53 protein-coding genes and 1 other RNA gene (2 of these 54 cut by a window edge) are annotated in these 57,226 nt (G+C 66.2%); 8 read left to right on the forward strand and 46 right to left on the reverse strand.

The genetic code is table 11. The annotated features are described in order from the left end of the window. Window positions 1-275 carry the 3' portion of a hypothetical protein gene (locus AC6BOR_RS07965; RefSeq protein ID WP_498057958.1) on the forward strand. 13 nt of this gene lie to the left of the window's left edge, so the window shows 275 of its 288 coding nt (coding positions 14-288); its start codon lies beyond the left edge, outside the window; its stop codon occupies window positions 273-275. A 6-nt stretch (window positions 276-281) separates the two neighbouring features. On the opposite strand, the gene AC6BOR_RS07970 is transcribed toward AC6BOR_RS07965, so the two are convergent. The 6 genes from AC6BOR_RS07970 to AC6BOR_RS07995 all read right to left on the reverse strand — a co-directional run bounded on the left by AC6BOR_RS07970 (window position 282) and on the right by AC6BOR_RS07995 (window position 7,550). After that, window positions 282-1,202, reverse strand: a complete 921-nt coding sequence (locus AC6BOR_RS07970) for a DUF4167 domain-containing protein (RefSeq protein ID WP_498057959.1) — start codon at window positions 1,200-1,202, stop codon at window positions 282-284. Between the two features lie 283 nt (window positions 1,203-1,485). Next, complete coding sequence (locus tag AC6BOR_RS07975) at window positions 1,486-2,289, reverse strand: SDR family NAD(P)-dependent oxidoreductase (protein ID WP_498057960.1); 804 nt, start codon at window positions 2,287-2,289, stop codon at window positions 1,486-1,488. Continuing rightward, complete coding sequence (locus AC6BOR_RS07980; RefSeq protein ID WP_498057961.1) at window positions 2,286-2,969, reverse strand: NnrU family protein; 684 nt, start codon at window positions 2,967-2,969, stop codon at window positions 2,286-2,288. Before AC6BOR_RS07980 ends, AC6BOR_RS07975 begins: the two co-directional genes overlap by 4 nt. Before the next feature lie 41 nt (window positions 2,970-3,010). Continuing rightward, window positions 3,011-4,306: an amidohydrolase family protein gene (locus tag AC6BOR_RS07985; protein ID WP_498057962.1), complete on the reverse strand. Its 1,296-nt coding sequence runs from the start codon at window positions 4,304-4,306 to the stop codon at window positions 3,011-3,013. Beyond that, window positions 4,303-5,727, reverse strand: coding sequence for an amidohydrolase (locus AC6BOR_RS07990; protein ID WP_498057963.1), 1,425 nt, complete (start codon window positions 5,725-5,727; stop codon window positions 4,303-4,305). Before AC6BOR_RS07990 ends, AC6BOR_RS07985 begins: the two co-directional genes overlap by 4 nt. Before the next feature lie 62 nt (window positions 5,728-5,789). Beyond that, the gene (locus AC6BOR_RS07995) at window positions 5,790-7,550 is read right to left on the reverse strand and encodes a peptide MFS transporter (protein WP_498057964.1); all 1,761 of its coding nucleotides are present in this window, start codon (window positions 7,548-7,550) and stop codon (window positions 5,790-5,792) included. Window positions 7,551-7,673: 123 nt separating this feature from the next. Between AC6BOR_RS07995 and AC6BOR_RS08000 the strand changes: the two genes are divergently transcribed. Together AC6BOR_RS08000 and AC6BOR_RS08005 are read left to right on the forward strand one after the other, a co-directional pair. Beyond that, window positions 7,674-8,909, forward strand: a complete 1,236-nt coding sequence (locus tag AC6BOR_RS08000) for a metal-dependent hydrolase family protein (protein WP_498057965.1) — start codon at window positions 7,674-7,676, stop codon at window positions 8,907-8,909. Window positions 8,910-8,941: 32 nt separating this feature from the next. Continuing rightward, complete coding sequence (locus tag AC6BOR_RS08005; RefSeq protein ID WP_498057966.1) at window positions 8,942-9,520, forward strand: nitroreductase family protein; 579 nt, start codon at window positions 8,942-8,944, stop codon at window positions 9,518-9,520. Here AC6BOR_RS08005 and AC6BOR_RS08010 read toward each other — a convergent pair whose 3' ends face one another. From AC6BOR_RS08010 to AC6BOR_RS08035, 6 genes are all read right to left on the reverse strand, one after another. Next, window positions 9,521-10,201: a head GIN domain-containing protein gene (locus AC6BOR_RS08010; protein ID WP_498057967.1), complete on the reverse strand. Its 681-nt coding sequence runs from the start codon at window positions 10,199-10,201 to the stop codon at window positions 9,521-9,523. 52 nt (window positions 10,202-10,253) lie between these two features. Further along, the gene (locus AC6BOR_RS08015) at window positions 10,254-10,796 is read right to left on the reverse strand and encodes a hypothetical protein (RefSeq protein WP_498057968.1); all 543 of its coding nucleotides are present in this window, start codon (window positions 10,794-10,796) and stop codon (window positions 10,254-10,256) included. A gap of 28 nt (window positions 10,797-10,824) precedes the next feature. Then, on the reverse strand, window positions 10,825-11,328 hold the full coding sequence (locus tag AC6BOR_RS08020; RefSeq protein ID WP_207759275.1) for a CarD family transcriptional regulator: 504 nt from the start codon (window positions 11,326-11,328) through the stop codon (window positions 10,825-10,827). Window positions 11,329-11,664: 336 nt separating this feature from the next. Then, window positions 11,665-12,003: a ferredoxin FdxA gene (fdxA, locus tag AC6BOR_RS08025; protein ID WP_086115145.1), complete on the reverse strand. Its 339-nt coding sequence runs from the start codon at window positions 12,001-12,003 to the stop codon at window positions 11,665-11,667. Window positions 12,004-12,073: 70 nt separating this feature from the next. Next, window positions 12,074-12,406: an RNA-binding S4 domain-containing protein gene (locus tag AC6BOR_RS08030; RefSeq protein ID WP_498057969.1), complete on the reverse strand. Its 333-nt coding sequence runs from the start codon at window positions 12,404-12,406 to the stop codon at window positions 12,074-12,076. Between the two features lie 3 nt (window positions 12,407-12,409). Next, the gene (locus AC6BOR_RS08035; RefSeq protein ID WP_498057970.1) at window positions 12,410-14,986 is read right to left on the reverse strand and encodes a helicase-related protein; all 2,577 of its coding nucleotides are present in this window, start codon (window positions 14,984-14,986) and stop codon (window positions 12,410-12,412) included. Window positions 14,987-15,327: 341 nt separating this feature from the next. Here AC6BOR_RS08035 and AC6BOR_RS08040 point away from each other — a divergent pair, with 341 nt between their 5' ends. From AC6BOR_RS08040 to AC6BOR_RS08050, 3 genes are read left to right on the forward strand one after another with little or no spacing between them, the layout of a single operon-like run. Then, on the forward strand, window positions 15,328-16,851 hold the full coding sequence (locus AC6BOR_RS08040; RefSeq protein WP_498057971.1) for a M23 family metallopeptidase: 1,524 nt from the start codon (window positions 15,328-15,330) through the stop codon (window positions 16,849-16,851). Between the two features lie 48 nt (window positions 16,852-16,899). Next, complete coding sequence (locus AC6BOR_RS08045; RefSeq protein WP_498057972.1) at window positions 16,900-17,550, forward strand: class I SAM-dependent methyltransferase; 651 nt, start codon at window positions 16,900-16,902, stop codon at window positions 17,548-17,550. A 49-nt stretch (window positions 17,551-17,599) separates the two neighbouring features. Continuing rightward, window positions 17,600-18,028, forward strand: coding sequence for a DUF3429 domain-containing protein (locus AC6BOR_RS08050; protein ID WP_498057973.1), 429 nt, complete (start codon window positions 17,600-17,602; stop codon window positions 18,026-18,028). 4 nt (window positions 18,029-18,032) lie between these two features. On the opposite strand, the gene AC6BOR_RS08055 is transcribed toward AC6BOR_RS08050, so the two are convergent. From AC6BOR_RS08055 to AC6BOR_RS08110, 12 genes are all read right to left on the reverse strand, one after another. Then, the gene (locus tag AC6BOR_RS08055; protein WP_498057974.1) at window positions 18,033-18,896 is read right to left on the reverse strand and encodes a class I SAM-dependent methyltransferase; all 864 of its coding nucleotides are present in this window, start codon (window positions 18,894-18,896) and stop codon (window positions 18,033-18,035) included. Beyond that, a complete protein-coding gene (locus tag AC6BOR_RS08060; protein ID WP_498057975.1) occupies window positions 18,893-20,125 on the reverse strand; it encodes a M16 family metallopeptidase in 1,233 nt (410 codons plus the stop codon). Before AC6BOR_RS08060 ends, AC6BOR_RS08055 begins: the two co-directional genes overlap by 4 nt. Next, window positions 20,122-21,513, reverse strand: a complete 1,392-nt coding sequence (gene thrC, locus AC6BOR_RS08065) for a threonine synthase (RefSeq protein WP_498057976.1) — start codon at window positions 21,511-21,513, stop codon at window positions 20,122-20,124. The genes AC6BOR_RS08060 and thrC overlap by 4 nt, the downstream gene beginning before the upstream one ends. Window positions 21,514-21,525: 12 nt before the next feature. Continuing rightward, entirely contained in the window at window positions 21,526-22,170 is a 645-nt protein-coding gene (locus AC6BOR_RS08070) for an SURF1 family protein (protein WP_498057977.1), read from the reverse strand. After that, entirely contained in the window at window positions 22,167-22,532 is a 366-nt protein-coding gene (locus AC6BOR_RS08075; protein WP_498057978.1) for a DUF983 domain-containing protein, read from the reverse strand. Before AC6BOR_RS08075 ends, AC6BOR_RS08070 begins: the two co-directional genes overlap by 4 nt. Further along, a complete protein-coding gene (locus AC6BOR_RS08080; protein ID WP_498057979.1) occupies window positions 22,525-23,358 on the reverse strand; it encodes a cytochrome c oxidase subunit 3 in 834 nt (277 codons plus the stop codon). Before AC6BOR_RS08080 ends, AC6BOR_RS08075 begins: the two co-directional genes overlap by 8 nt. Before the next feature lie 10 nt (window positions 23,359-23,368). Further along, the gene (locus AC6BOR_RS08085) at window positions 23,369-23,977 is read right to left on the reverse strand and encodes a cytochrome c oxidase assembly protein (protein WP_498057980.1); all 609 of its coding nucleotides are present in this window, start codon (window positions 23,975-23,977) and stop codon (window positions 23,369-23,371) included. Further along, window positions 23,974-24,168, reverse strand: a complete 195-nt coding sequence (locus tag AC6BOR_RS08090) for a cytochrome c oxidase system small membrane protein (RefSeq protein ID WP_498057981.1) — start codon at window positions 24,166-24,168, stop codon at window positions 23,974-23,976. Before AC6BOR_RS08090 ends, AC6BOR_RS08085 begins: the two co-directional genes overlap by 4 nt. Next, entirely contained in the window at window positions 24,165-25,085 is a 921-nt protein-coding gene (locus AC6BOR_RS08095; RefSeq protein ID WP_498057982.1) for a heme o synthase, read from the reverse strand. Before AC6BOR_RS08095 ends, AC6BOR_RS08090 begins: the two co-directional genes overlap by 4 nt. A gap of 48 nt (window positions 25,086-25,133) precedes the next feature. Next, window positions 25,134-26,771 carry a cytochrome c oxidase subunit I gene (ctaD, locus tag AC6BOR_RS08100; RefSeq protein WP_498057983.1) on the reverse strand — a complete coding sequence of 546 codons (1,638 nt, stop codon included), beginning with the start codon at window positions 26,769-26,771 and terminating at the stop codon, window positions 25,134-25,136. Window positions 26,772-26,794: 23 nt separating this feature from the next. After that, a complete protein-coding gene (gene coxB / locus AC6BOR_RS08105) occupies window positions 26,795-27,724 on the reverse strand; it encodes a cytochrome c oxidase subunit II (protein ID WP_498057984.1) in 930 nt (309 codons plus the stop codon). A 108-nt stretch (window positions 27,725-27,832) separates the two neighbouring features. Continuing rightward, window positions 27,833-28,657: a crotonase/enoyl-CoA hydratase family protein gene (locus tag AC6BOR_RS08110; RefSeq protein WP_086115161.1), complete on the reverse strand. Its 825-nt coding sequence runs from the start codon at window positions 28,655-28,657 to the stop codon at window positions 27,833-27,835. A gap of 29 nt (window positions 28,658-28,686) precedes the next feature. Between AC6BOR_RS08110 and AC6BOR_RS08115 the strand changes: the two genes are divergently transcribed. Both AC6BOR_RS08115 and AC6BOR_RS08120 read left to right on the forward strand, forming a co-directional pair. Then, window positions 28,687-29,208, forward strand: a complete 522-nt coding sequence (locus AC6BOR_RS08115; protein ID WP_498057985.1) for a (2Fe-2S)-binding protein — start codon at window positions 28,687-28,689, stop codon at window positions 29,206-29,208. Window positions 29,209-29,296: 88 nt separating this feature from the next. After that, the gene (locus AC6BOR_RS08120; RefSeq protein WP_498057986.1) at window positions 29,297-30,082 is read left to right on the forward strand and encodes a PEPxxWA-CTERM sorting domain-containing protein; all 786 of its coding nucleotides are present in this window, start codon (window positions 29,297-29,299) and stop codon (window positions 30,080-30,082) included. A gap of 4 nt (window positions 30,083-30,086) precedes the next feature. On the opposite strand, the gene AC6BOR_RS08125 is transcribed toward AC6BOR_RS08120, so the two are convergent. From AC6BOR_RS08125 to nusG, 22 genes are all read right to left on the reverse strand, one after another. Further along, complete coding sequence (locus tag AC6BOR_RS08125) at window positions 30,087-30,626, reverse strand: DsrE family protein (RefSeq protein ID WP_498057987.1); 540 nt, start codon at window positions 30,624-30,626, stop codon at window positions 30,087-30,089. 12 nt (window positions 30,627-30,638) lie between these two features. Then, window positions 30,639-31,154 (reverse strand): DsrE family protein, encoded by a 516-nt coding sequence (locus AC6BOR_RS08130; RefSeq protein ID WP_498057988.1) that lies wholly within the window; start codon window positions 31,152-31,154, stop codon window positions 30,639-30,641. Beyond that, on the reverse strand, window positions 31,154-32,107 hold the full coding sequence (locus tag AC6BOR_RS08135) for an NAD(P)H-dependent flavin oxidoreductase (protein WP_498057989.1): 954 nt from the start codon (window positions 32,105-32,107) through the stop codon (window positions 31,154-31,156). The genes AC6BOR_RS08130 and AC6BOR_RS08135 overlap by 1 nt, the downstream gene beginning before the upstream one ends. Before the next feature lie 140 nt (window positions 32,108-32,247). Next, the gene (locus tag AC6BOR_RS08140; RefSeq protein WP_498057990.1) at window positions 32,248-33,684 is read right to left on the reverse strand and encodes an aldehyde dehydrogenase family protein; all 1,437 of its coding nucleotides are present in this window, start codon (window positions 33,682-33,684) and stop codon (window positions 32,248-32,250) included. 85 nt (window positions 33,685-33,769) lie between these two features. Beyond that, window positions 33,770-35,062: an amidohydrolase gene (locus AC6BOR_RS08145; RefSeq protein ID WP_498057991.1), complete on the reverse strand. Its 1,293-nt coding sequence runs from the start codon at window positions 35,060-35,062 to the stop codon at window positions 33,770-33,772. Between the two features lie 12 nt (window positions 35,063-35,074). Then, window positions 35,075-36,358 carry an amidohydrolase gene (locus AC6BOR_RS08150; protein ID WP_498057992.1) on the reverse strand — a complete coding sequence of 428 codons (1,284 nt, stop codon included), beginning with the start codon at window positions 36,356-36,358 and terminating at the stop codon, window positions 35,075-35,077. Continuing rightward, window positions 36,334-37,107 carry a sulfite exporter TauE/SafE family protein gene (locus AC6BOR_RS08155; protein ID WP_498057993.1) on the reverse strand — a complete coding sequence of 258 codons (774 nt, stop codon included), beginning with the start codon at window positions 37,105-37,107 and terminating at the stop codon, window positions 36,334-36,336. The genes AC6BOR_RS08150 and AC6BOR_RS08155 overlap by 25 nt, the downstream gene beginning before the upstream one ends. Next, window positions 37,107-37,727, reverse strand: coding sequence for a DUF4893 domain-containing protein (locus tag AC6BOR_RS08160; protein ID WP_498057994.1), 621 nt, complete (start codon window positions 37,725-37,727; stop codon window positions 37,107-37,109). The genes AC6BOR_RS08155 and AC6BOR_RS08160 overlap by 1 nt, the downstream gene beginning before the upstream one ends. Next, window positions 37,724-38,329 (reverse strand): guanylate kinase, encoded by a 606-nt coding sequence (gene gmk, locus AC6BOR_RS08165; protein WP_086116087.1) that lies wholly within the window; start codon window positions 38,327-38,329, stop codon window positions 37,724-37,726. Before gmk ends, AC6BOR_RS08160 begins: the two co-directional genes overlap by 4 nt. Before the next feature lie 41 nt (window positions 38,330-38,370). Then, window positions 38,371-38,856, reverse strand: coding sequence for an SspB family protein (locus tag AC6BOR_RS08170; RefSeq protein WP_498057995.1), 486 nt, complete (start codon window positions 38,854-38,856; stop codon window positions 38,371-38,373). Window positions 38,857-38,917: 61 nt separating this feature from the next. Further along, window positions 38,918-39,058, reverse strand: a complete 141-nt coding sequence (locus AC6BOR_RS08175) for a hypothetical protein (protein WP_498057996.1) — start codon at window positions 39,056-39,058, stop codon at window positions 38,918-38,920. Window positions 39,059-39,263: 205 nt separating this feature from the next. Beyond that, window positions 39,264-39,607, reverse strand: a transfer-messenger RNA (tmRNA) gene (gene ssrA, locus AC6BOR_RS08180). Between the two features lie 15 nt (window positions 39,608-39,622). Beyond that, complete coding sequence (locus AC6BOR_RS08185; protein WP_498057997.1) at window positions 39,623-42,763, reverse strand: efflux RND transporter permease subunit; 3,141 nt, start codon at window positions 42,761-42,763, stop codon at window positions 39,623-39,625. Next, window positions 42,760-44,007, reverse strand: coding sequence for a TolC family protein (locus AC6BOR_RS08190; RefSeq protein ID WP_498057998.1), 1,248 nt, complete (start codon window positions 44,005-44,007; stop codon window positions 42,760-42,762). Before AC6BOR_RS08190 ends, AC6BOR_RS08185 begins: the two co-directional genes overlap by 4 nt. A 44-nt stretch (window positions 44,008-44,051) precedes the next feature. After that, window positions 44,052-45,224 (reverse strand): glycosyltransferase family 4 protein, encoded by a 1,173-nt coding sequence (locus tag AC6BOR_RS08195; RefSeq protein ID WP_498057999.1) that lies wholly within the window; start codon window positions 45,222-45,224, stop codon window positions 44,052-44,054. Between the two features lie 174 nt (window positions 45,225-45,398). Beyond that, window positions 45,399-49,538 (reverse strand): DNA-directed RNA polymerase subunit beta', encoded by a 4,140-nt coding sequence (rpoC, locus tag AC6BOR_RS08200; protein WP_498058000.1) that lies wholly within the window; start codon window positions 49,536-49,538, stop codon window positions 45,399-45,401. A gap of 141 nt (window positions 49,539-49,679) precedes the next feature. Continuing rightward, complete coding sequence (gene rpoB, locus AC6BOR_RS08205; RefSeq protein WP_498058001.1) at window positions 49,680-53,822, reverse strand: DNA-directed RNA polymerase subunit beta; 4,143 nt, start codon at window positions 53,820-53,822, stop codon at window positions 49,680-49,682. A 453-nt stretch (window positions 53,823-54,275) separates the two neighbouring features. Further along, window positions 54,276-54,653: a 50S ribosomal protein L7/L12 gene (rplL, locus tag AC6BOR_RS08210; RefSeq protein WP_086115177.1), complete on the reverse strand. Its 378-nt coding sequence runs from the start codon at window positions 54,651-54,653 to the stop codon at window positions 54,276-54,278. 51 nt (window positions 54,654-54,704) lie between these two features. Then, entirely contained in the window at window positions 54,705-55,220 is a 516-nt protein-coding gene (gene rplJ, locus AC6BOR_RS08215) for a 50S ribosomal protein L10 (RefSeq protein WP_094474567.1), read from the reverse strand. Window positions 55,221-55,627: 407 nt separating this feature from the next. Continuing rightward, window positions 55,628-56,326 (reverse strand): 50S ribosomal protein L1, encoded by a 699-nt coding sequence (gene rplA / locus AC6BOR_RS08220; RefSeq protein WP_094474568.1) that lies wholly within the window; start codon window positions 56,324-56,326, stop codon window positions 55,628-55,630. A gap of 4 nt (window positions 56,327-56,330) precedes the next feature. Beyond that, window positions 56,331-56,765, reverse strand: coding sequence for a 50S ribosomal protein L11 (gene rplK, locus AC6BOR_RS08225; protein WP_086115180.1), 435 nt, complete (start codon window positions 56,763-56,765; stop codon window positions 56,331-56,333). 73 nt (window positions 56,766-56,838) lie between these two features. Further along, a protein-coding gene (gene nusG / locus AC6BOR_RS08230; RefSeq protein ID WP_498058002.1) for a transcription termination/antitermination protein NusG crosses the window boundary here: on the reverse strand, window positions 56,839-57,226 show its 3' portion. 149 nt of this gene lie beyond the right edge of the window; the window shows 388 of its 537 coding nt (coding positions 150-537); its start codon lies off the right edge, out of view — the gene reads right to left on this strand; its stop codon occupies window positions 56,839-56,841.

The following is a 57,226-nucleotide window of genomic DNA, read 5'->3' on the forward strand; positions in this document are numbered from 1 at the left end:
AATCCAGCGCCACGGCCAGTTGGGCGGCGTTCCGGCGGCTGATGGCGTGGATCGGGCTGGCCACGCTGCTGGCGCTCGGCGCCGGCCTGTGGTGGCTGCAGGCCAGCGGGGCGCCGGCACGATGGGAGCTGTGGGTGGCAGCGGCCGGCGGCATTGCCGGCACCATGCTGCTGACCGGGGCGCTGATGGGGCTGGTGTTCCTGTCCAACCGCTCAGGCCATGATGATCGGGTGGGCCAGGCCGATCCGCAGATCGAAACCTGGCCCGAAGACTGAGAGACTTTATTCGGCAGCCGGCTCGGCCGCGGCCTTGCGCGGGCGGCCACGGCGCTTGGGGGCCGATTCGGTCTCGGCGGCAGGTGCGTCCGCAATCGGGGCGTCCACGACCGGCGCCGGCGTCTCGACAACCTCGGCGCGGTCGCGCTTCAGGCCGAGGCGGCGGCCGCCCTGTTCGGCAGCGGGCATGGTCGCCGGCGGCGGCAGCGCCTGCAGCAACGATTCGCGGTCATCGGCGCCATCCTGATCGGCGCGCTGCTCCTGGCGGTCGCTCCGCTCCGGCCGACGCTCGCGCCGGTCGCGCTGCCAGTCACGGCGGCGGTCCTGGCCACGATCATCACCGCCACGCTCATCGGCCTGGCGCTCATCACGGCTGCGCTCATCGCGCTGCCTGTCTTCGCGGGGCCGCTCATCGCGCTGGCGGTCATCCCGCTGGCGATTGTCGCGCTGGCGATTCTCACGCGGGCGGTCATCGCGGCGGTCATCGCGCGGCCGGTCATCCCGGCGCTCATCACGGCGGTCGCGCCGGTCGTTGGGGCGCTGGTCGCGGCCGTCGCTGGCTTCGGCCTCGTCGCCAGCGTCTTCGTCGCCATTGTCGGCGCTGTCGACATCGGCATCAAGGCCGTCATCATCATAGGCATCCCGGCCACGCCGGCCGTCGTTGCGGCCTTCGGGTTGGCGATCACGATAATCGCCGAGCACGCGATAATAATGCTCGGCATATTGCAGATAATATTCCGCCGTCACCCGATCGCCGGCCTGCTGGGCATCGCGGGCCAGGGCACGATATTTTTCCAGCAGCTGGGTGGCGTTGCCGCGCTGGCGGTTGTCCAGCCGCGGGCCATAATTGTTGCCACCGGCCATCTGTTGCGGGCGCGGCCCATTGTTGCCGCCACCCCGACGCCGCCGCTGGTTGTTCCTGATCAAGATCGCCGTCCCCGTTGCTGCCGGTTGCTGGCCGCCCTGCGGCCCCGGTGGGTGAAACTCTCTGGCTTGCCCTTGCGCCCTGCCGCTGCGACCGCGCATAGGCACCACAGATGCCCGATGCGGTCGCTGGCCCCTTTCAACCCGATTGGGATAAAACCCCGGTGGCCATCAATGCGCGAAGGCTGGCCTGCTGCAATCCACTGCGCGGGCCATCCAATCGCGCCCTAGCGGCAAAGTGGCCAGCCGCCAAGGGAAAAACGACGCAACCGTTCCGGCAGGCCGGTCAACGTGCCACCTTGGGGGCCATGCTGGCCATCAGCTGGAAACAGGCGTCGGGATCCTGGCGCTTCAGGCCGAGCAATTGCATCTCGGCCGCCCCGTCCCGGCCGACGGGGATTTCCGGCACATTGCCCACCACCCCGGCGATGATCTGCCCGGCCGCCTCGTGGATGGAAATGCCGCCATCCACGGGATCATCGCCAGCGCCCTTCTGGCTGCCATCGGCGGTCAGCGCATTGGCGCCGATGCCGGTCGCGACAAAGCCGGGGGTGAGCACGTGGACCTGCACGCCATATTGGGCGATCTCGGCCCGCAGCGCATCAGACCAGCCGACCAGCGCATGCTTGGCCGCGCAATAGCCGGTGCGCAGCGGGGAGCCGACCTTGCCGGCCACCGAGGCGTTGTTGATGATACGCCCCCGGCCGCGCTGCACCATGGCCGGCAGCACCAGTTGCGTCAGCCGCAGCGGCGCGAAGAAATCCACCTCCATCAGCGTGCGATAGACTTGGAAATCCGTGTCGAGCCCCAGGCTGCGCTGCGAGATGCCGGCGTTGTTGACCAGCCAGTCGATGCCGCCAGTGGCCGCCTCCACCCGGGCGACGATGGCCGGCAGGGCATCAAGATCGGTCACTTCAAAGGCTTCGACAATGCTGCCGGGGCATTCGGCCGCGACCGCATCCAGCGCGGCCTGGTTGCGGCCCGACAGCACCAGCCGGGCGCCCCGCTGCGCCAGCGCCAGCGCCAGCCCCTTGCCGATGCCCGACGAGGCGCCGGTGATCCAGACAGTGGTGCCGTTCAAATCGGTCATTGCAGATAGCTCCAGCCAGCAGCGGGGACCCCGATCAGCATCGGGTGCGCCCAGAGAATGAGGCCCCACAGCACAAATCCGCCCACAACGGGCACCAGGCCGGGCCACAGCGCCGACAGCGGTTGCCGGCCGGCGAGGATGGCCAGGAACGGCACATGGCTCGTGCGGGCCATGTGCACGGCATAGGACGGGTTCTGGCTGCGCTTCTTGCCATCCTGCAGGGCAGAGCCAACCAGCGCCAACGTACCGACCCCGCCGGCCAGCACGATGGTGCGCGGATCAGCCGTCATCAGGATGTGCACGCCGGCCCAGATGGCAAAGCTCCACATCATCGGATGGCGGGTGATGCGCTGCATGCCCTTGGGATCGCCCTTCACCCCCGGCATCATCGCCGGGTTTGGCGCACTGACCGAACCGACAAACAACATGCAGGCAAACAGCATGGCGATCAGCACCGGCAGATAGGCGCCGGCCGGCGTGTCCCACAGCCGCTCCTTGGGCATCTGCCGCCACAGCTGCACCGCGCTGCCGAAACTGGCGAGCGCGACCAGCGAATAGAGGATGGCAAAGCCCTTCTCGCCGATGCGTGCCACCAACGGCGCGCGCAGCGGGTGCGACAGCAGTTCATGGCTGACAACGAACAGGCCGACCAGCAGCCCCAACAGCAGCAGATCCGACACGATGACCCCTTCCCCAATGGCCGGAGTCCGTGCCCCGGCGATCAGCGTGGATACTGCAACGGCAAATCGGTGCGGCCAAGGGCCTTGTAACGATTGGCCAGCTCGGTCTGGCGGCTGGTCATCGGCTGGGCGACACCATCTATATAGACGGCGACTGGCGCGCTCTGCAGCTCCAGCGGGTCGCCATCCCAGATCACCACGTCGGCGCGCTTGCCCACCGCCAGCGTGCCCAAATCGGCCAAACCCATGATTCGGGCCGGATTGGCGGTGATGGCGGCCAGCGCCTGGCCCTTGGTCAGGCCCTTGCCGCCGGGCACAAGTCCCTGCGCCACGGCATTGCCGGCATAGGCTGGCAGGTTGAACGGCGCGGTGCCGCCAATGCCGCCCAGGGCACCCAGCGCCACCGTCACCCCGGCCGCCTGCAGATGGCCGATGTTGTTGCGGCTGGCGGCCAGCGATTCGAAATCGTCGGGCAGATCATAGAGGCTGTGGGTGATCACCGGCACGCCGGCCTTGGCGATCTCGCCCGCCACCAACCACGCCTCGCGCGCGCCCACCAGCACCGGGCGCATCGCCGGATATCGGCCCTTCAGCTTCAGCACCTCCGAAATGTCGCTGGCGCGTTCGACATGGATCAGCAGCGCCTGCCGGCCATCCAGCACCGGACCCAGCGCCTCGGCATCCAGCCGCTTGGCCAGCGATCCCGAATCCTGCCCACGATCAAACAGGGCCGGATTGGCGGCATAACGCTGGGCTTCGGCCAGCATGTTGGCCAGCTGCGCCCAGGCCGCCGGGCGGGACCCGCCGGCCAGCCGCGCGCCGTTTTCACCCATCTCCATATATTGAAACGCGCGCGCGCGCGTGAGCGTGGGGCCAGTGGCAGACAGGCTGATCACCGCACCCTGCCCGCCAAAGATGGTGCTGGCCGAATCGGGAACCACCACCGCGCGGGTGATGCCGCCAAGCCGATTGATCGGAATGTGCAAGGATCGCGGGTTGATCGCGGTGGACACATCCAGCGCCGCCGAAAAGGCCGATTGGCGCGCCGCCGAATCATTGGATTCGCGCACGCCATTCACTTCGGACAGGCCCACATCGCTGGCCGCGGCGATGATGCCGGGGGTGACGATGCGCCCTCTGGCCTCCACCACCGTTGCGCCGGCCGGCACGGGCAGGCCGGCGCCAACCGCCGTGATGCGGCCATTGTCAAAGATCAGGGTGGCGTTGGCGATCACCCCATCGCCCTGGCCCGTCATCACTGTGGCGCCGGTGATGGCGGTGGGGGCGGCCAGCGCCGGTGTGGCGGCCAGCGCCGCCGTCAGGAGCAGCCGCTTCATTTCACCTCTCCCACGCCGGGTTGGCCCAGTTCGAAATCCGATGTCGGCCGCCGCTTGGGATCACCCCAGTCATACATCAGGGCACCGTCGATCCACACGTTCATCGGCCGGGCATAGACGCTGAACGGCTCGGCCGACCACAACACCACATCGGCCGCTTTGCCCACCTCCAGGCTGCCGGTCTTGTCGGCGATGCCCAGGCCCTTCGCGGGGTTGAGGCTCAGCCAGGTCCAGGCGGTTTCCGGCGGCACATTGATGCCCAGCCGGCGGCCGGCCGCCAGCGCCTTGGCGGCTTCCTGGTTCAGCCGCTGGATGCCGTTTTCATCGTCGCTGTGCACGATGGCGCAGGCCCCGGCATTGTGTACCAGCGCGATATTCTCCTTGATGCCGTCGAAACTCTCCATCTTGAAGCCATACCAATCGGCCCACATCGCCGAGCAGATGCCCTCCGCCTTCAGCATGTCGGCGATCTTGTAGCTTTCGACCGCGTGGTGGAACGTCGTCACCTTGTAATTGAACTCGTGGCTCATGCTGATCACATTGGCCATCTCGTCGGCGCGATAGCAGTGGTTCTGCACCAATATCTCGCCGTTCAGCACGCCCATCATCGTGTCCAGCGCCAGCTCGCGCCGCGGCGCATCGGTTGGCTTGGCGGTGCCGGCCTGGGCTCTGCGGGTATAATCATCCCAGCGTCGCTTGTAGGCGGTCGCGTCTGACCACAGCTGGCGGGCATAGGCGATATTGCCCATCCGGGTGGAAGGCATCTGGTTGCGGTTGCCATAGACCCGCTTGGGGTTCTCCCCGCAAGCCATCTTCAGGCTGTAGGGCGCGCCGGGAAACTTCATCTCCTGCACGCTGCGGCCATAGACGGGCTTCAACGTGGTGCCACGCCCGCCAAACAGGTTGGCCGATCCGGGCAGCACGTGCAGCGCGGTGATGCCGCCGGCCAGCGCCCGGCTGAACCCAGGGTCCTGCGGCCACACGCTGTGTTCGGCCCACACCTCCGGCCGGGCCGGGCTGGTGCCTTCATTGCCGTCGCTGTGCGCCTCCACGCCGGGGCTGGGATAGACGCCCAGGTGGCTGTGGATGTCGATGATGCCGGCCGTCACATATTTGCCGGTGGCATCGATCACGGTGGCGCCGTCGGGAATGGCAACCGTGGCACCTATTTCGGCCACCTTGCCACCGTCAAGCCGGATCATGCCACCATCGATTCGGTTGCCGGCACCATCATAGATGGTGGCGCCACGGATCACCGTGGTCCGGGCCGGATATGGCCTATACTGGCTGGGCCAGGGGTCTTTCGGCGCGGCGATGATTTCGGGCGGCGGGGCCGACGGCGGCGGCGGGGCCGGCTTGTCCTTCGCGGCGGTTGCCGTAGCCAGCGCCACGGCCATCACAACATATGCACGCATCACCATCGTCCCCTGTTGGCCATCATGGTGGGCCAACAGGGGAGGCGTGGCAAATTACGCTGCGGCCATCATTTGACGCCGTGCATCAGCTTCTTGAGCAGCGGCGACAGCAGCAGCAGCACGCCGCCAATCGCCGCGGAGGCGAGGCCGATGGTCTGGAACACCTGGGTATAGGTGTCGAGGCTCACCTTCAGGTTGGTCACCTGACCGCCCACGGTTTCCACGCTGGCCACCTGCGCCACCAGCCCGCCGACATATTGGGCACAGGCGATGGAGACGAACCACAGGCCCATCATCAGACCGACGACACGGGCGATGGACAGCTTGGTCACCATCGACAGGCCGACGGGCGAGATCATCAGCTCCGCCATCGAATGGATCAGATAGAGGCCGGCCAGCCACCACAAGCCCACCTTGAAATCATCGCCGGCAAACTGGCTGCCCCACACCAGGAACAGGAAGCCGCCGCCCACGCCGGCGAGCGCCAGACCGAACTTCACCGGAATCCCCGGCTCCAGCCCGCGCCGGCCCAGCGCCTGCCACAGCATCGAAAACAGCGGCGCCAGCATCACGATGAAGATGGCGTTGAAAAACTGCGTCTGCCCCGGCGAGATTTCAAACAGCCCGAACACCGACAGATCGGTGTTGCGGGCCGCAAACAGGGTCAGGCTGGAACCGGCCTGTTCAAACAGCGTCCAGAACACCACGTTGAACACGATCAGCACGATGGCGGCCAGCATCATCTGCCACTCCTGCCGGTTGCCATAGATGACAGACCAGATCGGGATGAACACCACGCAGGCCAGGAACGTGCCGAACAGCACCTTGCCCAAAATGGGCAGGCCCATCAGATAGCCGACGAAGCCAGCGCCTTCGACCGGCGGGGGCGCGGCCATCAGATTGGTGAACAGGAACCACACCAGCGGCACAAAGGCGATCGCACCCAGATAGATCGGGATGTCGCGCCTGGGCGCATTGGCCGGCGGCTCGCCATAACCTTCCAGCTTGGGGCCTGAGAACTGGATCAGATACCAGCTCAAGGCCATCCCACAGGCCGCCAGCAGGAAGCCGGCCCACCAGCCCACCTTGTCAGCCAATACGGGACACAGCAGCTGGCTGCCCGTCGACCCCAGGTTGATGCCCATGTAGAAAATGGTGAAACCCGCATCCCGCCGGCTGTCGCCCTTGGCATAGAGACTGCCGACCATGGTGGAGATGTTGGGCTTGAAAAAGCCGTTGCCGATGGTGACGGCCGACAGGCCGAGCAGCATGATGGTGACGAACAGCGGATCGCGGTCACCGCCGGCTTCGAACCCGCCCTTGGCCACCCGGCGCGCCTCGCCGCCATCGGCGGCCAGCAGGCTCACGCTGCCATCCTCATTGCCCTTGATGGTCAGATCCTGGCCGGCGACGCTGATGTGCTGCACCTTGTCGTTGCCGCTGGTCACCAACGTCACGTCGTATCGCTGGCCATCGATCTTGGCCCAGGGCTTGGCCGCCTCCCCGCCAAAGCACAGGGTGAAATAGCCGATCGCCATCAGGACGGCGCCGAACTTCACCGCCTTCTTCGATCCCAGATAATTGTCCGCCAGCAGGCCGCCGACCAGCGGGGTGAGATAGACCAGCGCCGTGAAGCCGCCATAGAGGCTGGTCGTCGTGCTGTCGGAAAACAGGAAATGATTGGCGAGATAGAGCGTCAGCAGCGCCCGCATGCCATAATAGCCAAAGCGCTCCATGGCTTCGGTGGTGAACAGCCGCGCAAGCTGCGCCGGATGGCCAAACCATTGCGGGCGGGTATCAACCACGCCGCCTGTGTTGCTGTCGCTCAAACCCTGTCTCCCTCGCGCCGCGCCCTGCCCTGGCGGCTTCGTGCCATGGTGATAGCGGGGCTGCGCCCGCTCGCCAAGCGCTGCGGGCTTGACGGGCCGGCGGGGCCGGCGTCTGCTTGGGCCATGCGCACGCTCCTCACCGCCCTTATCGCCATCATCGCGTCACCGGCCGTCGCCGCCCCCGTGCTGCTGCAGCCTGATCGGGTGTGGGACGGGGAGGCGATGCACAGCGGCTGGCAGGTGCTGGTCGATGGCCAGCGGATCGTGGCCGCCGGGCCCAATCTGGCCGCGCCGGCGGACGCGCAGCGCATCGCCCTGCCTGGCCAGACGCTGCTGCCCGGCTTCATCGAAGGGCACAGCCATCTGCTGCTCCACCCCTATGACAAGACCCCGTGGGACGATCAGGTGCTGAAGGAAAGCGAGGCCTATCGCGTCGTCCGTGCCGTGACCCATGCGCGCGCGACCCTGATGGCCGGCTTCACCACGGTGCGCGATCTCGGCACCGAGGGTGCCGGCACTGCCGATGTTGGCCTCAAGCGCGCCATCAACGAAGGCCATGTGCCGGGCCCGCGCATGATCATCGCCACCCGCGCCATCGTCGCGCCGGGCAGCTATGCCCCCAAGAATGATGCCTGGCACGTGCCACAGGGTGCGGAGGAGGCCGACGGGCCGAATCTGGTCAGCGCGGTGCGCCGGCAGATCGGCGCCGGGGCCGATGTGGTGAAGCTCTATGGCGATTATCGCTGGCGCCCCGGTGAAGGCAGCCGGCCCACCTTCAGCCAGGCCGAGATGGCGGCTGCCGTTGCCGCCGCCCATGATGCCGGCCGGCCGGTGGCGGTGCACGCCAACACCGCCGAGGCCATGCGCCGCGCCAGCGCCGCCGGGGTGGACGTGATTGAACATGGCGGCGAAGGCGATGCTGCCACCTTTGCCCTGATGGCGAAGAACCGCACCGGCCTGTGCCCCACCCTGGCCGCCGGCGAGGCCATTGCCCGCTATCGCGGCTGGAACGGGCAGGAGCCTGCGCCCGCCGACATTCAGGAGGATCGCGCCGCCTTCCAGCTGGCGATGAAGGCCGGCGTGCCGATCTGCATGGGTGGCGATGTTGGCGTGTTTGCCCATGGCGAGAATGCGCGGGAGATGCTGGCGATGGCCAGGGCCGGCATGAGCCCGGCTGGCGTGTTGACCGCCGCCACCGCCGGCAATGCCCGGCTGTTCGGCCTGGCTGACCGCGGCCGCATCGCGCCCGGCCTGCTCGCCGATCTGGTCGCGGTGGCCGGCGATCCGCTCACCGATCTCACTTCAGTCACCCAGGTCCGGTTCGTGATGAAGGGTGGGGAGACGGTGCGCCACGATTGACTGGCCGGCCCAGCCAGCTATGCGCAGGCGCCATGGACAGCTTCAACGACCGCACCAGCACCGCCACCCTGCTCGCCAGCCGCCGTTCCGGCAAGGCGCGGGAAATGCTGGCGCCCGGCCCCGATGCCGGCCAGCTTGACGCCATGTTGGCGGCCGCCGCACGCGTGCCCGATCATGGCAAGCTGAACCCGTGGCGGTTCGTGGTGGTGGAAAACCGCGCCGCCTTTGCCGAGGGGCTGCTGGCCATCTATCGCCGCGCCAAGCCCGAGGCCGGTCGGCTGGAGCTGGAGGCGGTGACCCAGTTCGCCACGCAGGCCCCCTGCCTGGTGGTGGTGATCGCCAGCCCGAAGCCCAGCCATATCCCCCTGTGGGAACAGCAGCTTTCGGTGGGCGCCGCCTGCCAGAACCTGCTGCTGGCCGCCCATGCCCTGGGCTTTGTCGGCAACTGGCTCACCGGCTGGGCAGCGTTTGATGATGATGTGCTGGCGCTGCTCGGCGGCACCGCCCCGGAACGCATCGCCGGCTTCTTCTTCTTTGGCAGCCAGGCCAAGGGTCTGGAAGAGCGGCCGCGGCCCGATCTGGCCGCGGTGATCAGCCACTGGCGCGGTTGATCAGCTGCAATAGACGTCGCCGCTCCCGGCGACGCGCTTGCTGCACTTGGCGCCGCCAGTGATGCGGACATCGCCCGATCCGGCGATGCGCACATCGGCCTGGCCGCTGGCCCGCGCCATCACATCACCCGAACCGGCCACGCTGATCGACGCGTTGGTGCAGGCGAGACCCGACAGATCGGCATCGCCGCTGCCGGCCAGCCGCACGTTCAGCGCCCCGCAGCGGCCGGCGATCTTCACATTGCCGGAACCGGAAATGGCAACATTGGCCGTCCGGCTATCCAGGCTGGACAGCAGCAGATCACCCGACCCGGAGATGCGGGTGTCGAACACATCACCGCCGCCCTTGTCGGCCTGAACATCGGCGGAGCCGGCCAGCGCCAGCCCGTGCAGGGCCGGCAGGGTGACCGCGATGGCCACCGGCTTGCTGCTGCCCCAGCTCCAGTTGCCGCTCTTGCGGCCAATCTTCAGCTCACCCTTCTCGACCCGCACTTCCAGCTTGTCGAGATCATCCTGCGCGCCGCTGGCCACCACCGAAAAGCCGCTGCCCTGGCGGATCGTCACATTGTCGCTGCCGGCCACGGCCACCTTGTCAAAGCCACTGGCATCAAAACGGCGCTCGGCGGCCAGCGCCGGCACGGCGGCCAGGGTGGCGGCGATCATCAGGCAGGTGCGGATCATGGCAGGCTCCAGCGTGGACACTTGTGTATTGCTTAAATAATACACAATATGGTCACCGGCGCAAGCCCGGCAGGTTGAGGCCGAAGATGTTGATCTCGATGACGAAGAAGCAGACGATCCAGATGGCCGCATCGAAAAAGTCGAGCCAGGCGCCATCGCGCCACCAGAGCAGCGCGCAGACGAAGGTGACGAGATAAAGGCCCCAGCGCAGCGCGGAGCGGGCGAGGCCGCGGGCGCCATCGGGGCGGAACAGATCGACCCAGATCTGGATGGAGATGGCCAGCCAGGCGGTGGCGTTGGCAATCTCCACCGGATCACGGATGCTGACATAATGGTCGAGCGCAAGCAGCGCGCAGGCGTAGCCGGCCAATTCGGCCGCCAGGGCGCCGGGGCTGATGCGGGTGAGGGCGGCGCCTTCGGCCAGCCGGCCAGTTTCCCATTCGAACACGCCGAGGATGATCACCCAGCCGATCTGATCGATGGCCTTGGGCGCCAGCCAATCATCGGCGGCCCACATGAACACGCCGACATTGGCGAGCAACGCCGCATAGACCAAGGCCTTGAAGGCCTGGAACCAGTGCAGACTGCGGGCCAATGCCGGCGTTGGGTCAGGCGGCTGCCGGTCAGGCCGCCTTGAGAACCTGTTCGATCTTCTGCTGGGCGGCCGGCTCGTCGATATTCTCCATCGCGGCCAGCTCGCGGGCCAGGCGGCCGATGGCGGCTTCATAAATCTGCCGCTCGGAATAGCTTTGCTCCGGCTGGTCCTCGGCGCGGTGCAGGTCGCGCACCACTTCGGCGATGCTCACCAGGTCACCGGAATTGATCTTGGCTTCATATTCCTGGGCGCGGCGCGACCACATGGTGCGCTTGATCCGCGGCTTGCCCTTCAGGGTGGTCAGCGCCTCGTTCATGGTGGCCTGGCTGGACAGCTTGCGCATGCCCACGCTTTCCACCTTGTTCATCGGCACACGCAGGGTCATCCGCTCCTTCTCGAACCGCAGCACGAACAGATCGAGCGCGATGCCGGCGATTTCCTGGCTCTGGATCTCCACCACACGGCCAACGCCATGCTTGGGATAGACCACATAATCGCCGACTTCGAAACCGAGCGTCTTGGCCATTGCCATGTCTTGCTGTTCCTCGCTTGTACCCGGCCCGATGGTCCGAAGCGGGCACCGCGCCAAGGCTTCGGGCCCTGCCGGCGATGCACCTGATATGACCATCAGACCTGCCTGCTCATTCACCTGATCTGGCCCGTTGCCCGCCCGGCAGGTGGGCGATGCGGCAACGGAACCCGCGAAACGAACGACGGTGACCGCCATTCACATTTCGTGAATAGCACGGATTTGTCACAATTTCCACATGACTCGGCCACCGGGTGCCATTTTTGCGGCACCGCGGTGGCCGAAATCACCACCCTTGCAGCCAGTTCGGCCGCAAGATCGCCATTTCGGGGCTGGCGCTTAGGAGCCCTTGCCTGGATTGGCCGAGAAATATTTGTCGAACTTGCCGTCTTCGCCCTTGTGCGAATCGGCATCATCCGGGGTCTCGCCCTTGATGGTGATGTTGGGCCACTGCGCCGAATAGGTGGCGTTCAGCTCCATCCACTTTTCCAGGCCACCCTCGGTGTCGGGCAAAATGGCTTCGGCCGGGCATTCCGGTTCGCACACGCCGCAATCGATGCACTCGTTCGGGTTGATCACCACCATGGTCTCGCCTTCATAGAAGCAATCGACCGGGCAGACTTCAACGCAGTCCATATATTTGCACTTGATGCAGGCTTCGGTGACAACGTAGGCCATAAAACTCCCCTCACGAAGGCGCGAGGCGCCCCTTCAGACTGGTGGACAACCCCTGTTTTGCCTGCGCGCCTTAGGCGAGGGCCAAGCCTTCTGGCAAGGGGTCATGTTGCGCAGCCATCGTCACAGCCGGCTGGCCGGGGGTGAGATCGGTGTAGAAACCCCGCGCTTCGACATAAGGTCCGCGCCGTTCGGGCAGGCCTTCCACCCTGACCACGATGATCTCGTCACCGCGCGGCCAACTCAGTACGCTGCCAGCCCGCACCAGCGCCGAGGCGCGATCCACCACACGGCCATCGATGCGCAATCGTCGGCTTTCGCACAGGTCCTGAGCTTGGGATCGTGATGGCGCGAGCCGCGCGAACCACAGAAACTTGTCGAGCCTCAGGCCTGCACCGTAAACCAAATTCTACCTGCCTTTCATCGCTGCCAGGATCGCGAAGGGTGACGCGCCATTCCCCCCGGCATCGGGACTGGCGGCATCAGCGGATTGGCGTGTCGCGGCCGGCCGCGCACCCTGGGCACGGCCAGCCCAGGCAAACTGGGTGGCGCCATCGACCAAGCGCGGCCGATAACCCAGGGCGCGCAGCAACCGCGCGAGGCCATCGTGCGACAGGCCCAGGCTGGTGGCCCAGGCCGGATCCGGCATGAACGGGGTGCGGCCGTTGCGACGATCATGGATATGCCGGGCCAGCCGATCGACCATGTCGATGCGCACGGCCTGCGGCCCCACCCGCCAGAAGCCGGCCACGGCGAGAAATTCGGGCGAGAAACCATCGCTGGCGAAGCTGACCCGGCCGGGCGCCGGCGCCGCCGGCAGTTCCGCCAGGTCCTGCGCCACCGCCCACAAGGCCAGGCGCCAGCGGGTCGGCTCCGGCCGCAGCAGGGCAGGCACGAACACATGTTGCGGCCCCAGCCGCACGCCGAGCCGCGCCAGCGCCTGCCGGTCCGCCCGGGTCAGGCCGGCCAGCTGTTCGGCGAGGGGCGCGCGATCCAGCACGCCGAGCGCTGCCACCAGCTGCACGCCCAGCCCGCGCGCCGACGGCGACAACTCGCCGTGGAGCTGCGCCAGCTTGCACAAGGGCGCCAGCACCCGGCCGGTCGCCTCGGCCACAAAGGCCTCCAGCCGCTGCTGGACGCGGCGCCTATCATCGGGGCCAAGGCTGGTGACCGCACGGTCAAGCTCCACCCGTGGTGTCAGGGCATCGCGGCCCTTGCGCAGGGTAGCAACCCGGGCGCTTCGCCAGTGCAGATGCTGGCCACCCTTGCTGCCGGCAACCAGAGCGAAATCCCCAGCCGGGCTGTCGGCCAGCTGGCGGGCGCGGTGGGCCAGCTCGCGCACAAGATGGCGTTCCGCCGCTGCCAGCAGCAAGCGCTGTTCGCCCGCCCGCGCCGCAGCATCGGCGGTGAAGCGGAACCCGTCGAGGCGGCCGATCACTTCGCCATCCACAGCAACCGCGCCATCGGTTTCGATGGCCACCAGCGCATCCGTGCCGCGCGCCTTCAGATCCTTGAGCAACACTGCGGTGCGGCGATCGACAAAGCGCTGGGTCAGCGCCGCATGCAGCGCATCAGACAAGCGGTCTTCCAGCGCCCGGGTTCGTTCGGCCCAGGTCGCGGTGTTGTCCACCCAATCGGGCCGGTGGGCGATGTAGGTCCAGGTGCGCACCGCAGCGATGCGGTCGGCGATTGCCTCGACATCCCCGGTCACCCGGTCAAGATGCGCAATCTCGGCGGCGATCCAGGCCTCTGGCAGCCGGCCATTGCCTTCGGTGAGGTGGCGGAACACACGGGCGACCAGCCGCGTATGCGCTTCGACACCAGTCTTGCGGTAATCGGGCAGGCTGCAGGCCTGCCACAGGCGGAACAGACCCCGTTCGCCCAGCAGCCGGCTGCCAGCCCGTTCCATCACCCAAGGCTCGCCGGCCAGCCGCTTCAGCACCGCCAGATCGAGTGCATCATCGGCGCGCACCAGTTCCGGGCGGGGCGGGCGGGCATCCATGGTGGCCACCAGGCGCGGCAGGCTGGAAAAATCGAGCGCATGGTTGCGCCAGACCAGTTGGGTCAGCGGTTCAAAGCGATGTGCCTCCAGCCCTTCGATCTCTTCGGGAGCAAAGCTGCATTGTTCCTGCGCGCCAAGCTGCACGGTGCCGAAAGTGCCGTCGCGCTGGTGGCGGCCGGCGCGGCCGGCGATCTGGGCCATTTCGGCCAGCGTCAACCGCCGCTGGCGCTTGCCGTCAAACTTGCCCAGACCGGCAAAGGCGACATGGGCGATGTCCATGTTCAGACCCATGCCGATGGCATCGGTGGCAACGAGATAATCCACCTCGCCCGATTGATACATCGCGACCTGGGCGTTGCGGGTGCGCGGCGAAAGCGAGCCCATCACCACCGCCGCCCCGCCCTTTTGCCGGCGCAGCATCTCTGCGATGGCATAGACTTCGGCAGCGGTGAAGGCGACGATGGCCGTGCGGCGCGGCAGGCGCGACAGCTTCTTCGGGCCGGCGTAGGCCAGGGTGGAAAAGCGCGGCCGGGTGATGATCTCCGCCTCGGGCAGCAGCTTGCGGATCAGGGGCTTCAGCGTTTCCGAGCCCAGGATCATGGTTTCGGCATAGCCGCGCGCCCTGAGCAGCCGATCGGTGAAGACATGACCGCGCTCGGGATCGGCGCCAAGTTGGCCTTCATCGATGCCAACAAACGCCACCTCGCGGTCCAGCGGCATGGACTCCACCGTGCACAGGAACCAGCGCGCCTGGGGCGGCACGATCTTTTCCTCGCCGGTGATCAGCGCGACCTGGTGGGCACCCTTGGCGGCCACCACCCGGTCATAGATTTCGCGGGCCAGCAGGCGCAGCGGGAAGCCCATGATGCCGCTGGCGTGGCCGCACAGCCGCTCGACCGCGAGATGGGTCTTGCCGGTGTTGGTCGGGCCCAGCACGGCCGTCACCTTGGCGGCGGAAGAGGGCGAGGCCGGACGCTGGATCACGCCGGCAAGGTGGCCCGTCGCCGGCCGGCCAACAAGGGGCTGTGGCAATGGGAACGCATGGGGCAACCGATGGCAACGACGGCGGCGCTGACGGCAACCGGAACCGGCTTGCCCAAGAACGGCGCGAACCGCCGCTGTGTCACGAATGCCCGACGCACACGATCATGAAACGGAAGCTGACATAGGCCGATTCGCAACGCAAGGATCGTCGCCTCTGCCCGGAGCGGGCATGTAGACTTGTCCACAGCTTGTTGCGGAATTGACACGGCGACTCGGCGGCGGCAAACCACGCGTGGACCGTGCTGAACGGTCGACCACGGGGTGTTGGCAGGGGGTCGCACTTGTACCAACCCGAATATCAACCGGCCTTTGGCGGCAGCGTTGCGCTGCCGGCCCCTGGCCGTCCGTTGCGCCGGGTGGCCGATGGCGTGGCACGCGCCCTGGCCGATGAACGGCAACGTCTGGCTGATGATCTTGCGGCGCTCCACCGGGCGACCACGGTTGGCGACGTTGATCTGGATCTGGGCACAGCGATCTTCACCCGGCGCTGGTGGCTGAAGGCCGGCGCCTGTGCCGGGCTGGTGCTGGGGGCCGGCTGGGCGGCCTTGCAGGTGCAGCCGATCCTGCCGCTGCTGCCGCCCGGTTTCACGCCTGTGCAGCTGGAAGATGCCCGGCCCCACATCATCGCGCCATTGGCCCTGGGCGGCCCCACCGGCGCCGGCCCGCGGGTGGATGCACGGCTGCTGCGGCCGCTGGCCGAACCACCGGAACGGCCGCGCGTGGAGCGCAGCGTCACCATCGGATCGCGCGGACTGGCTGCGGCACTGCGCAATGCCGGCGTGAGCAGTGGCGATTTGGCGGAGGTCACACGTTTGCTGGGCAGTGCCCGGCCGGGCGGCGGCGTGCGGGCCGAACTGGTGCTGGGGCGGCGCGAGACCAAGACCGTGCCGCGCCCGCTTGAAAGCCTGAACCTGCGCGCGGCCTTTGATCTGCGGGTGGAGATCAGCCGCGTGGATGGCGCGCTGACCATCAAGCGCATTCCGATCAAGGTGGATTCCACGCCGCTGCGGTTGTCGGGGCCCGTGGGCAGCAGCCTCAACCGCGCCTTGCGCAGCGCCGGTATCCCGGCCGCACAGGCCGGCGAGTTCGTGCGGCAGATGCGGCATGTCGTCGATTTCCAGCGCGGCCTGGGCAAGGGCGACCGGTACGACATCATCATCGAGCAGGACCGCGCCGAGACCGGCGAGGTGCGCCATGGCAAGCTGTTGTTTGGCGCCATCATGCGCAAGGGCAAGACCCCGGTGGAAATCGGCCTGTTCAAGGGCGAGTATTATCTGGGCAGCGGCGAAGGCGTGAAGAAGGGGCTGATGAAGACGCCGGTGGATGGCGCCCGCATGTCCAGCGGTTTTGGCATGCGCTTTCACCCGGTGCTGGGCTTTTCCCGCATGCACAAGGGCGTTGATTTCGGGGCCGGCAGTGGCGAACCGATCATGGCAGCCGGCGGTGGCACGGTCAGCTTTGCCGGCTGGCACGGCGGCCATGGCCGCTATGTGATGATCCGCCACAACAAGGAGCTGGCCACTGCCTATGCCCATATGTCGCGCATCGCGGTGAAGCCGGGGCAGAGCGTGCGGCAAGGCCAGGTGATCGGCAATGTCGGATCCTCTGGCCTGTCGACCGGGCCGCACCTGCATTACGAGGTCTGGCTGCGCGGACAGGCAGTGAACCCGGTGTCGCTGCGCTTCATTGGCGGTGCGGAGCTGTCGGGCCGGGCCCTGAACGAGTTCCAGCGCCAGATGAACCGCTGGCGCGCCCTGCCCACGCTGGGCAGCGCGCCGAAATCGGCAAGCAGCACAGCGCGTTGACATTTTTTGGCCATGCTGGCCTGCCAGAAAACGACTGTGCGTCGGATCATGCCTGCCTTGATACTGCCCGTCCTGCTCGGCGGTGCCGGGCCGTTGCCGCGTCCGGCCCGGCCGGTGGCACCGATCATTTCACAGGCCTTTGGCAACGAGGCCGCACGCGACCGCCAGGGCGAGGCCAGCGATGTGCTGCGGATTGCAGGGATTCGGCCCGGCATGGCCGTGGCCGATATTGGCACGGGCGGCGGCTATTATGTGTTGAAGGCGGCGCCCATCGTCGGCCCGCAAGGCCGGGTTTATGCCCAGGACCTGTCGGCCATGGCGCTGGACCAGGTGCGTCAGCGGGTGCAGACAGCAGGTTACAGCAACGTCCGCTATGTCCAGGGCCGGCAGACCAGCACGCGGTTGCCGGCGGCCAGCGTGGATGTCGCGCTGATGGTGCACATGTATCACGAGATCGAGCAGCCCTATCTGCTGCTTGACCGGCTGCGCGCCAGCCTGAAGCCGGGCGGCAAGATCGTCATCGTCGATCTGGACCAGCCGTCCGAAGCCCATGGCATGCCCAAGGCGCTGCTGGTCTGCGAGGTGAAGGCGGTCGGCTATGAGCTGATGGGGGTGACTGACCTTGCCAGGGGCTATGTCGCGGTGTTCCGGCCGGGGGTGCGGCCGGATCCGGCGAGCGTGCGGGCCTGCCGGCCCTGACCAAATTGCCGCATTTGCCCTGCTGCCAGGGGCATGGCAGGGGGTGGGCATGACGATCCCCCGCGTTGTGCTGCTCTATGGCCTGGCCGGCCTGATCCCGTTTTTCGCGGCGCCGCTCGGCACGATGCTGGCGCCCGATTTCCGCTGGCAATTCAACGAGGCGCTGCTGTGGTGGAGCGCCATCATCCTCAGCTTTCTGGGCGGTGCCCGTTGGGGCGCGGCGGTACAGGCCGATGCCCCCTCCCCCCGGCTGATCGGCCTCGCCATGCTGCCCAGCATTGCCGGCTGGCTGATCCTGGTGCTGGTGCCAGCCAACATGCGGGTGATCCAGTTCAGTGCGCTGGCCACCGCCCTGCTGCTGCACCTGCTGTGGGATCTGGCAGCCCGCGCCATGCCGGGCTGGTATGGCCGGCTGCGCATGGTGCTCACGGCCGGGGCAATGACCGCCTTGGCTTGGCAGGCGCTGCTTCAGGGCTGACGGGTCAGGCGCTCCAACGGGCGAAGATGGCGGTGGGCAGCAGCAGGCCGCGGGCCTCCTCGCGGATGGCCATGTCGCCCACCTCGATCTGGCCGCCGCGGCTGACGGTGGCCTGGGCCAGGAGCGGGTGGAGGGCGAGGGCCGACATGCGGATGGCATAGACGGTGAGCACCAGGAAGCGCGCATCATCGGCGAGCAATTGCCTTGCGAGATCAACGAGTTCTGGCAGGTCGCGCTCCAGTTGCCAAACCTCTCCATCCGGGCCGCGGCCATATTTGGGCGGATCGAAGATCATGCCATGATATTTGCTGCCGCGTCGTACCTCGCGGCGGAGGAATTTCAGCGCATCATCGATGATCCAGCGCACCGGCGCGTCGGCCAGGCCCGAAAGGCCGGCGTTTTCACGGGCGGCCGCGACGCTTTTCTTGCTGGCATCGACATGGGTGACCTGGGCACCGGCCTGGGCCGCCATCAGGCTGCCGACGCCGGTATAACCGAACATGTTCAGCACCTTGTCACCAGGCCGGATGCGGCTGGCCAGCCAATCCCACTGACCGCCCATGTCGGGAAAGAAGCCGAGATGGCGGAACGGCGTGTTGCTGGCCCAGAAGCGCACCGGGCCGCGCGACAATTCCCAACGGTCGGGCACCTGCGGCTTCAGTTGCCAGCGGCCGCCACCATCCTCGTCACTGCCGCCAATGAACTCGCCATCCGCCTTCCAGTCCGGGGTGGCCGGCGCCCACATGGCCTGGGGTTCGGGGCGGATGAAGCGGAAGCGGCCATAGCGTTCCAGCTTGCGGCCACCACCGGAATCGATCAGGCCGAAATCCGGCCAAGCCTCTGTGATCAGGGTGGAAAGCGCAGTCATGCGGCGGGCTTGTGGCGGCCGATTTCGGCGCGGGCGGGGGCACCGGCGAGCATGGCGGCACCGGCGGCGCGGGCCTGGTCTACGGTCACCGCCTCGATCCGGGCGACGAGTTCGGCGGGGGGCAGGAAGCGGCCGTGAACCATCAGGCTGCGGCCGAGATAGTCGCTGGCCCCTTGTGCGCCTTCCAGCGCCATCAGCAGGCCGGCGACGGCCTGGGCGCGGGCACGGTCAAGTTCTGCCTTTTCAAGGCTTTGGGCCGTCTGATGCAACACCTGGGTGATGAGATCGCGGGCAGCTGCGGCCTGCTTGGGATCGGTGGCGGCGTGCACGCTCATCAGGCCGGCATCGGCATAGGGCTGCAGCGACGCGGAGACGGTGTAGGCCAGCCCGCGTTCCTCCCTGACCTGTTGAAACAGCCGGGAGGACATGCCGCCGCCGGCCGCCAGCGTGAACAGCAGGGCAGCATCCTGGGCCGGATCATGATGGCTGGGGGCGGCCCAGCCGGCAGTCAACTGCGCCTGTTCGATGCGGCGGCCGTCGTGGTGGGTGGTGGCGGCAAAAACCGCCGATTCCGTGGCCGCAACCGCCGCGCCGGTGGCCGCGGCCGGGAAGGCGGTGGCCGCCAACTGGCACAGGGTGGCATGATCCACCTTGCCGGTGGCGACCAGCGTCAACCGCTGCGGCGCATAATGGCTGGCCTGCCAATCCACGAGGTCATCGCGCCCGATGCGGGCGAGACTTTCCTCATCGCCCAGGATGGAGCGGCCGAGGCCCTGCCCCGGAAAGGCGGCAAGCTGGAGATGATCGAACACGATGTCATCCGGCGTGTCGCGGGCCTCGCCCAGTTCCTGCAGCACCACTTCCTTCTCGCGCGCCATGTCGTCGGCATCGAAGCGGGCGCCGGTGACGAGATCGGCGATCAGGTCCACCGCCAGCGGCAGGTCGCGGCCGAGGATGCGGGCGTGGAACATGGTCGAATCGCGGGACGTCCAGGCGTTCAATTGGCCGCCGACATCCTCCATCTCCTCCGCAATGGCGCGGGCGGAGCGGCGGTGGGTGCCCTTGAACACCATATGTTCGAACAGATGGGCAAGACCGTTGTGTTCGGCCCGTTCGTGGCGCGAGCCGGCGTCGGTGATCAGCGCCACCGCGGCGGTTTCAAGGCCGGGCATGGCCCAGCTGGCCACGCGCAGGCCATTGTCGAGGATGGTGATGGTGGGCGGGTTCACCGGGGCCGGGCCCGCTGTGCAATATTGGCCTCGATCGCCTGCAGCTGGGCCGGGGCGACATCATAGCGTTCGGGGCGGGTCATCAGATCGGCCAGACGCGCCGGCAGCGCCGGGGTGATGCCGGTGGCAGCGGCGACGGCGGCCGGGAATTTGGCCGGATGGGCGGTGGCCAGCGTCACCATCGGGGCGGTGCCCGGATCGCGCCGGGCGGCCGCGAGGCCGATGGCGGTGTGCGGATCGAGCAGTTCGCCCGTGTGCGCCAGCGCCCAGCGCATCGTGTCGGCCATCTCGGCAGCGTCGACCCGGGCGGAGGTGAACAGGCGGGCGGCGGCAGCGCGCTGGTCGTCGGGCAAGCGCATCTGCTTCGTCGCTTCAAACTCCGCCATGCGCGCCGCCAGTTGGGCGGCATCGCGGTCGGCAAGATCAAAGAGCAGCCGTTCGAAGTTGGAGGAAACCTGAATGTCCATCGACGGGGCATCGGTGGGGCGCACTACACCCTGGCTGTAATCGCCGGCCGACAGGGCGCGGTGGAGAATGTCATTCTCGTTGGTGGCCACCACCAGCCGTTCGATGGGCAGGCCCATCTGCGCGGCGACATAGCCGGCAAACACGTCGCCGAAATTGCCGGTGGGCACCGCATAGGAAATCGCGCGGTGCGGCGCGCCGAGCGACAAAGCGGTGGTGAAATAATAGACGACCTGGAACAGCAGACGCGCCCAATTGATGCTGTTGACGGCGGCGAGCGGGAAGCGGCCGGCAAAGGCGGCATCGTTGAACATCGCCTTCACCAGCGCCTGCGCATCATCGAAATTGCCGGTGATGGCGATGTTGTGGATGTTGCCATCCAGCACGGTCGTCATCTGGCGGCGCTGCACCTCGCTCACCCGGCCGTGCGGATGGAGCATATAGACCTCCACCCCGGCGCGGCCGGCCAACGCATCGATGGCAGCCGAGCCGGTGTCGCCCGAGGTCGCGCCGATCACGGTGACATGCGCGCCCGATTCGCCGAGGAAACGTTCGAATACGAGGCCCAGCGCCTGCAGTGCGATATCCTTGAAGGCCAGCGTGGGGCCGTGGAAGATTTCGGCGAGGAAATGGCGGTGATCGAGCTGCTTCAGCGGCACCACGGCGACGTGGGCGAAGCGGTCATAGGCGCGGGTGAAGATATCGCGCAGGGCGGCTTCATCAAGGCAGTCGCCGGTAAACGGCCGGCAGACGCGCACCGCCACCTCCACATAGGAGAGGCCGGCCATGGCGGCGATTTCGGCCGTGGTGAAGCGCGGCCAGGTTTCGGGCACATAAAGCCCGCCATCGCTGGCGAGGCCGGCGAGCGTTGCACCACGGAAATCGAGAATCGGGGCCTGCCCGCGGGTGGAGATATAGCGCATGACGCCTGCCTGTTATTCGGGCTTGGGCGTGGGCGCAACCAAGCCGCGCTTGCGCAGCCACAGGCCATAGATGGCGCTCAGCGCAATGGCGAGGCCGAACCACTGGCCGGCATAGGCCAGGTGATTGTCGGGCAGGTCGGCGGCGCTGGGCTGTTGCGGACGGTCCAGCGGCGGAATCGCGGCATCGGGGATCAGCATGAAGCGCGGGCGGCCAGGATCATTGCCATAGGGCCGTTCGATGATGATGCCCGACAATTCGTGATCGAGGTTGATCACCGCATCCTTGGCATCGATGCGACGCGTCCAGCCCGCGACGGCGACAATGTCGGGCGGGCGGTTGTTGGGCCGGCAGGAGACGACGACGAAATAGCCGGAGGTGCCACCAGCGGATGCGCCGGGGCGCAGATCATAGGGTTTTTTCGGCCCGGCATGGCAGCTGATCTCCGCCCGGCGATACTGCACCGAAACGTCGCCGGCCATGGCGCGTTCAAATTCACCGGGGGAAACCGGCGGCAGATTGGGGGCGGCGGCGAGCCGTTCGATCAGCCGGTGTTTCCATTCCCGCCGTTCCAGCTGCCAGCGGCCGAGGCCGCACAGGATCAGCACACCGATAATGGTGATCAGCGTGGGCAGCACCGGCAGTTTGCGGATGGTCATTGGTCGGCGCGTTGGCCTTCGCCAGCGTCGTTGCGATATTCCATCGCGACCAGCAGGCCCTTGGAGAGGCGAAGCAATGCCAGGGACAGGCCGACCACGGCCGGCACCCACAGCAGCATGTGCACCCACCAGGGCGGATTGAAGCGGAAATCCACCACCAGCGACAGCGGCATGATGATGGCACCGACCAGCAGGATCACGCCGGCGGCGGCGCCATCGCCGACATTGAAGCGGCCATAATCCAGCCCGCAGACGGTGCAGGCCGGGGCGAGTTTCAGCACGCCGGAAAACAGCGGGCCGCCGCCACAGCGTGGACAGCGGCCCTTGAGCGCGACCTGCGCGGGATGCGGCGCCTCAGCCAAGCGGGCTGTGGGCCACCGCCGCACCGAAGTGCGAACCCCACACATAGATGGCGATGAACAGGAACAGCCACACCACATCGACGAAGTGCCAATACCAGGCGGCGGCTTCGAAGCCGAAGTGGTGGCGCGGGGTGAAATCGCCCTTGTAGGTGCGGGCGAGACAGACCATCAGGAAGATGGTGCCGACAATGACGTGGAATCCGTGGAAGCCGGTCGCCATGTAGAAGGCGGCGCCATAGATGCTGTCGGCCAGGCCATATTCGGCGTGGTGATATTCATAGGCCTGCACGCAGGTGAAGATCAGGCCGAGGGCGATGGTGACCCACAGGCCCTGCTTCAGCCCCTTGCGGTCATCATGGATGAGCGCGTGGTGGGCCCAGGTGACGGTGGTGCCCGACAGCAGCAGGATCAGCGTGTTCAGCAGCGGGAAGACGAAGGGATCGAGCAGTTCGATGCCCTTGGGCGGCCAGGCGCCTTCGATGCCTTCGTGCATGGAGGGGTAGAGGGCGGCGTTGAAATAGGCCCAGAACCAGGCGACGAAGAACATCACTTCGGATGCGATGAACAGGATCATGCCATAGCGGTGATGCAGCTGGACCACCGGCGTGTGATCGCCGGTGTTGGCTTCGTGCACCACATCCTTCCACCACAGGAAGAACATGGCGGAGACGGCGGCGAGGCCGGCAAAGAAGGTGGCCATGCCCCAGCCCGTCTTGTGCATCCAGCCGATGGCGCCGCTGGCGAGCACGAGCACCGCCATCGACATCATCAGCGGCCGCGATGACGGATTGAGAATGTGGAAATCGTGGGTCTTGCCCGCAGCCATGATGGTGGCCCTATCCTGATGTGTTACGATTTGTCGCAGCACTTACCTTGACCTGCTCCGGTTTGTCCACTGGATAGAAGGTGTAGCTGAGCGTGATTTCGTCGATCTTGCGTGCAACCGGATCATCCATGATCGCCGGATCGACATACCAGACAACCGGCATCTCGACCGTTTCGCCGGCCTTCAGCGTCTGTTCGGTGAAGCAGAAGCAGGCAATCTTGATGAAATACTGGCCGGCAACGTCGGGGGAGACGTTGAAGACGGCGCGGCCGGTGATCGGCCGGTCGCCGGTGTTGGTGGCGGTGTAGAAGGCCATCCGCTTTTCGCCGATAGGGATGCTGACCTCGTTCTGTTTCTGGTGGAAGCGCCAGGGCAGACCGGGAGCGACATTGGAATCAAAGCGGACCTTGATGGTGCGGCCGGCGACCCCGACCAGCCGGTCGGCGGCGGGCGCGGCGGCGGCGACCTGGGTGGTGCCGCCAAAGCCGGTGACCTGGCAGAACAGGCGATAGAGCGGCACCGCGGCATAGGCGACGCCGACCATCGCCAGCGCGCCGGCAGCGGCGGCAAGGCCGATGCGGCGGTTGGCCTGATGCAGCGGGGTGCCGGCGTGGCTCATGCCGGCTTGGCCGCGGTGGCAGGCGTGTCGGGCGCGTTCTTCACCTGGCCGGTCATCCGCACCACGGTGATGCCGAAGAACAGGGCCACGAGGGTGAAGAGCAGGATGCCCAGCGCGCGGTTGCGCGAGGCGCGGCGGGCGTAGAAGGCTTCACGCTCGGCCGGGGTCCAGCTGGCAGGCTCGACACTCATGGCAGCAGCAGCCGGTCAGCCACCAGGGCGCCGAACAGGCAGGCCAGATAGAGAAGACTGAATTTGAACAGCTGTTTTTCGGGGCCCATCCCGGCCGGTGCCGTGGCGGTGTTGCGCCACACCTTTACCGCCATGACCATGAAGATGATCCCGAGCGTGATGGCGGTGCCGCCATAGGCCCAATCAGCCAGGCCCAGCAGCGTCGGCGCGATGGTGACGGGCACGAGGCAAGCGGAATAGGCGAGGATCTGGCGGCGGGTTTCGGCGAGGCCATGGGTGACCGGCAGCATCGGCACGCCGGCCTTGGAATAATCGGCCTCCATGAACAGGGCCAGCGCCCAGAAGTGCGGCGGCGTCCACAGGAAGATGATTGCGAACAGGATCCAGGCCAAGAGCGGCGTGTCGCCGGAGACGGCGGCCCAGCCGCAGATTACCGGGAAGGCCCCGGCGGCGCCGCCGATGACGATGTTCTGCGGCGTGCGGCGCTTGAGCCAGGCGGTGTAGACCACCACGTAGAAGAGGATGGAGACGGCGAGCCAGAAGGCCGCGACCCAGTTCAATGCCAGGCCCATCATGGCAACCGAGCCGGTGCCGAGGATGACGCCGAAGGCCAGCGCTTCCGGCTTTTCCAGCTTGCCGGCGGGCAGCGGGCGCTTGGCGGTGCGCTTCATCACCGCATCGATATCGGCTTCATACCATTGGTTGAGCGCGCCGGCAGCACCGGCGGCCACCGCGATGCACAGGATGCCGATGAAGGCGAGGAAGGGGTGCATCTGGCCCGGCGCCGCGACCATGGCGCAGGCGGCGGTGAAGATCACCAGAGTCATCACCCGCGGCTTCAGCAGGGCGAAATAATCCCGCCAGTCGGCCAGCAGGGTGCTGGGAAGGGCGCTGGAGGGGTTGGCCATTTCAGACATTGGGAACGCCTTCGGGGGCGGTGCAGAAGCACCGCCCCCGTGTTGCCGTCACTTGATGACCGGCAGGGTTTCGAACTGGTGGAAGGGCGGCGGGCTGGACAGGGTCCATTCCAGGGTGGTGGCGCCTTCGCCCCAATAATTGTCTTCCACCTTGCGGCGCGAGAAGGCCGACACCAGCATGTTGAGGAAGAAGATCAGCATGCCGACCGCCATGATGGCATAGCCATAGGAGGCGATCTGGTTCCAATAGGCATAGGCATCCGGATAATCGGGGATGCGACGCGGCATGCCATCCTGGCCCAGGAAGTGCATCGGGAAGAACAGCACGTTCACGCCGATGAAGAAGACCCAGAAGTGCAGCTTGCCCAGGAACTCGTTGTATTGTTTGCCGAACATCTTGCCGAACCAGTAATACCAGGCGGCGAAGATGGCGAACACGGCGCCCAGCGACAGCACATAGTGGAAGTGGGCGACCACATAATAGGTGTCGTGGAAATAGGTATCCACACCGGCGTTGGAGAGCAGCACGCCGGTGACGCCGCCAACGGTGAACATGAAGATGAAGCCGATGGCCCACAGCATGGGCGTGTCGAACTTGATCGAACCCTGCCACATGGTGGCGATCCAGCTGAAGATCTTGATGCCGGTGGGCACCGCGATGATCATGGTGGCGGCGGTGAAATACATCTTGGTGTTCACGTCGAGGCCGACGGTGAACATGTGGTGCGCCCACACAACGAAGCCGATGAAGCCGATGGCGACCATGGCATAGGCCATGCCGAGATAGCCGAACACGGGCTTGCGGCTGAAGGTGGAGACGATCTGGCTGATGATGCCGAAGCCCGGCAGGATCAGGATATAGACTTCTGGGTGACCGAAGAACCAGAACAGGTGCTGATAGAGGATCGGATCACCACCGCCATCAGCGGTGAAGAAGTGGGTGCCGAAGTTGCGATCGGTCAGCAGCATGGTGATGGCGCCGGCCAGCACGGGCAGCGACAGCAGCAGCAGGAAGGCGGTGACCAGCACCGACCACACGAACAGCGGCATCTTGTGCATGGTCATGCCCGGTGCGCGCATGTTGAGGATGGTGGTGATGAAGTTGATCGCGCCCAGGATCGAGCTGGCGCCGGCGATGTGCAGCGACAGGATCGCCATGTCGACGGCGGGGCCGGGGTGGCCGGCGGTGGAGAGCGGCGGATAGACCGTCCAGCCGGTGCCGACACCATTGGCGCCGGCCGGGCCTTCGACGAACATCGAGCCGCACAGCAGCAGGAAGGACGGCACCAGCAGCCAGAACGACACGTTGTTCATGCGCGGGAACGCCATGTCGGGCGCGCCGATCATGATCGGCACGAACCAGTTGCCAAAGCCGCCGATCATGGCGGGCATCACGGTGAAGAACACCATGATCAGGCCGTGGGCGGTGATGAACACGTTCCACAGATGGTTGGCCTGATCGACATTGCCCTGGGTCATGAAGGTCAGATACTGGATGCCCGGCTGCGCCAGTTCGAGGCGCATGATGCCCGAAATCGCGCCGCCGATGGTGCCGGCGATGATCGCGAAGATCAGGTAGAGCGTGCCGATATCCTTGTGGTTGGTCGAGAAGAGCCAGCGCTGGATGAAACCGGGCGTGTGGTCATGATCGTGATCATGCGCCCCGGCGGTTGCGGCGTGAGCCATGGGTGGGTTCCTCTTCTCAGATCTTATTCAGCGGCGGCCGGGGTGGCGGCGGGAGCGGCTTCGGCCACCTTCGGCTCGATGCCGTTTTCCTTCTGCTTGGCGGCGACCCAGGCATCGAACTGCGCCTTCGGCAGCACTTCGATGGCGATGGGCATATAGGCATGCTTGGTGCCGCACAGCTCACTGCACTGGCCGAAATAGACGCCCGGCTTGTCCACCTTGAACCAGGTTTCGTTGATGCGGCCCGGCACGGCGTCCATCTTCACATAGAAGGCCGGCATGGCGAAGCTGTGGATCACGTCGGCCGCGGTGGTGAGCACCTTCACGGTGGCGCCGGCCGGGACAACCAGGCGGTTGTCCACATCCAGCAGCTTGGGCGACCCGCGCTTGGCGGCTTCCTCGTTGGTGAGCATGATCGAATCATAGGTGAAGCCACCCTGATCCGGATATTCATATTCCCAATACCACTGGTGGCCGATGGCCTTGATGGTGAGATCGGCCTTGGGCGGATCATATTGATTGGCCAGCAGGCGGAAGCTGGGGAAGGCGATGACGATGAGGATCAGCGCCGGCACCACGGTCCACACCACCTCGATCACGGTGTTGTGGCTGTTCTTGGACGGCACCGGGTTGGCGCCGGCGCGGTAGCGCAGAATGGTCCAGGCCAGCAGGATCAGCACGAAGATGGCGACCGCAAACATCACCGGGTTCAGCACATTGTGCACCATGTGCTGGGCTTCGATGGCGATATCGGTGACCGGCGTTTGCAGATCGATGCCGCCGGTGGGCTGGCCGATGCCGGGCGTGGGGGCCAGCAGCGCCGGGGTGGCGGCTGGCACATCGGTGGTGGCAACGGGAGGCACCGGCGCGGCGGCAACTGCCTCCTGTGCAGCGGCGAGAGCCGGCGCGAGCATCGCTCCGGCGGAAACAATCGACTTGATGATGCGGCGCATACTGCCCCTGGCCTGAAACGGGCGGACTCATCCGCCAAATGACGGAGTAGCTATGCCGCGCTGCAGCGCAACAGGCAAGCCCGAAACATGCCAAAGCCTGCGGATTTGTCAGGCCTTCAGATTTTGGAAGGTGGCAGATTGCCGCGCCATCTGGGCTTGCACGGCGGCGGTCATGTCATCCCCCTGCAGCATCGCGGCGTTCCAGACGGCCACATAATCAAGGCCATCGGCGACGCTGTGATCGCGACCATAGTTGAGCACCTGCTTGATGCCGGTAATCGCCAGCGGCGACTTGGCGCAAATCTCGCGCGCGATTGCGTCTGCTGCGGCCAGCGCGGCCTCGTGACTGTCTTCCACCCGGTTGACGAAGCCATGGCGGGCGGCTTCGGCGGCCGGGAACTTGCGCCCGGTATAGGCCAACTCGCGCACCAGCCCCTGCGGCAACAGGAAGGGAATGCGCTGCAGCGTGCCGACATCGGCGACGATGGCGACATTGATTTCCTGGATGGTGAAATAGGCATCGGCGGTGGCGATGCGCATGTCGCAGGCCGTGACCAGATCGACGCCGCCGCCGATGCAGCCGCCCTGGCAGACGGCGATCACCGGCACGCGGCAATTGTCGATGACGTTGAAGCTTTCCTGCAGTTCCTTCACATGGCGGCGAAACGCCTCACGCTGGCGGCCCAGATCGGCGCTGCCGCGGCTGGCCAGCGCATTCTGCCCGGCCCATTTCAGATCGAGCCCGGCGGTGAAATGCTTGCCGGTGGAGGCGATGATGACACAGCGCACCGCCATGTCATGGGCGATTTCATCGAACACCCGGACCATTTCCGGCCAGAAATCGCCGTTCATGGTGTTGAGTTCGGCCGGGCGGTTGAGCGTGATGCGGGCGATGCCATCATCAACACGGTAATCAAGGGTCTTGAGTTCCATTGCAGGCTCCCACGGTCTATGGACAAGGCATGACCAAGTTCACCGTCAACGGCAATCCTGTCGAATTTCTGATGGACCCCGCGACGCCCCTGCTGTGGGCGCTGCGCGAGGCGGCGGGGTTGACCGGCACAAAGTTTGGCTGTGGCGCCGGGCTGTGCGGGGCCTGCACCGTGCATGTGGATGGCAAGGCGACGCGCAGCTGCCAGGTGACGATTGCCGATCTGGAAGGCACCTTCGTCACCACCATCGAAGGCCTGTCCGACAATCGCGACCACCCGCTGCAGCAGGCGTGGATCGCAGCCCAGGTGCCGCAATGCGGTTATTGCCAATCGGGCATGATCATGGCGGCCGCCGCCCTGTTGAAGGACAAGCCGAACCCCAGCGACGAGGACATCAACGCCGCCATCACCAACATCTGCCGCTGCGGCACCTATCCGCGCATCCGCCGCGCCATCCGCATGGCTGCGGCCGGGCGGGTGGATTCGGGCGTGCCGGGGCCGGAGATTGATCCGGGCGAGGCGGCGGCGCGGGTGCCGGCCCTGAAGGGTTGAGGCGCAGCCTGTCGAAAATGTAATTCAGCTTATGCTTACGCTTTTGCGCGATACTGCCGCCGTGCAGTGGGCGCCAAAGGGGGGTGCGATGGGCTGGAAATTCGTGAGCGTGGCAGCGGTGATGGCCCTGGCCACCCCGGCAGCGGCGGCGTTGACGCCAACCTGGAATGGCTATCGCTGGGCCCGCGAATCCACGCTGCAACTGAAGCTGGTCGACAATGTGTCGACCACCTGGGACGTGTATCTGCGCACCGCCGCATCGGACTGGACGGTGCTGAACAATATCGATCTGGTGGTGACGGCGGGCAGCGCCGATCCCAAGCTGTGCGGCGCGGTGACGGCCACCATCCAGGCCTGCAACGCCAATTATGGCGCCAACGGCTGGCTGGGGCTGGCCAGCATCTGGCTCACCAACGGTTACATCAGCAAGGCGACGGTGAAGCTGAACGATTATTATTATGCCAAGGCCCGGTACAACAATGCCGCCTTCCGCCAATCGGTGATGTGTCAGGAGGTGGGCCACACCATGGGCCTGGCCCATGCCGACGAGAATTTCACCAACCTGAACCTGGGCACCTGCATGGATTACACCAATGATCCAAGCGGCACGCTGGGCACCAACGGCACGCTGAACAACATGCACCCCTATGCCGGGGATTATGATGCGCTGAATGCGCTTTATGCCATCCCCGGCGGCACCCAGTTGTCGGGCACCAAGACGACCTATCTCGCCAAGTTCGGGGTTGGCGTGGATGGCGAGCATATCGAATCGTTCGCCGCCGTGCCGGAACCGGCCAGCTGGGCCATGATGCTGGCTGGCTTTGGCGCTGTGGGCAGCCTGATGCGGCGGCGACGGCCAGTGGCAGCCGCCTGAAGGATCAGAACGGGTTCAGCGTGTAGCCGCGCTGCTGGTAGAGGGCGTGGGCGGTGATGGCCGACAGCGCCAGCTTCACGCCGGGCAGCAGATCGGCCTTCTTGATGCCCAGGCTCGCCGCGCTCTGGCCGCAGACGACAAATTCCACCCCGGCGCCGATCAGCTTGGCCACCGCATCGGCGCTGGCATTGGCCTTGCCATCGTTGCGGGCGGCATAGGCGCTGGCGTTGAGCAGATCGTTCAGGGATGGGCCGTGGAAGATCAGCACGATGTGCACATCCTTTTGCGGCACACCGTTGGCGACATGCATGTTGAGCGTGCGCGCCGCGGTTTCGATCTGGCGGTTGAGCGTGCCCGGATCGGCCTTGGCGCGCAGATCAAAGGCGATCTTGAACACCGTTCCCTTGGGGATCGGTAGATCGCCTTCAACGGCGGCGTGGGGGCCGACATCCTTCAGCACAGGCCCCAGGCTGAAGCCGCTGCGATCCTGCGCCAGTGCCGGCGCCGCGATCAGGATGGTGGCAAGAAGCGCGGCACGCAGCATGGGGCAAGCCTTTCAGAACGGGTTCAGCGTGTAACCTTGCGCCTGCAGGACGGCGTGGGCGCTGCTGGCAGAGATGGCCAGTTCGACGCCGGGAAGCAAGTCAGCCTTTTTCACACCCATGGCGTTGGCGGCCTGGCCGCAGACGATGAAGCGCACGCCCTTTTCCAGCATCGCCTTCACCATCGCCTCGCTGGCGTTGGCGGCACCGGCGTTGCGGGCAGCATAAACCTCGGGCTTCGTCAGTTCGGCAATGGCCGGGCCGTGGACAACGACGGCAACCGCGACATCCCGCTCCGCCATGCCGTTGCCGACATGGGAGTTGATGAAGCGCGCCGCCGTTTCAAAGCCGGGGTTGCGCTTGCCCGGCGTGGCGGCGGTGACGTCATAGACATGGCGCAGCACCGTGCCCCGAGGGATCAGCACATCATGTTCGGTGGCGGTGTAGGTGCCGAACCCCTTGAACACCGGGCCGTCGATGGCGGCGGCCGGCGTGGCCAGCAGGGCGAGCGCGAGCAGGAGGCGGCGCATCAGCCGAAGCTCCGCAGGCTTTTCAGGGTGGATTCGGCCTCGGCCACGGTGCGGCGCACGATCTCACCGGCGGGCAGGATTTCGGTGATGCCGCCACCGCCCTGCCCGGCCGCCAGGCACTGGGTTTCGGGGATGACGTCGAGCACGCCGGCAATGGGGCCCAGCCGGTTCAGCTGCACCGATTCGGCGACCTGGGCGGCAAAGGGTTTGGCATCGCGATTGTCGAAGTTGCGGTTGGAATCATTCACGATGGCGCGCAGCGTCTTGCCGGTGAACACCTTGGAGATGACGGTGTCGCTTTCCGACATGCCGACGATCGCTTCCTTGTATTTCTGGCCGGCATGCGCCTCTTCGGATGCAATGAAGCGGGTGCCCATCCACACGCCGACACAGCCAAAGGCCAGCGCGGCGGCAAGGCCGCGGCCGTCGTAAAGGCCGCCGGCGGCCACCACCGGGATATCGACCGCGTCCACGCATTGCGGCCACAGCGCGACGGAGGCGACGCTGCCGGTGTGGCCGCCGCCTTCTGTCCCTTGCGCGATGATGACATCACAGCCGGCTTCGGCCGCCTTGACCGCATGCTTCACATTGCCGGCCATGCACATGACGACGATGCCGGCCGCCTTCAGCTCGTTGATGATGGCCACCGGCACGCCCAGGCCGGCGATGAAGGCCTTGGCGCCGCCCTTGATGATCACATCGACGCTCGCGGTGAGGGTTTCGGGCTGGGCGGTGAGCAGGTCGACGCCGAACGGCTTGTCGGTCAGATCCTTCACGCGCGCCATCTGATCGGCGATGAATTTGGGCGGCAGGCCGGCCATGCCGAGCGAGCCGAAGCCACCGGCGGCGGACACGGCGGCGCAAACCTCGGCATAGGAGACGCCGCCCATGCCGGCGAGCAGCACCGGGTGTTCGACGCCGAGAAGATCACAGATCGGGGTGTGGATGGTCATTCGTTCGTCTCCTCCCCTCCCGCTGGCGGGAGGGGTCGGGTGTGGGAATAAGGGGCCGACGAGGGTGGCGTGGATCGGACTTCCCCACCCCCGACCCCTCCCCTGACCCGCCAGGGCGGCGGAGCCAACGGGAGGGGAGGTTACTCCGCCGCCTGGGCTTCGCCGAAGCCGATGATGGCCTTGGTTTCGAGGAAATCGGCAAAGCCGTGATCGCCCCATTCGCGGCCGTTGCCGGATTGCTTGTAGCCGCCGAACGGCGCCATCAGATCGAACCCGGCCTGGTTGATGTTGACCTGGCCGGCGCGCAGTTCGCGGGCGACCTTGCGGGCGTGTTCCGGCTCACCCTGCACATAGGCGGCAAGGCCGTAGACGGTGTCGTTACCGATGGCGATGGCGTCCTCTTCGCTGTCATATGGCAGCATGGCCAGCACCGGGCCGAAGATTTCCTCGCGCGCGATGGTCATGTCGTTGGTCACATCGGCAAAGATGGTCGGCTTGACATAATAGCCCTTGTCGAGCCCCTCCGGCCGGCCGGGGCCGCCGGCAACCAGCGTGGCGCCTTCCTTGATGCCCTGTTCAATCAGGCCCTGGATCTTGTTCCACTGGGTTTCGCTGACCACCGGGCCCATGGCGCTGTTGCCGTTGGGATCACCCACGGTGGTGGCTTCGGCGACCTGCTTGGCGATGGCGGCGGCTTCGGCCATCTTCGCGCGCGGCACCAGCATGCGGGTGGGCGCGTTGCAGCTTTGGCCCGAGTTCATCATCACGCTCTGCACGCCGCCAGAGACGGCCTTCACCAGATCGGCATCGGGCAGCACGATGTTGGGCGACTTGCCGCCCAGTTCCTGCGCGACGCGCTTGACCGTGTCGGCCGCGTTCTTCGCCACCGCGATGCCGGCCCGGGTCGAGCCGGTGAAGCTGACCATGTCCACATCCTTGTGGCTCGACAGGGCGACGCCAACGCCGGGGCCATCGCCATTGACGAGGTTGAACACGCCCTTGGGCACGCCGGCGGCATGGAGGATTTCCGTCCAGATATAGGCGCTGAACGGCGCGATCTCAGACGGCTTCAGCACCATGGTGCACCCCACCGCCAGCGCCGGTGCGACCTTGCAGGCGATCTGGTTGATCGGCCAGTTCCACGGCGTGATGAAGGCGCAGACGCCGATCGGTTCCCTAGTGATCAGCGTGGTGCCCTTGAGCTCATCGAACTTGTAGCCTTTCAGCACCTCGATGGCGGTGGCGATATGGCCGATGCCGAGCGCGGCCTGGGCCTGGTTGGACAGCCAGGCCGGCGCGCCCATTTCCTCGGTGATGGCGGCGGCGATGTCGTTGTAGCGCTTCTGATATTCGCCGGCGATGGCGCCCAGCAGCTCGATGCGTTCCTTGACGCTGGTGCGGGCAAAGGCCGGGAAGGCGGCCTTGGCGGCGGCGACGGCGCGGTCGACATCGGCGGCGCTGCCCAGGTTGATCTTGCCGGCCACTTCTTCGGTGGCAGGGTTGATCACGTCCAGCGGATTGGCGACGGCCGGATCGACCCATTGGCCGTCGATGTAGAATTTCGTGTAGTCACGCATGGCACATCCTCCCCAGGAGCGTTGTGGGGAGGGTTGTAGCACGGCGATACGGCGATTCGGCGCTTGGGCTTTTTGAGGGGGGGCGTTATTTCGGCGGCAGCAGGGCGACGACGGCGGTGGTCATCGCCTCCACCCCGGCGGCGATGGTCGGGGCGGGATCGGGGGCCCAGGCGCTGTTGTGCAGGCTGGGCAGGCTGCCTTCCCCGCGCTTGGCCTTGTCCCACACATCCTGCGGCACGCCGCCCACCCAGAAGATCACCGACTGGATCGACGGATCGGCGAGATAATAGCGGTTGAAATCCTCTGATGCCATCGATGGCGGGATGCGCGGCACCCGGGCCTTGCCCATCCTGGCGATCATCGCGGCTTCCACCCGTGCCGCCAGTTCCGGCGTGTTGAGCGTGGGCGGGGTGCCGTTTTCGAGGCCGGTCACCACCGGCATCAGATGGGCCGGGAAGCCGGCGGCAGCTGCCTCGTTGCGGGCGACACGGGCGATGCCGTCGAGCAGGCGCTTCTGCACCGCCGCATCATAGCTGCGCACCGTCAGCTGCAGATGGGCGCTGTCGGGGATGATGTTGTGCTTGGTGCCGCTGTGGACGCTGCCCACCGTGACGACGGCCGGATCGAAGGGGTTGTTCTCGCGGCTGACCAGCGGCTGCAGGCCCATGATGATGCGCGCGGCGAGCACCACCGGATCATGGGTGGTGGCGGGATAGGCGCCGTGGCCGCCCTTGCCGGGGATTTCGATGTCGATGAAGCTGCCGGCGGCCAGCGCCTCCTTCTGCGGCACGCTCACGCTGCCGGCGGGGATTTCGGCGCTGTCATGCAAAGCCAGGGCATATTGCGGCTTGGGGAAGCGGGTGAACAGCCCATCCTTCAACATGCCTTCGGCGCCGCCATTGGCTTCCTCGGCCGGCTGGCCGATCATCACCACGGTGCCGCGCCAGGCCTTGCGGTTCTCGGCCAGCCAGCGGGCAGTGCCGGCCCACACCGTCATGTGGATATCATGGCCGCAGGCGTGCATCACCGGGGTCATCGGGGCATCGGCCGGTGCACCCAGCATCTTGCCGGTGGCGACGCTGGCATAGGGCACGCCGGTGGTTTCCTTCACCGGCAGCGCATCCATGTCGGCCCGCACCAGCACCACCGGGCCGGGGCCGTTCTTCATCACTGCCACCACGCCGGTGCCGCCCACCTTCTCGGTCACCTCGAACCCGGCGGCGCGGGCTTCAGCCGCCAGGATCGCCGCCGATCGCACTTCCTGCCCCGACAGTTCGGGGTGCATGTGCAGATCCTTGTAGAGGCTGACGAGATCAACCGGCGCGGCCAGGGCGGGCGCGGCTGTGGCGAGCAGCAGGCTGGCAAGCAGGCTTTTCATTGCTTTGGTTCCTCAACGCGATTTGGGCAGCAGCATCATCACCGCATCGGTCATGGTGGCGACTCCGGTGGCGATGGTGGGTTCGGGATCGGGGGCCCAGCGCGGGTTGTGCGGGCCGGGCAATTTCGTGCCGTCCTTCTGCGCCTTGGCCCACACATCGGCATTCACCGCGCCGAGCGAATACATCACCGTCTGGATGCGCGGATCGGCCAGGCCGTACTGGTTGTAATCCTCTGACGCCATCGACGGGTTGCCTTCCAGCACCTTGTCCGGCCCCAGCGTTTTCTGGAACAGCGCCTTGATGCGGGTGGCAAGCGGCGTGGTGTTGATGGTGGGCTGGGTGCCGTTGGGGTCCACCGTCACTTCGGGATACAGGCTTTCCGGCAGGCCGGCGGCGATGGCCTCGCCGCGGGCGATGCGGCGGATGCCTTCGAGCAGCCGGGCCTGCACGCCGGCATCAAAGCTGCGCACCGTCAATTGCAGATGCACGCTTTCGCCAATGATATTGTGCTTGGTGCCGCCGTGGATGCTGCCCACCGTCACCACGGCGGGCTGGAACGGGTCATTCTCGCGGGCGACCAGCGTTTGCAGGGCGATGACGATGCGGCTGGCCAGCACCACCGGGTCTTTCGTGTCGGCCGGATAGGCGCCGTGGCCGCCGATGCCCTTCACCTCGATGTCCACCGTGTCGGCGGCGGAGGCGTTGGCGGCAAGGTTCACCTGCACCGTGCCGGCCGGGCCGGTGCCATCGTGCAGGGCCAGGGCATAATCGGGGCGGGCAAAGCGGGCATAGAGACCATCGGCCAGCATGGCGCGGGCGCCCTGGATGATCTCCTCGGCCGGTTGGGCCACCATTATCACCGTGCCGCGCCAATTGGCCTTGTTGGCGGCGAGCGCGCGCACCACGCCCACCCACACGGCCATGTGGATATCATGGCCACAGGCGTGCATCACCGGCGTTTCCGGGCCACCCTTGTAATGGCCGGTGGCCTGGCTGGCATAAGCGAGGCCGGTGATTTCCTTGACCGGCAGCGCATCCATGTCGGCCCGCACCAGCACGGTGGGGCCCTTGCCGTTCTTCAGCAGGGCCACAACGCCGGTGCCGCCGACCTTTTCGGTCACCTCGAACCCGGCAGCGCGGGCTTCGGCGGCGAGGATGCCAGCCGACCGCACCTCCTGAAAGCCCAGTTCCGGATGGGCGTGGAGATCCTTGTAGAGCGCAACCAGATCGACTGGCGCTGCCGCTGCCGGGCTGGCCAGCATGGCCGCGATCAGAGCCCCGAAAGCCCGTCCCATAGCAATTTCCCCCCAACCAGGATCATCAACACATGCATGATGGCATAGAAACGCGGCCCATCAACCCGGCGAACCAGCAGGGTGCCGGCCCAGGTGGAGGCGAGCGCGGCCGGCAGCAGCGCCGCCGCCAGCGCCATGTTGGCCGGCGTGAAGGTGCCCAGCGCGGCATAGGCCGGCACCTTCAGCCAGTTGATCACCGCAAAGAACACGCTGCTGGTGCCAATGAATGTGTCACGCGGCAGCTTCATCGGCAGCACATGCATCTGGAACGGCGGCCCGCCGGCATGGGCGATCTGGCTGGTGAAGCCGGCAGCGGCGCCCATCACGACGCCCTGCCACGGCGGGCCGACCCGCGCGGCCAGCCCACGATGTTCGGCGCGGATGCGCTGGATGCCAAAACCAAAGGCAATCAGGCCCACCGCCGCCTCCACCGCCGCCACCGGCACGAAGCGGGCCAGCGCCCAGCCGGCGAGGATCCCCAGGCATGATCCGGGGATCATCAGGGCAAGCACGCGGTTGCTGCGATGGGCGCCAAAGGCCTTCACCGAAAACACATCCTGAACGAGGAGGATCGGCAGCAGGATGGCGGCGGCGAGCACCGGGCTCATGCCGAGCGCCATGATCGGCACGCCCAGCACGCCCAGCCCGGCAAAGCCGCCCTTGGCGAGGCCCAGGATGGTGACGCCGGCAATGGCCGCCGCCCAGAAGGCCCAGCTCTGGGCCGCCAGCACCGCGGTGAATTCGGCCACTAGCCGGCCTTGATCTCGATCAGCACCAGGCGGGCGCTCCAGCGCGGCCAGGGCAGCGCGAGCCGCCAATGGCCGGGGGCGAGGGTGGTGAGCACGCCGAGTTGGTCGCGGTCGCGATCCTCGCCATAGCGCAGGCGGCCGGGCTCGCCAGCCAGTTGCACGCTGCCCAGGAAGACCAGCCGGTCCACATCGGGATAAAGCGTGCCGGCAAAGCGCTGCACGCCGGGCGCGGTTTCGAGGCGCAGCAATATGCCATCGGCGGCCAGGGTGCAGGGTGCCCAGGCTTCGGCCTGCACCGGCGGGGCCAGCCGCACACTGCCCTGGCGCCAGCCCAGCCGGATGATGCGGCACTGGAACGCGCCGGCTGCCGGCAGCGGCGCCGGGCTGGCCAGCGCGGGATCGGCGACAGGGCCCAGCGCGGCGAGATCGGCGGTGGCGCCGGCGGCAGCGATATCGGCCTGCGCCTCCGTCCACGCGTCAGACAGGCGGGCGAGGCGGCCACGATCATTGTCGCGGATCACCGCCTGCCACACATCGGCGCGGCGGACGACGGCATAGGGCTGCAGATCATCGGCCGTGCTGCAGCCGGCCAGCAGCAGCAGAGCCGGCCAGTGTCTCATTCGCCCAGCATGCCGCGCACGAAGCCGGCGAGCCCGAGCTGGCGTTTTCGGCGCAGGCGTTCGGCCTTCAGGATGGCGCGGATCTCGTTCAGGCAGGTTTCGGCATCGTCGTTGACCAGGATATAATCATATTCGCCCCAATGGCTGATCTCGTCGCGGGCGCGGGCCATGCGGCCGGCGATCACATCGGGGTGATCGGTGTTGCGGCTGGTCAGCCGGCGTTCCAGCTCGGCCAATGTGGGCGGCAGGATGAACACGCGCACCAGGTCGGAGGCGGCATCGGTTTGCTGCAGCTGCTGCGTGCCCTGCCAATCAATGTCGAACAGCACATCGCGGCCGGCGGCCAGGGCGGCCTCCACGGGGGCACGCGGCGTGCCATAACGGTTGCCGAACACGGTGGCCCATTCCAGCAGGGCATTTTCCTGCACCATCGACTGGAACTGATCGGGGCTGACGAAATAATAATCGACACCATCCACCTCGCCCGGGCGGGGCCGGCGGGTGGTGGCGGAAACGCTCATGGTGATCTCATTGTCCTCGGCCATCAGCGCGCGCGACATGGTCGTCTTGCCGGCGCCCGAGGGGGAGGACAGCACGAACATCAAACCGCGCCGGGCGGGCGCATCGCGGCGGATGAACTGGGTCACTTGCGGCGGAACCGGTCGAGCGTGACGACATTGCTGCCATCGCTGCTGCCATCCGGCTCCGGCGCGGGTGGCGGCGTCTCCGGCTCCGGCGGTTCCGGTGCATGCTCGCCATCCTTGGGCGCAAACTGCAGGGCGAAGTTCACCGCCGGATCGACGAAGCCGACAATGGCATCATAGGGAATGACCAGCGTGGCCGGCATCTGGTTGAACGACAGGCCGATGGAGAAATGATCATCGGCCACCACCAGATCCCAATAACGGTGCTGGATGACAATGGTCATCTCGTCCGGATAGCGTTCCATGAGATGGCTGGGGATGGACACACCGGGGGCGCGGGTGCGGAAGGCGATGTAGAAATGATGGCTGCCGGGCAGGCTGCCTTCGGCCTGGATGCGCCGCAGCACGCGGCTGACCACGCCGCGCAGCGCATCCTGGACGATATCGTCATAGGGAATCAGGCTGTCAGGGGTGGTGTCGTTCACGGGGGCGCGCCTTGGCTGGTGTGCGCACCCGATTGGCGCGGGGCGCGGCCAAGGTCAAGTCTCAGCGGCCGGCCCAACCGGCGATGGCTGCGACGGCCGCCACGGCCAACGCAGTGACCAACCAGCCTTCCCAGGTGGCCGGTGTCCATCCGTAACCGAACGACTTGGGCCGGAACCACAGGGCGACGGGGTGGCGTTGCATGGTGAAATCGCTTTCTGCGGCCGATGGTCCGGTGGAGCTGTGCGGACGGATGGCTGCGGGCCAAGTCTATCATGGCCGGCGGCGGCGGTGCGAATGTTGAAGCGGTAATGTTGCCCGGCCCCCCAAGTTGTGGGTTTTCCGGTCGGGCCGTGTTCGGTGCTTGAAGTGAGGGAGGTTCTGTTGCCCGGCCCTCCCTCAGGCCGCTGGAATCCACTTCTGTTGCCCGGCGTGGCCCGTGCCGCGTTCTCTTGAGGTAATTTCGTCCGTGAGGACTCAATTACGCCGCGATCGCGAATGCCTCGTTGTCGTTGGCATTTGTGGGTTTTGAACGGTTTAACGGCTCATTCAGGCCGGGCAAAAACACCGTCTTTGAACACACGTCGATCCTGGTTCGGCCCCGCAATTCACCCCGACAACAGGCTGAACGAATGGTGGAGCCGCCGGGTACTGCCCCCGGGTCCGCTGCGTCTATTTCACGGCATCATTTATCGCCATAGCCGGCAAGCCGGCACCACCCATGTAGGCGCGATGGCGCGATTCCTCAAGGCCAAGGCGCAGATGGGCTCAGCTGCGAACAAAGCGGCGATAGAGGGCGGGCAGCAGCAGCAGGGTGAGCAGGGTGGACGACAGGATGCCGCCAATCACCACGGTGGCCAGCGGGCGCTGCACCTCGGCCCCGGCCCCGGTGGCGATCGCCATTGGCAGAAAGCCGATGCTGGCCACCAGCGCGGTGGAGATGACCGGCCGCAACCGGTCGAGCGCGCCGGCGCGCACGGCATCGTCCTTCGCCATCCCGCCATCGCGCAGATGGTTGACGTGATCGACCATCACCAGGCCATTCAGCATGGCGATGCCCGACAGCGCGATGAAGCCGATGGCCGCCGTGATGGAAAATGGCATGCCGCGCGAGGCCAGCGCGAACACCCCGCCGGTGACGGCGAGCGGGATGCCGGCGAACACGATCAGCGCCTGCGGCAGGGAGCGCAGCGCGCCATAGACGAGGCCGAGGATGAGCAGCAGGCAGGCCGGCACCAGCACGGCAAGCCGCGCCTTGGCTTCCTGCAACTGCTTGAACTGGCCGCCATATTCGATGCGATAGCCTTCGGGCAGCGGCACCGCCTTGGCGAGTTCGGCCTTGGCCCGCGCCACATAGCCCTCGACATCGCTGCCGCTGAGATTGACCAGCAGCGCGGCCCGCTTCTGGCCATTGTCCCGCCGCACCGGCTCCACGGCCATCACCTCTTCAAGGGTGGCGACCTTGCCCAGCGGCACCATGCCGGCCTGGCCCACGCGCAGCGGCAGCGCGCGGATGGTGTCGAGGCTGGCGCGCTGCGCATCGGGCAGGCGCACGACGATGCCGTGGCGGCGGATGCCTTCCAGGATGGCGCCCACCTCCTGGCCCGCCAGCGCGGTGCTGATGGCGCGGTTGACCTCGTCGGCGCCCAGGCCCAGCCGCACCAGCGCGTCATGATCCACCTTCACCACCAGGCTGGGGGTGCGGCCGTCCACTTCATATTCGGCCTGCGCCGTGCCCGGCAGCCGGCGCAGCACCTTCAGCACGGCGGCACCCAGCTGCTCCAGCCTGTCGTTGTCGTCGCCATAGATTTTCACCGACAGGTCGGCGCGGGTGCCCTCCAGCATCTCGTTGAAGCGCATCTCGATCGGCTGGGCGAACAGGAAGCGCTGGCCGGCATGCACGCTCTGGGCCGTCTTCTCGATGGCGCGCACCAGCTCGGCCTTGTCCTGCGGGCCATCGGCCGGCCACTCGGCCCTGGGCTTGTAGTGGATGTAGAGGTCATTCTCGTTAGGCGGCATCGGATCGGTCGCCACCGCCGCGGTGCCGATGCGCGAGAAGACATGGGTCAATTGCGGGAAGGTCTTCAGCAGCGCGCGTTCCACTGCCATTTCCTCGGCCACGGCTTCATCAAGGCTCATGTCCACCGGGCGATAGACCATGGTGGTGATCGAACCTTCATCAAGGCGCGGCGTGAACACCGTGCCCAGCCGGGTGAAGACCAGCCCGGCGGCCACAACGGCGAGCACGGCCGGCACGATGGCCAGCACCGGCCGCTGCAGCGTGGCGGCCAGCACCGGGCGATAAATGGCTTCCAGCGCGGCGACCAGCTTCGTCGGCCCGTGCGATTCGCCGGCCTTCAGCCCGTAGGACGCCAGCGCCGGCACCAGGGTGACGCTGACCAGAAGCGCGGCTGAAAGCGCCAGCATGACGGTGATCGCCATCGGCCGGAACAATTTGCCTTCCACTCCGCCCAACGCCAGCACCGGCACATAGACCAGCGTGATGATCGCCACGCCAAACGCCACCGGCCGCGCCACCTGCCCCATGGCCGACGCGATGATGGCGCGGCGCTGGTCATCGGCGAGCGGGCGGCCCTGGCGCTCGGTCTCGGCGCTCAGGCGGCGCAGGGCATTTTCCACGGCGACAATGGCGCCGTCCACCACCAAGCCGAAATCGAGCGCGCCGAGACTCATCAGATTGCCGCTGATGTCCAGCCGCACCATGCCAATGCTGGCGAGCAGGAAGGCAACCGGGATCACGGCCGCCACGATCAGCGCCGCGCGCCATTGGCCCAGCGCCAGGATCAGCACAAAGGCGACCAGCAGCGCCCCTTCCGACAGGTTGCTGCGCACGGTGGCGACGGTGCGCTCGACAATGTCGGCACGGTCATAACGGACCTTGATCACCATCCCCTTGGGCAGCACGGCCTGCACTTCGGTCAGGTGGGCATCGATGCGGCGGGCGACCTCGCGGCTGTTCTGGCCGCTGAGCATCATGATCGTGCCCAGCACCGTCTGCTTGCCGTCCACCGTGGCAGCGCCGGAACGCAGGGTGCTGCCCACGCGCACGGTGGCCAGATCGCCAACGGTCAAGGGCCGCACGCCGCCGGCGAATTTCACCGGCAGGGCGGCAATCGCTTCGGGGTGCATCACCTTGGCATCGGTGCGCACCACCAGCCGGCGCGGCCCCTGGGTGATCAGGCCGCCGCCGGCGTTGTCGGCATTGGCGGCCACGGCGGCGGCCAGTTCGGCCGGTGTGACGCCAGCGGCGCGCAGCTTGGCCAGATCAGGCTCGATCACATATTGGCGTTCCAGCCCGCCGATGCTGTTGACCTCGGCAACGCCCTGCACCTGCCGCAGCATCGGCACGACGACATATTCCTGGGTTTCGGCCAGCGCCATCAGATGCTCATCAGCCATGCTGGCCGGCATCAGGCCGGGATGATGCGCCTCGGCATGGGGCGGATGGTCCCATTCCAGCGTGTAGTAGAGAATCTCGCCCAGCCCGGTGGTGATCGGTGCCAACTGTGGCGCGGCGCCGGGTGGCAGCAGCGCCAGTGCCGTCGCCAGCCGTTCCGTCACCACCTGGCGGGCACGCATCACATCGATGCCGTCCTCATACAGCAGGGTGACCTGGGAGAGGCCTGAGCGGGTGAGCGAGCGGAAGCCGGTGAGGCCGGGCTGGCCGCCCATCAGCCTTTCCAGCGGCACGGTCACCCGCGTCTCGATCTCCTCGGCAGCAAGGCCGGGCACGGCGGTGTTGACCTGCACCTGCACGCCGGTGACATCGGGGATGGCATCGATCGGCAGGGTGACAAGATGATACAGGCCGATGGCGGCCGCAACCAGCGCCGCCAGCAGCACGCCGCCGCGGTGGCGGGCGCTGGCCGAGATCAGGGCGGCGATCACGGTTCGCTGCCGGCACCGGTGAGGATGCGGACCTGTTCACGCGCTTCCCACAGGCCGGCGCGGGTATCGAGCACGGCGGTGAGCGCATCGAGCCAACCAGTCTGCATCGCGACATAGGTGGCCAGCGGCACGGCGCCGAGGCGATAGGCGCGGTCTGCCTCTTCAGCGGCGGCGGCAAAGCGCTGCGGCGCATCACCGGGCCAGCGGGCCAGCGCCTCGCTGCGGGCGCGATACAGGGAAGCATCGCCATAGAGCTGCGCCAGCAGACGGCGGCGGGTGGCGATAAGCGTGGCCTGGCCTTGCGCCTCCCGGCTTTCGGCGGCCGCGACATCACCTTCCTGGCGGTTCCACAGCGGGAGGGTGGTTTGGGCGCGCACCCCGGCGATGGTGTCGCGCACGTCGCCGCGCTCGCGGGTGAGATAGGGGCCGATGCTGATGGCGCCGACGCGGCTCTTTTCGGCCAGCCGCACCGACAGGCCCTGCTGGCTGAGCTGGGTCTTCAGCGCCTGCAGCTCGAAATTGCCGCTTTCCAGCCGGTCAGCCAGCACGGTCACATCGGGCAGCGGCGGCGGCGCGACCGGCGGGCGCAGAACGCGCAGCCGCGCCGGGAAGGGCTGGCCGCGCAGGCCGTTCAGTTCATAGAGGATGCTGTTGTAGCTGGCCTGCGATTCGGCGGCGGCGCGTTCGGCATTGATGGCCGCGGCTTCCAGGACGGCGGCTTCCACCCGCGGGGTGGGCCCGGCGGGATCGCGGGCGAGCAGCACGGCGGCCAGGCTGCGCATGCGGGCAGCGACGGCGGCCGCGGCATCGGCGCGTTCGCCCGCTGCAAACAGGCGATAGCCCAGGCTGCGCGCCCGGCCGGCCAGCGCCGCATCAAATTGCGCCAGCCCGAGCCGGGCGAGGGTGACATTGCCTTCGGCAATCGCCTTGCGCAGCGGGACCCGGCCATTGAATTCAAACGGTTGCAGGATGGACACGGCAAAGGCCGGGCCATCGCCCAGGCGCTGGCCGGTCAACGGGCTGTCGGTGCGCTTTTCACCGAAATCGACGCTGACATCCGGATCGGCAAGGCGGCCGGCGGCGGCCACGCCGGTTTGCGCCAGGCTGATCTGGCGGGCGAGATACTGGCGTTCGGGGTTGCCGGCCACGACATCGGCGGCCAGCGCATCGATGGACATGGCCGCCGGCTGTGCCACGGCTGGCGCACTGGCGAGGACAAACAACAGAGCGAGGCGCAGCATCATGGCCGTGCCCTACACGATTGCAAAAAACTCGGAAACCCGTGATTTTACTTGTGGTTAGCTGCAATCAATTCGCGATAGCGAGAGAGTACGGCGCCGTTGATCACATCCCAGTCAAAGGCCTGGGCCGCCGCCAGCCCAGCCTTGCCATGGGCGGCGCGCAATTGCGGATCGGTGCAATAACGCGCCAGTGCATCGGCATAGGCGGTGATGTCCCCCGGTGTGATCAGGGCGCCGGTGCGGCCATCGCTGACCAGGCATTCGTTGCCGCTGGCGCGCGCCGCGACCACCGGGATGCCGCTGGCCATGGCTTCCAGGTTGATGTTGCCGAAGGTTTCGGTGGTGGAGGGGTTGAGCAGCAGATCGGCGCTGGCATAGGCGCGGGCAAGATTGGTGCCATCGAGGAAGCCGGTGAAGATGGCATCCGGCACCTGGGCCTGAAAGCGTTCGCGCGCCGGGCCATCGCCCACCACCAGCAACCGGTGCGGAATCCCACGCTGTTTCAGCTGGTTGACCGCCGCCGCCACGGTATCGAGGCCCTTTTCCAGCACGAGCCGGCCAACAAAGCCGATCACCGCTTCGGTGTCACCAATGCCGAGGCTCCAGCGCCATTCCGGGCTGCGCCGCGCGGGGGTGAAGCGGGTCTTGTCGACGCCGCGGCTCCACACGGCGGGTTCGGCGGCGATGATGCCGGCCGCGCGCATCATGGTGCCAAAGCCCGGCGTGGTGACAAAAATCTCGTCCAGCCCGGCATAGAAGCGGCGCAGCAGCGCCTCGATGCCGGGACGGACAAAGCCAAGGCCATAATATTCGAGATAGGTTTCAAAGCGGGTGTGGATGGAGGCGACCACCGGCACGCCAAGGCTGCGCGCCAGTTTCTTGGCGGCATGGGCGGCGGGATCGGGGGCAGACAAGTGGATGATATCGGGGGCGAAATCGCGGATCTCGCGCTTCAGCCGATCGGGCAGGCCCAGCGCCAGGCGATATTCGCCGCGTCCGGGAATGGCAAAGCTGGGCACCGAAACCAGCGTGCCGGCCGGTTCAAAGGCCGGCGTGTCGCTGGTGGGCGAATAGACGCGCACGGTGCAGCCTTCGCGTTCGAGGAAGGCGACCAGCCGGTTCAGCGCCTGGTTGGCGCCGTCACGCACATAATTATAGTTGCCGGAAAACAGCGCCACCCGCAGCGGGCGGGCAGGTTCAGAGCCAATCGCTTCCGGCATTTTGAACGCTGTGGCCAATTTTCGATCCCGAACGGTGGACGAATCCCACCCTTGCGCGGCCTCTTGCCAGCGCATTGTGGCCAAGACGCGGCAATATGGTGACCGAAAGCCCCAAGAAATACCCCGCCGGCAGCGCTGCCGGCGGGGTGTTTCGGGCCCGAACAGGCGAAGGGGTCAGCCTTCGGTCTGTTCCAGCGCCTGTTGGTTGGCCTTCTGCACGGCGCGCAGGGCGACGTCGCGGGCGTTGGCCGCCACGCGCAGCCGCTGCATGCCGGCGCCGGTGCCGGCCGGGATCAGCCGGCCGACGATGACGTTTTCCTTCAGGCCCGTCAGCGTGTCGACCTTGCCCTGCACGGCCGCTTCGGTGAGCACGCGGGTGGTTTCCTGGAAGGACGCCGCCGACACGAAGCTCTTGGTCTGCAGCGAGGCCTTGGTGATGCCGAGCAGCACCGGCTTGCCGGCGGCCGGGCGGCCATCGGGGCCAAGCTTGGCGTTTTCGGCGTCCATTTCCTCGCGGTCGACCTGTTCGCCCACCAGCAGCGTGGTGTCGCCGCTTTCGGTGATTTCCACCTTCTGCAGCATCTGGCGCACGATCACTTCGATGTGCTTGTCGTTGATGCGCACACCCTGCAGGCGATAGACTTCCTGGATTTCGGCGCAGAGATATTCGGCCAGCGGCTCCACACCCAGCACTTCCAGGATGTCGTGCGGGTTGGGGTTGCCATCGATCAGATAGTCACCCTTGCGCACGAAGTCGCCTTCCTGCACCGCCACGTTCTTGCCCTTGGGCACCAGATATTCGGCCGGATCGCCACCTTCCTCCGGACGGATGGTGATGCGACGCTTGGTCTTGTAATCCTTGCCAAATTCCACGCGGCCATCGATGCGGGCGATGATCGCATTGTCCTTGGGCACGCGGGCTTCGAACAATTCGGCCACGCGCGGCAGACCGCCGGTGATGTCGCGGGTCTTGGCGGCTTCACGCGGGATGCGCGCCAGCACGTCACCGGCCGAAACATCCTGGCCATCGGCCACCGAGAGAATGGCATCGGCCGCCAGCATATAGCGGGCCGATTCACCCGAGGCGTCATCAAGCAGGGTGATGCGCGGACGCAGATCTTCCTTCTTGTTGCTGGACTTCCATTCGGCGACCACCTTGTTGGTGATGCCGGTGGCTTCGTCCACCTCTTCGCGCAGGGTCAGGCCTTCGATCAGGTCCTGATACTTCACCTTGCCCGACTTTTCGGTGATCACCGGCAGGGTGTACGGGTCCCACTCGGCCAGGCGGTCGCCCTTCTTCACCGTGGCGCCATCGGCCACCGCGATGATCGCACCATAGGTGATGCGGTGGATCGAGCGTTCGCGGCCCTCGCCATCGCGCAGCACCAGTTCGCCGTTGCGGGCCATGGCAATGGCGCGGCCGCGGCTGTCGGTGATGGTGGTGAGGCCACGATACTCGACGAGGCCATCCACCGGCGCATCCAGCGTCGACTGTTCGGACACCTGGGCGGCGCCGCCGATGTGGAAGGTGCGCATGGTCAGCTGCGTGCCCGGTTCGCCGATCGACTGGGCGGCGATGACGCCCACGGCTTCACCCATGTTCACCGGCGTGCCGCGCGCCAGGTCGCGGCCATAGCAGGTGGCGCAGACGCCGCCCTTGGTTTCGCACAGCAGCGGCGAGCGGATCTTCACTTCCGCCACGGCGGCCGATTCGATGCGGCCAACGTCGGCTTCGGTGACGAGATGGCCGGCGGCCACCACGACTTCGCCGGTCTTGGCATCAACCACGTCCACCAGCACGGTGCGGCCGAGGATGCGTTCGCCCAGCGACACGATGGTGTTGCCGCCTTCGACGATGGCCTTCATCACCATGCCGCGTTCGGTGCCGCAATCCTGTTCGACGACGACGCAATCCTGCGAAACGTCGACCAGACGGCGGGTCAGGTAACCGGAGTTGGCGGTCTTCAGCGCGGTGTCGGCCAGACCCTTGCGGGCGCCGTGGGTGGAGTTGAAATACTCCAGCACGGTCAGGCCTTCCTTGAAGTTGGAGATGATCGGCGTTTCGATGATCTCGCCCGACGGCTTGGCCATCAGGCCGCGCATCCCGGCCAGCTGCTTCATCTGGGCCTGGGAGCCACGCGCACCGGAGTGGGCCATCATGTAGATGGAGTTGATCGGCGCCTCACGGCCATCGGGCCGCTTCTTCTTGGCGCTGATTTCCTTCATCATTTCGGTGGCAACCTGGTCACCGCAGCGCGCCCAGATGTCGACGACCTTGTTGTACTTCTCACCCTGGGTGATCAGGCCGTCCTGATACTGCTGCTCGAAATCCTTCACCAGCGCCTTGGTTTCATCAACCAGCTTGGCCTTGGCATCGGGGATCACCATGTCGTCCTTGCCGAAGCTGATGCCGGCCTGGAAGGCGTGGCGGAAGCCCAGCGCCATGATGGCGTCGGCAAACAGCACCGTCTCCTTCTGGCCGGTGTGGCGGTAAACGGTGTCGATGACGTCGCCGATTTCCTTCTTGGTGAGCTGACGGTTGACCGTTTCGAACGGCACCTTGTGGCTCTTCGGCAAGGTTTCGCCCAGCAGCAGGCGGCCCGGGGTGGTGTTGAAGCGCTTCATGCGCACCACGCCATCCTCATCCGTCTGCGGCACACGCGCGATGATCTTGGTGTGCAGCGTCACCGCCTTGGTGAACAGCGCCTGGTGCACTTCGGCCATGGTGCCAAAGGCCATGCCCTGGCCCGGCTCGTTCTCCAGCTCCATCGACAGATAATAGAGACCCAGCACCATGTCCTGCGAGGGCACGATGATCGGCTTGCCGTTGGCCGGCGACAGGATGTTGTTGGTGGACATCATCAGCACGCGGGCTTCGAGCTGGGCCTCCAGCGAAAGCGGCACGTGGACGGCCATCTGGTCACCGTCGAAGTCGGCGTTGAAGGCCGAGCAGACCAGCGGGTGGAGCTGGATGGCCTTGCCTTCGATCAGCACGGGTTCGAAGGCCTGGATGCCAAGGCGGTGCAGCGTCGGCGCGCGGTTCAGCAGCACCGGATGCTCGCGGATCACCTCGTCCAGGATGTCCCAGACTTCCTTGCGTTCCTTTTCCACCCACTTCTTGGCCTGCTTCAGGGTCATCGAAAGGCCCTTGGCGTCGAGGCGCGAGTAGATGAACGGCTTGAACAGCTCCAGGGCCATCTTCTTGGGCAGGCCGCACTGGTGCAGCTTGAGTTCGGGGCCGGTGACGATAACCGAACGGCCCGAATAGTCGACGCGCTTGCCGAGCAGGTTCTGGCGGAAGCGGCCCTGCTTGCCCTTCAGCATGTCGGACAGCGACTTCAGCGGACGCTTGTTGGCACCGGTGATGGTGCGGCCACGGCGGCCGTTGTCGAACAGCGCGTCCACGGCTTCCTGCAGCATGCGCTTTTCGTTGCGCACGATGATGTCGGGCGCGCGCAGCTCGATCAGGCGCTTCAGGCGGTTGTTGCGGTTGATGACGCGGCGGTAGAGATCGTTCAGATCGGACGTCGCGAAGCGGCCACCGTCCAGCGGGACCAGCGGGCGCAGATCGGGCGGGATGACCGGCACGACGGTCATGATCATCCACTCCGGCTTGTTGCCCGAGTTGATGAAGCTTTCGACCACCTTCATCCGCTTGATGATCTTCTTCGGCTTCAGTTCCGACTTGGTGGTGCGCAGCTCCTCACGCAGCTGCTCCATCTCGCCTTCAAGGTCGAGCTGTTCGAGCAGGGTGCGGATGGCTTCGGCGCCGATGCCGGCCTGGAAGGCATCTTCGCCATATTCTTCCTGGGCGGTCAGCAGTTCATCCTCGGTCAGGAGGTCGAACTTCTTGAACGGGGTCATGCCCGGATCGATGACGACATATTGTTCGAAGTAGAGCACACGCTCCAGCTGCTTCAGCTGCATGTCGAGCAGCATGCCGATGCGGCTGGGCAGCGACTTCAGGAACCAGATGTGGGCGACCGGCGCGGCCAGTTCGATATGGCCCATGCGTTCGCGGCGGACCTTGGAGACGGTCACTTCCACGCCGCACTTTTCGCAGACGATGCCCTTGTACTTCATGCGCTTGTACTTGCCGCACAGGCATTCGTAATCCTTGATCGGGCCAAAGATGCGGGCGCAGAACAGGCCGTCACGCTCCGGCTTGAACGTGCGGTAGTTGATGGTCTCGGGCTTCTTGATCTCGCCATAGGACCAGCTGCGGATCTGCTCCGGCGAAGCGATCGCGATCTGGATCTGGTCAAAGGTCTCGGGCTTGGCGGCCGGCGAGAAGAAATTGGTCACGTCGTTCATGGTCTTCTTCCCTTCCTTCCCCCGTGCTCCCCTCCCGCTTGCGGGAGGGGTTGGGGGTGGGCGTCGTTTGGCAAAAGCGAAGTCAGCAATTGGGGTGCTCCCACCCCCGTCCCCTCCCGCGAGCGGGAGGGGAGGCCGAAATCACTCGACATCCTCGATGCTCTGCAGCTGGACGTTGAGGCCCAGCGACCGCATTTCCTTGATGAGCACGTTGAAGCTTTCGGGGATGCCGGCTTCGAACGTGTCGTCACCCTTGACGATGGCTTCATACACCTTGGTGCGGCCCACCACGTCGTCGGACTTGACGGTCAGCATTTCCTGCAGGGTGTAGGCAGCGCCATAGGCCTGCAGGGCCCAGACTTCCATTTCCCCGAAGCGCTGGCCGCCGAACTGGGCCTTGCCGCCCAGCGGCTGCTGGGTGACGAGGCTGTAGGGGCCGATCGAGCGGGCGTGGATCTTGTCATCGACCAGGTGGTGCAGCTTGAGCATGTAGATATAGCCCACGGTCACCTTGCGATCGAACTGGTCGCCGGTGCGGCCGTCGAACAGCTCGACCTGGCCCGAGCTGTCGAGCCCGGCCAGTTCCAGCATGTGCGACACGTCGCTTTCCTTGGCGCCGTCGAACACCGGGGTGGCCATCGGCACGCCGCCAGCGAGGTTGCGGGCCAGTTCCACCACGGCGGCATCATCCAGGCCCTCGATGTCCGCACCATATTGCGGGCCATAGATGGCCTTGAACAGGTCGCGGATTTCGGCGGCGCTGCCATTCGCCATCGTATCGTTGATGCCTTCCAGCATGGCGGCGATCTTCTTGCCCAGGCCGCGCGCGGCCCAGCCCAGATGGGTTTCGAAGATCTGGCCGACGTTCATGCGGCTGGGCACGCCCAGCGGGTTGAGCACGATGTCGACCGGGGTGCCATCGGCGAGGAACGGCATGTCTTCCTGCGGCAGGATGCGGGAGATGACCCCCTTGTTGCCGTGACGGCCGGCCATCTTGTCACCCGGCTGCAGCTTGCGCTTCACAGCCACGAAGACCTTGACCATCTTCAGCACGCCCGGCGGCAGTTCGTCGCCAGCCTGCACCTTGGCCTTCTTGTCTTCCAGCTTGGCGTTGATGCTGGCGTGGGCTTCATCCCACTGCGCCTTCAGCGCCTCCAGGCCGGCCTGCACGCCGTCATCGGCGACGCCGAACTTCCACCATTCGCGGCGGGGATGTTCGTCGAGCAGGGCCTGATCGATGGTCACGCCCTTCTTCACGCCCTTGGGCGCGGCCACGGCTTCCTGGCCCAGCAGGGCATCGGCAAGACGGGCATAGGTGGCGCGATCGAGGATGCCGCGTTCGTCGGTGGCGTCCTTTTCCAGGCGCTCGATTTCCTCGCGCTCGATCTGCAGGGCGCGCTCGTCCTTGTCGATGCCGTGGCGGTTGAAGATGCGCACGTCAACGATGGTGCCCGACACGCCCGGCGGCAGCCGCAGCGAGGTGTCGCGCACGTCGCTGGCCTTTTCGCCGAAGATGGCGCGCAGCAGCTTTTCTTCCGGCGTCATCGGCGATTCGCCCTTGGGCGTGATCTTGCCGACGAGGATGTCGCCCGGCTCCACTTCGGCGCCGATATAGACGATGCCGGCCTCGTCGAGGCGGGCGAGCGCGTCTTCACCGACATTGGGGATGTCGCGGGTGATGTCTTCCGGGCCCAGCTTGGTGTCGCGGGCCATGACTTCGAATTCCTCGATGTGGATCGAGGTGAAGATGTCTTCCTTGACGATCTTCTCGTTGATCAGGATCGAGTCTTCGTAGTTGTAGCCGTTCCACGGCATGAAGGCGACGAGCACGTTGCGGCCCAGCGCCAGTTCGCCATCCTCGGTCGACGGGCCGTCGGCGATGATGTCGCCCTTCTGCACCAGGTCACCCACGGTCACCAGCGGGCGCTGGTTGATGCAGGTGGACTGGTTGGAACGCTGGAACTTCATCAGCGTATAGATGTCGACGCCCGACTTGCCGGGTTCCACGTCCTGGGTGGCGCGGATCACGATGCGGGTGGCGTCCACCTGGTCAACGATGCCGGTGCGCTTGGCGGCGATGGCGGCGCCGCTGTCGCGGGCCACCGTGCCTTCCATGCCGGTGCCGACGAACGGCGATTCCGCCTTCACCAGCGGCACCGCCTGGCGCTGCATGTTGGAGCCCATCAGCGCGCGGTTGGCGTCGTCGTTTTCCAGGAACGGGATCAGCGAGGCAGCGACCGAAACCAGCTGCTTCGGCGACACGTCGGCCAGCGTGATGGTGCTGGCCGGCGCCATCAGGAATTCACCGGCCTGGCGGGCGGAGATCAGCTCTTCCACGAACACGCCGTTGCCATCGATGCCGGCATTGGCCTGGGCGATGGTGTGGCGGGCCTCCTCCATGGCGGAGAGATACTGCACCTCGTCGGTCAGCTTGCCATCGACCACCTTGCGATAGGGGGTTTCGATGAAGCCGTACTTGTTGACGCGGCTGAAGGTGGCGAGGCTGTTGATCAGACCGATGTTCGGGCCTTCCGGCGTTTCGATCGGGCAGATGCGGCCATAGTGCGTCGGGTGCACGTCGCGCACTTCGAAGCCGGCGCGTTCGCGGGTGAGACCGCCCGGGCCCAGGGCCGAGACGCGGCGCTTGTGGGTGACTTCCGACAGCGGGTTGGTCTGGTCCATGAACTGCGACAGCTGGCTGCTGCCGAAGAATTCGCGCACCGCGGCCACCGCCGGCTTGGCGTTGATCAGGTCGTTGGGCATGACGGTGTCGATATCGACACTGCTCATGCGCTCCTTCACGGCGCGTTCCATGCGCAGCAGGCCGACGCGATACTGGTTTTCCAGCAGTTCGCCGACCGAGCGGACACGGCGGTTGCCGAGATTGTCGATATCGTCGATCTCGCCCTTGCCGTCCTTCAGGTCGACGAGGGTCTTGACCACCGAGGCGATGTCTTCGCGGCGCAGCACGGTCACATCATCCGGGCAGTCGAGGCCCAGGCGCATGTTCATCTTCACGCGGCCCACCGCCGACAGGTCATAGCGGTCGGGATCGAAGAACAGGCCATAGAACATGGCTTCGGCGGTTTCGCGCGTCGGCGGCTCGCCCGGGCGCATGACGCGATAGATTTCGGCCAGCGCATGGTCGCGGTCTTCCACCTTGTCGGCCATCAGCGTGTTGCGGATCCACGGCCCGGTGGAGACATGATCGATGTCGAGCAGCTCGATGCTGGCCTGGCCGGAGCGATCGATCTTTTCGAGATTCTCGGCGGTCAGCTCGTCACCGGCCTCGATGTAGATTTCGCCGGTGGCTTCGTTGATCAGATCAAAGGCGCTGTAACGGCCGAAGATTTCCTCGGTCGGGATCAGCAGGCTCTTGCAGCCGTCGGTGGTGGCCTTGCGCACCATGCGCGGCGTCACCTTGGTGCCCATCGGGAACACGACTTCGCCGGTTTCGGCGTTCACCACGTCAAAGGTCGGCTTGCTGTTGCGCCAGTTGGCTTCGACGAACGGCACCACCCAACCGGCATCGCCGTTGGGGCCATGGCCGCGCACCCAGGTGACGCGGTTGTAGAAGAGGTTGAGGATTTCTTCCGAGTGCCAGCCCAGCGCATAGAGCAGGCTGGTGACCGGCAGCTTGCGCTTGCGGTCGATGCGGACGTTGACGATGTCCTTGGCGTCGAATTCGAAATCCAGCCACGAGCCGCGATAGGGGATGACGCGGGCGGCGAACAGATATTTGCCCGAAGCATGGGTCTTGCCGCGGTCGTGATCGAAGAACACGCCCGGCGAACGGTGCATCTGGGAGACGATGACACGCTCGGTGCCGTTGATGATGAAGGTGCCGTTCTCGGTCATGAGCGGCATGTCGCCCATGTACACGTCCTGCTCCTTGATATCGAGCACGGAGCGGGTTTCGGTGTCGGCGTCCACTTCGAACACGATCAGGCGCAGCGTGACGCGCATCGGCGCGGCATAGGTCATGCCGCGCTGGCGGCATTCATCGGTGTCGTACTTCGGCTCTTCCAGCTCATAATGCACGAAGTCCAGCTCGGCCGTGCCGGCGAAATCGCGGATCGGGAACACCGAACGCAGGGTCTTTTCGAGGCCCGAGACATAGCCGATCGCCGGGTTGGAGCGCAGGAACTGCTCATAGCTTTCGCGCTGAACCTCGATCAGGTTCGGCATCTGCACCACTTCACCGCTGTTGCCGAAAATCTTGCGGATGCGGCGGCGGTTGTTGAACGGCTTGACGCCGTGCGGCGGCTTCATCTGGGTGGCCATGTCTTCGTGTCGCCTCTCTTGCCGGGCGGAAGCGCCCAGCGGGAAAACAGCAAAAACCGCACGTCATTCCCGCGGCTGCGGCAATGTCGCACGGTCACTGGCGATGGATCCCGCCACCCTTCCATCCGTTGCGGCCTGATCGCGCGACAGGCCGTATCCCGAAAGGTGGCGGGCTGACCGGGAATCGGGGGGCCCGGCCAGTGAATGGTGCGCAGATAGGCCGGATGTTGGATTCGGGCAAGGGGGGTGCGGCGTTGGGGAGCGCCGGACAGGAAAAAGGGCGGCTCCGGGTGGGGCCGCCCTTTTCCGTTCGCTTGTGCGGGCCGCGGCGGAGCCGCGGCCTGACGTCAGACGGGTTCCGGTTGGGCGCTGGTGCGTCCGCCCGGCCCCGCTGGCCGGCCTTGCGGGAGTCGGTGGATAACGCCGGGCGTTATCCACACGCCCCGCAGCGGCTTACTTGAGTTCCACAGTCGCGCCGGCTTCTTCCAGCTGCTTCTTGAACTTCTCGGCGTCAGCCTTCGACACGCCTTCCTTGACGGCCTTCGGAGCGCCTTCGACCAGCGCCTTGGCTTCGGTCAGGCCCAGGCCGGTGATGGCGCGGACTTCCTTGATGACGTTGATCTTCTTGCCACCGTCGCCGGTCAGGATCACGTCGAACTCGGTCTTTTCTTCGGCGGCCGGAGCGGCAGCGCCAGCAGCCGGAGCAGCGGCCACGGCCACGGCAGCAGCAGCGGACACGCCCCACTTTTCTTCCAGCATCTTGGCGAGTTCAGCGGCTTCCAGCACGGTCAGAGCGGACAGCTGGTCAACGATCGAATTCAGGTCAGCCATTTTGATTCTCCAGTCTTTCTATTCGGGTCTGTGAAATTGATGATCGAAGGCTTACGCGGCGTCCTTCTCGGCATAGGCCGAGAAGACACGGGCCAGCTTGGCCGCCGGAGCGGTCGACAGCTGGGCCAGCTTGGTGGCGGGCGCATTGATGAGGCCCACCAGACGGCCACGCAGTTCATCCAGCGACGGCAGTTCGGCCAGGGCCTTCACGCCGTTCACATCGAGGACAGTGCCGCCCATGGCGCCGCCGACGATTTCGAACTTGTCGGTCGTCTTGGCGAATTCCACCACGATCTTGGCAGCGGCCACCGGATCGGCGGACGTGGCCAGGCCGCAGGGGCCGGTGAGGAGATCACCGAGCGGCTGGTAGGGCGTGCCTTCGAGCGCGATGCGCGCGAGGCGATTCTTGGTCACCTTGAAGCTGGCCCCAGCGGCGCGCATCCGGTTCCTGAGATCGCTCGCTTGCGCGACGGTCAGGCCATGGTTGCGCGTGACCACGACGACCGAGGTTTCGGTCAGCGTCTTGGCCAGGCTGGAGATGGCTTCGGCTTTTTGGGCGCGATCCATGCTCACTCCTTGAACTGTGCCGGGTGCGGACGGAGCGCCCGTTCCCGGCGGGACAATGACGCAGGCAGATGCCTGCGCCGGCTCAATGAGCCTGTCGCCTGCCTGTCACCAGTGAAGGGGATGGGCGGGCGCCAGGCCCGTCCGAAGAGGATCGTCGCCCATGCAGGCACATGGCCCGCACAGACCCGCAGCGGCATGACCGGTGCGGAAAAACTTGCCTCGTCTCATGCAGGCCCAACCGGCTTAAGGAGCACGCTCCACCTGCAATCTCGGACGGTCGCCCGACCCCGAGGGGCCGTGCGAATGCGGCGCGATAGGGGGTTGGCCGCACAGAGTCAAGCACCCGCAATGCAAAGGGGCCGGAGCGATGCCTCGCCCCGGCCCCTTCACATGGCTTGATCAGACGATCAGTTGGTCACGCCGGTTGACGACGGATCAACCTTCACGCCCGGGCCCATCGAGGAGCTGACGGCAACCTTGAGCAGATACTTGCCCTTGGCGCCGGTCGGCTTGGCCTTGACGACGGCATCGAGCAGCGCGTCGAAGTTGGCGCGCAGGTCGTCCTGGCCAAAGCTGGCCTTGCCCAGGATGCCATGGATGATGCCCGCCTTTTCAACGCGATATTCGATCTGGCCACCCTTGGCGGCCTTCACGGCTTCGCCAACGTTCATGGTGACGGTGCCCAGCTTCGGGTTCGGCATCAGGCCCTTGGGGCCCAGCACCTTGCCGAGGCGGCCGACCAGACCCATCATGTCGGGCGTGGCGATGCAGCGATCGAAATCGATGGTGCCGCCCTGCACGATTTCCAGCAGGTCTTCGGCGCCGACCACATCAGCGCCAGCGGCCTTGGCTTCCTCGGCCTTGGCGCCGCGGGCGAACACGCCGACGCGCACGGTCTTGCCGGTGCCCTTGGGCAGGGTGACGACGCCGCGCACCATCTGATCGGCGTGACGCGGATCGACGCCGAGGTTGAACGACACTTCGATGGTTTCATCGAACTTGGCGGTGGCCAGGCTCTTCACCAGGGCGATGGCTTCATCGACGGGATAGAGATGGTCACGGTTGACGGCAGCGGCGAACGCCTTGGCCTTCTTGGTCATCGCCATTGGATCAGCCCTCCACCACTTCGAGGCCCATCGCGCGGGCCGAACCTTCGATCGTCTTCATCGCCATTTCGATGCTGTTGGCATTGAGATCCGGCATCTTCTTTTCCGCGATTTCGCGGATCTGCGACTGCTTGATCTTGGCAACGGCTGCGCCCTTGCCCGGCGTGGTGCCGCCCGACTTCAGGCCAGCGGCCTGCTTGAGCAGGTAGGAGGCCGGCGGCAGCTTGGTGATGAAGCTGAACGAACGGTCGGCATAGACGGTGATCACGGTCGGGATCGGGGTGCCCTTTTCCATGCTTTCCGTCTTGGCGTTGAACGCCTTGCAGAATTCCATGATGTTGACGCCGCGCTGACCGAGCGCGGGGCCGATCGGCGGGCTGGGGTTGGCCATGCCGGCCTTCACCTGCAGCTTGATATAACCAGTGATTTTCTTGGCCATCGGGCCACTCCTTGCTTTGTGGTGCTAGCGGCCGGGGCAACCGGCCTCCCACGCTGAACGTGAATCGGCTGAATTACTTCTGCTTTTCCACCTGTTCGAAGCCGAGTTCGACCGGCGTTGCGCGGCCGAAGATCGACACCGAAACCTTGACGCGGCCATGGTCGTAGTCGATTTCCTCGACCAGGCCGTTGAAACTGGCGAACGGGCCATCGAGCACGCGCACGCTGTCGCCGATCTCGAAATTGGCCTTCTTCTTGATCTTGGCGGCCGGGGTTTCCTCCGCCTTGGTGTTCAGCATGCGGGCGGCTTCGGCCTCGCTGATCGGCTGCGGCTTGTTCTGCTGGCCCAGGAAGCCGGTGACCTTGGGGGTGTTCTTCACGAGGTGGAACACGTCATCGGTCATCGCCAGCTTTGCCAGAACATAGCCCGGCATCTGCTTGCGTTCGACCTGGCGCTTCTTG

Source organism: Sandarakinorhabdus sp. FBCC-B8862, from assembly GCF_059745315.1.

What these genes read in the sequence shown, in the direction of transcription:
- AC6BOR_RS08085 (WP_498057980.1), bottom strand. Translation starts at nt 23,977, where the DNA reads ATGAGCCACGCCGGCACCCCGCTGCATCAGGCCAACCGCCGCATCGGC.
- AC6BOR_RS08190 (WP_498057998.1), bottom strand. Translation starts at nt 44,007, where the DNA reads ATGATGCTGCGCCTCGCTCTGTTGTTTGTCCTCGCCAGTGCGCCAGCC.
- AC6BOR_RS08175 (WP_498057996.1), bottom strand. Translation starts at nt 39,058, where the DNA reads ATGCAACGCCACCCCGTCGCCCTGTGGTTCCGGCCCAAGTCGTTCGGT.
- AC6BOR_RS08070 (WP_498057977.1), bottom strand. Translation starts at nt 22,170, where the DNA reads ATGACCATCCGCAAACTGCCGGTGCTGCCCACGCTGATCACCATTATC.
- AC6BOR_RS08130 (WP_498057988.1), bottom strand. Translation starts at nt 31,154, where the DNA reads ATGCGCCGCCTCCTGCTCGCGCTCGCCCTGCTGGCCACGCCGGCCGCC.
- AC6BOR_RS08195 (WP_498057999.1), bottom strand. Translation starts at nt 45,224, where the DNA reads ATGCCGGAAGCGATTGGCTCTGAACCTGCCCGCCCGCTGCGGGTGGCG.
- AC6BOR_RS08010 (WP_498057967.1), bottom strand. Translation starts at nt 10,201, where the DNA reads ATGATCCGCACCTGCCTGATGATCGCCGCCACCCTGGCCGCCGTGCCG.
- AC6BOR_RS08150 (WP_498057992.1), bottom strand. Translation starts at nt 36,358, where the DNA reads ATGGGACGGGCTTTCGGGGCTCTGATCGCGGCCATGCTGGCCAGCCCG.
- AC6BOR_RS08120 (WP_498057986.1), top strand. Translation starts at nt 29,297, where the DNA reads ATGGGCTGGAAATTCGTGAGCGTGGCAGCGGTGATGGCCCTGGCCACC.
- rplA (WP_094474568.1), bottom strand. Translation starts at nt 56,326, where the DNA reads ATGGCGATGACCAAGAAGGCCAAGGCGTTCGCCGCTGCCGTCAACCGT.
- AC6BOR_RS08090 (WP_498057981.1), bottom strand. Translation starts at nt 24,168, where the DNA reads ATGAGTGTCGAGCCTGCCAGCTGGACCCCGGCCGAGCGTGAAGCCTTC.
- coxB (WP_498057984.1), bottom strand. Translation starts at nt 27,724, where the DNA reads ATGCGCCGCATCATCAAGTCGATTGTTTCCGCCGGAGCGATGCTCGCG.
- AC6BOR_RS07990 (WP_498057963.1), bottom strand. Translation starts at nt 5,727, where the DNA reads ATGGTGATGCGTGCATATGTTGTGATGGCCGTGGCGCTGGCTACGGCA.
- AC6BOR_RS08055 (WP_498057974.1), bottom strand. Translation starts at nt 18,896, where the DNA reads ATGACTGCGCTTTCCACCCTGATCACAGAGGCTTGGCCGGATTTCGGC.
- rplJ (WP_094474567.1), bottom strand. Translation starts at nt 55,220, where the DNA reads ATGGATCGCGCCCAAAAAGCCGAAGCCATCTCCAGCCTGGCCAAGACG.
- AC6BOR_RS07975 (WP_498057960.1), bottom strand. Translation starts at nt 2,289, where the DNA reads ATGACCGATTTGAACGGCACCACTGTCTGGATCACCGGCGCCTCGTCG.
- AC6BOR_RS08145 (WP_498057991.1), bottom strand. Translation starts at nt 35,062, where the DNA reads ATGAAAAGCCTGCTTGCCAGCCTGCTGCTCGCCACAGCCGCGCCCGCC.
- AC6BOR_RS08000 (WP_498057965.1), top strand. Translation starts at nt 7,674, where the DNA reads ATGCGCACGCTCCTCACCGCCCTTATCGCCATCATCGCGTCACCGGCC.
- AC6BOR_RS08050 (WP_498057973.1), top strand. Translation starts at nt 17,600, where the DNA reads ATGACGATCCCCCGCGTTGTGCTGCTCTATGGCCTGGCCGGCCTGATC.
- AC6BOR_RS08140 (WP_498057990.1), bottom strand. Translation starts at nt 33,684, where the DNA reads ATGCGTGACTACACGAAATTCTACATCGACGGCCAATGGGTCGATCCG.
- AC6BOR_RS08095 (WP_498057982.1), bottom strand. Translation starts at nt 25,085, where the DNA reads ATGTCTGAAATGGCCAACCCCTCCAGCGCCCTTCCCAGCACCCTGCTG.
- AC6BOR_RS08005 (WP_498057966.1), top strand. Translation starts at nt 8,942, where the DNA reads ATGGACAGCTTCAACGACCGCACCAGCACCGCCACCCTGCTCGCCAGC.
- ctaD (WP_498057983.1), bottom strand. Translation starts at nt 26,771, where the DNA reads ATGGCTCACGCCGCAACCGCCGGGGCGCATGATCACGATCATGACCAC.
- fdxA (WP_086115145.1), bottom strand. Translation starts at nt 12,003, where the DNA reads ATGGCCTACGTTGTCACCGAAGCCTGCATCAAGTGCAAATATATGGAC.
- rplK (WP_086115180.1), bottom strand. Translation starts at nt 56,765, where the DNA reads ATGGCCAAGAAAATCACTGGTTATATCAAGCTGCAGGTGAAGGCCGGC.
- rpoB (WP_498058001.1), bottom strand. Translation starts at nt 53,822, where the DNA reads ATGGCCACCCAGATGAAGCCGCCGCACGGCGTCAAGCCGTTCAACAAC.
- gmk (WP_086116087.1), bottom strand. Translation starts at nt 38,329, where the DNA reads ATGTTCGTGCTGTCCTCCCCCTCGGGCGCCGGCAAGACGACCATGTCG.
- AC6BOR_RS08110 (WP_086115161.1), bottom strand. Translation starts at nt 28,657, where the DNA reads ATGGAACTCAAGACCCTTGATTACCGTGTTGATGATGGCATCGCCCGC.
- AC6BOR_RS08020 (WP_207759275.1), bottom strand. Translation starts at nt 11,328, where the DNA reads ATGGCAATGGCCAAGACGCTCGGTTTCGAAGTCGGCGATTATGTGGTC.
- AC6BOR_RS08080 (WP_498057979.1), bottom strand. Translation starts at nt 23,358, where the DNA reads ATGGCTGCGGGCAAGACCCACGATTTCCACATTCTCAATCCGTCATCG.
- rplL (WP_086115177.1), bottom strand. Translation starts at nt 54,653, where the DNA reads ATGGCTGACCTGAATTCGATCGTTGACCAGCTGTCCGCTCTGACCGTG.
- thrC (WP_498057976.1), bottom strand. Translation starts at nt 21,513, where the DNA reads ATGCGCTATATCTCCACCCGCGGGCAGGCCCCGATTCTCGATTTCCGT.
- AC6BOR_RS08125 (WP_498057987.1), bottom strand. Translation starts at nt 30,626, where the DNA reads ATGCTGCGTGCCGCGCTTCTTGCCACCATCCTGATCGCGGCGCCGGCA.
- AC6BOR_RS08135 (WP_498057989.1), bottom strand. Translation starts at nt 32,107, where the DNA reads ATGACCATCCACACCCCGATCTGTGATCTTCTCGGCGTCGAACACCCG.
- AC6BOR_RS08115 (WP_498057985.1), top strand. Translation starts at nt 28,687, where the DNA reads ATGACCAAGTTCACCGTCAACGGCAATCCTGTCGAATTTCTGATGGAC.
- rpoC (WP_498058000.1), bottom strand. Translation starts at nt 49,538, where the DNA reads ATGAACGACGTGACCAATTTCTTCTCGCCGGCCGCCAAGCCCGAGACC.
- AC6BOR_RS07985 (WP_498057962.1), bottom strand. Translation starts at nt 4,306, where the DNA reads ATGAAGCGGCTGCTCCTGACGGCGGCGCTGGCCGCCACACCGGCGCTG.
- AC6BOR_RS08045 (WP_498057972.1), top strand. Translation starts at nt 16,900, where the DNA reads ATGCCTGCCTTGATACTGCCCGTCCTGCTCGGCGGTGCCGGGCCGTTG.
- AC6BOR_RS08160 (WP_498057994.1), bottom strand. Translation starts at nt 37,727, where the DNA reads ATGAGACACTGGCCGGCTCTGCTGCTGCTGGCCGGCTGCAGCACGGCC.